This is a genomic window from Stenotrophomonas sp. 82F1 (assembly GCF_056861525.1).
This window is the reverse complement of sequence record NZ_JBSPUD010000010.1, coordinates 1-57671: the sequence shown is the minus strand read 5'-3', so window position 1 is coordinate 57671 and position 57671 is coordinate 1. Positions and strand designations below refer to the sequence as shown.

43 protein-coding genes (1 of these 43 running past the window's edge) are annotated in these 57671 nt (G+C 66.7%); 19 read left to right on the top strand and 24 right to left on the bottom strand.

What is annotated here, in order from left to right; all coding sequences use genetic code 11:
• Positions 1-413, bottom strand: partial view of a pyridoxal phosphate-dependent aminotransferase gene (locus tag AC13GI_RS11845; RefSeq protein WP_100462668.1) — the 5' portion only. It extends 862 nt beyond the left edge of the window; 413 of the gene's 1275 nt are visible here — the first part of the coding sequence; it begins with the start codon at positions 411-413; the stop codon falls past the left edge of the window.
• 112 nt (positions 414-525) lie between these two features.
• Between AC13GI_RS11845 and rsgA the strand changes: the two genes are divergently transcribed.
• Both rsgA and AC13GI_RS11835 read left to right on the top strand, forming a co-directional pair.
• Positions 526-1635 (top strand): ribosome small subunit-dependent GTPase A, encoded by a 1110-nt coding sequence (rsgA, locus tag AC13GI_RS11840; RefSeq protein WP_099820985.1) that lies wholly within the window; start codon positions 526-528, stop codon positions 1633-1635.
• A gap of 172 nt (positions 1636-1807) precedes the next feature.
• A complete protein-coding gene (locus tag AC13GI_RS11835; RefSeq protein WP_093817976.1) occupies positions 1808-3061 on the top strand; it encodes a flavohemoglobin expression-modulating QEGLA motif protein in 1254 nt (417 codons plus the stop codon).
• A gap of 437 nt (positions 3062-3498) precedes the next feature.
• On the opposite strand, the gene AC13GI_RS11830 is transcribed toward AC13GI_RS11835, so the two are convergent.
• The 4 genes from AC13GI_RS11830 to AC13GI_RS11815 form a co-directional block, all read right to left on the bottom strand.
• Positions 3499-5787, bottom strand: a complete 2289-nt coding sequence (locus AC13GI_RS11830) for a TonB-dependent receptor (protein ID WP_312705352.1) — start codon at positions 5785-5787, stop codon at positions 3499-3501.
• 178 nt (positions 5788-5965) lie between these two features.
• Positions 5966-6706 carry an acetoacetyl-CoA reductase gene (phbB, locus tag AC13GI_RS11825; RefSeq protein WP_025874115.1) on the bottom strand — a complete coding sequence of 247 codons (741 nt, stop codon included), beginning with the start codon at positions 6704-6706 and terminating at the stop codon, positions 5966-5968.
• A 25-nt stretch (positions 6707-6731) separates the two neighbouring features.
• Positions 6732-8060, bottom strand: a complete 1329-nt coding sequence (locus tag AC13GI_RS11820) for a CitMHS family transporter (protein ID WP_108265490.1) — start codon at positions 8058-8060, stop codon at positions 6732-6734.
• A 54-nt stretch (positions 8061-8114) separates the two neighbouring features.
• Entirely contained in the window at positions 8115-9254 is a 1140-nt protein-coding gene (locus AC13GI_RS11815; RefSeq protein WP_180166070.1) for an OprO/OprP family phosphate-selective porin, read from the bottom strand.
• A 324-nt stretch (positions 9255-9578) separates the two neighbouring features.
• Here AC13GI_RS11815 and AC13GI_RS11810 point away from each other — a divergent pair, with 324 nt between their 5' ends.
• The 4 genes from AC13GI_RS11810 to AC13GI_RS11795 are packed head-to-tail and all read left to right on the top strand — an operon-like array spanning position 9579 to position 13421.
• Complete coding sequence (locus AC13GI_RS11810) at positions 9579-10268, top strand: response regulator (RefSeq protein ID WP_380656236.1); 690 nt, start codon at positions 9579-9581, stop codon at positions 10266-10268.
• Positions 10261-11652 (top strand): sensor histidine kinase N-terminal domain-containing protein, encoded by a 1392-nt coding sequence (locus tag AC13GI_RS11805; RefSeq protein WP_346579767.1) that lies wholly within the window; start codon positions 10261-10263, stop codon positions 11650-11652. The genes AC13GI_RS11810 and AC13GI_RS11805 overlap by 8 nt, the downstream gene beginning before the upstream one ends.
• Complete coding sequence (locus AC13GI_RS11800) at positions 11649-12704, top strand: ABC transporter substrate-binding protein (RefSeq protein ID WP_346579759.1); 1056 nt, start codon at positions 11649-11651, stop codon at positions 12702-12704. The genes AC13GI_RS11805 and AC13GI_RS11800 overlap by 4 nt, the downstream gene beginning before the upstream one ends.
• Positions 12705-12764: 60 nt before the next feature.
• Complete coding sequence (locus AC13GI_RS11795) at positions 12765-13421, top strand: response regulator (protein ID WP_089236778.1); 657 nt, start codon at positions 12765-12767, stop codon at positions 13419-13421.
• Positions 13422-13485: 64 nt separating this feature from the next.
• Here AC13GI_RS11795 and AC13GI_RS11790 read toward each other — a convergent pair whose 3' ends face one another.
• From AC13GI_RS11790 to AC13GI_RS11780, 3 genes are all read right to left on the bottom strand, one after another.
• A complete protein-coding gene (locus tag AC13GI_RS11790) occupies positions 13486-14217 on the bottom strand; it encodes a hypothetical protein (RefSeq protein WP_482996347.1) in 732 nt (243 codons plus the stop codon).
• A gap of 124 nt (positions 14218-14341) precedes the next feature.
• The gene (locus AC13GI_RS11785; RefSeq protein WP_482996346.1) at positions 14342-16993 is read right to left on the bottom strand and encodes a hybrid sensor histidine kinase/response regulator; all 2652 of its coding nucleotides are present in this window, start codon (positions 16991-16993) and stop codon (positions 14342-14344) included.
• A 68-nt stretch (positions 16994-17061) separates the two neighbouring features.
• Positions 17062-18231: an OprO/OprP family phosphate-selective porin gene (locus AC13GI_RS11780; protein WP_033831977.1), complete on the bottom strand. Its 1170-nt coding sequence runs from the start codon at positions 18229-18231 to the stop codon at positions 17062-17064.
• Between the two features lie 330 nt (positions 18232-18561).
• Between AC13GI_RS11780 and AC13GI_RS11775 the strand changes: the two genes are divergently transcribed.
• Both AC13GI_RS11775 and AC13GI_RS11770 read left to right on the top strand, forming a co-directional pair.
• The gene (locus tag AC13GI_RS11775; RefSeq protein WP_099820994.1) at positions 18562-19917 is read left to right on the top strand and encodes a dicarboxylate/amino acid:cation symporter; all 1356 of its coding nucleotides are present in this window, start codon (positions 18562-18564) and stop codon (positions 19915-19917) included.
• 229 nt (positions 19918-20146) lie between these two features.
• Positions 20147-22438, top strand: a complete 2292-nt coding sequence (locus AC13GI_RS11770; RefSeq protein WP_025874126.1) for an NADP-dependent malic enzyme — start codon at positions 20147-20149, stop codon at positions 22436-22438.
• A 399-nt stretch (positions 22439-22837) separates the two neighbouring features.
• Here AC13GI_RS11770 and AC13GI_RS11765 read toward each other — a convergent pair whose 3' ends face one another.
• Positions 22838-23593, bottom strand: coding sequence for a basic secretory protein-like protein (locus AC13GI_RS11765; RefSeq protein WP_482996345.1), 756 nt, complete (start codon positions 23591-23593; stop codon positions 22838-22840).
• Positions 23590-26934, bottom strand: coding sequence for a GH92 family glycosyl hydrolase (locus tag AC13GI_RS11760; RefSeq protein ID WP_482996344.1), 3345 nt, complete (start codon positions 26932-26934; stop codon positions 23590-23592). The genes AC13GI_RS11765 and AC13GI_RS11760 overlap by 4 nt, the downstream gene beginning before the upstream one ends.
• A 436-nt stretch (positions 26935-27370) precedes the next feature.
• Between AC13GI_RS11760 and AC13GI_RS11755 the strand changes: the two genes are divergently transcribed.
• From AC13GI_RS11755 to AC13GI_RS11740, 4 genes are all read left to right on the top strand, one after another.
• A complete protein-coding gene (locus AC13GI_RS11755) occupies positions 27371-27568 on the top strand; it encodes a zinc-finger domain-containing protein (protein ID WP_025874129.1) in 198 nt (65 codons plus the stop codon).
• A gap of 15 nt (positions 27569-27583) precedes the next feature.
• Positions 27584-28699: a glycosyltransferase gene (locus tag AC13GI_RS11750; protein WP_482996343.1), complete on the top strand. Its 1116-nt coding sequence runs from the start codon at positions 27584-27586 to the stop codon at positions 28697-28699.
• The gene (locus tag AC13GI_RS11745) at positions 28680-30011 is read left to right on the top strand and encodes an O-antigen ligase family protein (RefSeq protein WP_482996342.1); all 1332 of its coding nucleotides are present in this window, start codon (positions 28680-28682) and stop codon (positions 30009-30011) included. The genes AC13GI_RS11750 and AC13GI_RS11745 overlap by 20 nt, the downstream gene beginning before the upstream one ends.
• A gap of 233 nt (positions 30012-30244) precedes the next feature.
• The gene (locus AC13GI_RS11740) at positions 30245-30694 is read left to right on the top strand and encodes an REP-associated tyrosine transposase (protein ID WP_482996341.1); all 450 of its coding nucleotides are present in this window, start codon (positions 30245-30247) and stop codon (positions 30692-30694) included.
• A 127-nt stretch (positions 30695-30821) separates the two neighbouring features.
• Here AC13GI_RS11740 and AC13GI_RS11735 read toward each other — a convergent pair whose 3' ends face one another.
• Complete coding sequence (locus tag AC13GI_RS11735) at positions 30822-31739, bottom strand: LpxL/LpxP family Kdo(2)-lipid IV(A) lauroyl/palmitoleoyl acyltransferase (RefSeq protein WP_482996340.1); 918 nt, start codon at positions 31737-31739, stop codon at positions 30822-30824.
• Between the two features lie 60 nt (positions 31740-31799).
• On the opposite strand from AC13GI_RS11735, the gene waaA reads away from it, so the two are divergent.
• Together waaA and AC13GI_RS11725 are read left to right on the top strand one after the other, a co-directional pair.
• Positions 31800-33098, top strand: a complete 1299-nt coding sequence (waaA, locus tag AC13GI_RS11730) for a lipid IV(A) 3-deoxy-D-manno-octulosonic acid transferase (RefSeq protein WP_482996339.1) — start codon at positions 31800-31802, stop codon at positions 33096-33098.
• Between the two features lie 230 nt (positions 33099-33328).
• Entirely contained in the window at positions 33329-34648 is a 1320-nt protein-coding gene (locus AC13GI_RS11725) for an APC family permease (protein ID WP_243380269.1), read from the top strand.
• An 86-nt stretch (positions 34649-34734) separates the two neighbouring features.
• On the opposite strand, the gene AC13GI_RS11720 is transcribed toward AC13GI_RS11725, so the two are convergent.
• From AC13GI_RS11720 to AC13GI_RS11710, 3 genes are all read right to left on the bottom strand, one after another.
• The gene (locus tag AC13GI_RS11720) at positions 34735-36093 is read right to left on the bottom strand and encodes a TolC family outer membrane protein (RefSeq protein ID WP_099821001.1); all 1359 of its coding nucleotides are present in this window, start codon (positions 36091-36093) and stop codon (positions 34735-34737) included.
• A gap of 16 nt (positions 36094-36109) precedes the next feature.
• Positions 36110-36757 carry a protein-L-isoaspartate O-methyltransferase family protein gene (locus AC13GI_RS11715; RefSeq protein ID WP_100553501.1) on the bottom strand — a complete coding sequence of 216 codons (648 nt, stop codon included), beginning with the start codon at positions 36755-36757 and terminating at the stop codon, positions 36110-36112.
• Between the two features lie 136 nt (positions 36758-36893).
• Entirely contained in the window at positions 36894-37574 is a 681-nt protein-coding gene (locus AC13GI_RS11710) for a TetR/AcrR family transcriptional regulator (RefSeq protein WP_482996338.1), read from the bottom strand.
• A gap of 123 nt (positions 37575-37697) precedes the next feature.
• On the opposite strand from AC13GI_RS11710, the gene AC13GI_RS11705 reads away from it, so the two are divergent.
• A complete protein-coding gene (locus tag AC13GI_RS11705) occupies positions 37698-38834 on the top strand; it encodes an efflux RND transporter periplasmic adaptor subunit (protein WP_482996337.1) in 1137 nt (378 codons plus the stop codon).
• Positions 38835-38837: 3 nt separating this feature from the next.
• A complete protein-coding gene (locus AC13GI_RS11700) occupies positions 38838-41999 on the top strand; it encodes an efflux RND transporter permease subunit (protein ID WP_482996336.1) in 3162 nt (1053 codons plus the stop codon).
• 235 nt (positions 42000-42234) lie between these two features.
• Here the strand turns inward: AC13GI_RS11700 and AC13GI_RS11695 are convergent, their stop codons facing one another.
• Positions 42235-43140 carry a LysR family transcriptional regulator gene (locus AC13GI_RS11695; RefSeq protein ID WP_482996335.1) on the bottom strand — a complete coding sequence of 302 codons (906 nt, stop codon included), beginning with the start codon at positions 43138-43140 and terminating at the stop codon, positions 42235-42237.
• Between the two features lie 116 nt (positions 43141-43256).
• On the opposite strand from AC13GI_RS11695, the gene AC13GI_RS11690 reads away from it, so the two are divergent.
• Both AC13GI_RS11690 and AC13GI_RS11685 read left to right on the top strand, forming a co-directional pair.
• Positions 43257-44030, top strand: coding sequence for an SDR family oxidoreductase (locus AC13GI_RS11690; RefSeq protein ID WP_482996334.1), 774 nt, complete (start codon positions 43257-43259; stop codon positions 44028-44030).
• 170 nt (positions 44031-44200) lie between these two features.
• A complete protein-coding gene (locus AC13GI_RS11685) occupies positions 44201-45214 on the top strand; it encodes a hypothetical protein (protein WP_482996333.1) in 1014 nt (337 codons plus the stop codon).
• Between the two features lie 97 nt (positions 45215-45311).
• Here AC13GI_RS11685 and leuB read toward each other — a convergent pair whose 3' ends face one another.
• The 9 genes from leuB to ilvC all read right to left on the bottom strand — a co-directional run bounded on the left by leuB (position 45312) and on the right by ilvC (position 54963).
• Positions 45312-46373 carry a 3-isopropylmalate dehydrogenase gene (leuB, locus tag AC13GI_RS11680; protein WP_482996332.1) on the bottom strand — a complete coding sequence of 354 codons (1062 nt, stop codon included), beginning with the start codon at positions 46371-46373 and terminating at the stop codon, positions 45312-45314.
• Positions 46363-46941: a 3-isopropylmalate dehydratase small subunit gene (gene leuD, locus AC13GI_RS11675; protein ID WP_482996331.1), complete on the bottom strand. Its 579-nt coding sequence runs from the start codon at positions 46939-46941 to the stop codon at positions 46363-46365. Before leuD ends, leuB begins: the two co-directional genes overlap by 11 nt.
• Positions 46941-48359, bottom strand: coding sequence for a 3-isopropylmalate dehydratase large subunit (leuC, locus tag AC13GI_RS11670; RefSeq protein ID WP_099821010.1), 1419 nt, complete (start codon positions 48357-48359; stop codon positions 46941-46943). The genes leuD and leuC overlap by 1 nt, the downstream gene beginning before the upstream one ends.
• Positions 48360-48418: 59 nt before the next feature.
• Positions 48419-49198, bottom strand: a complete 780-nt coding sequence (locus tag AC13GI_RS11665) for a class I SAM-dependent methyltransferase (RefSeq protein ID WP_482996330.1) — start codon at positions 49196-49198, stop codon at positions 48419-48421.
• Positions 49199-49208: 10 nt separating this feature from the next.
• Positions 49209-50795: a 2-isopropylmalate synthase gene (locus AC13GI_RS11660; RefSeq protein ID WP_482996329.1), complete on the bottom strand. Its 1587-nt coding sequence runs from the start codon at positions 50793-50795 to the stop codon at positions 49209-49211.
• Positions 50792-51883: a threonine dehydratase gene (locus AC13GI_RS11655; protein WP_099821013.1), complete on the bottom strand. Its 1092-nt coding sequence runs from the start codon at positions 51881-51883 to the stop codon at positions 50792-50794. Before AC13GI_RS11655 ends, AC13GI_RS11660 begins: the two co-directional genes overlap by 4 nt.
• Positions 51884-51979: 96 nt before the next feature.
• A complete protein-coding gene (locus AC13GI_RS11650) occupies positions 51980-52231 on the bottom strand; it encodes an ACT domain-containing protein (RefSeq protein WP_089236730.1) in 252 nt (83 codons plus the stop codon).
• Positions 52215-53951: an acetolactate synthase 2 catalytic subunit gene (gene ilvG, locus AC13GI_RS11645; RefSeq protein WP_230113253.1), complete on the bottom strand. Its 1737-nt coding sequence runs from the start codon at positions 53949-53951 to the stop codon at positions 52215-52217. The genes AC13GI_RS11650 and ilvG overlap by 17 nt, the downstream gene beginning before the upstream one ends.
• 37 nt (positions 53952-53988) lie before the next feature.
• Positions 53989-54963, bottom strand: coding sequence for a ketol-acid reductoisomerase (gene ilvC / locus AC13GI_RS11640; RefSeq protein ID WP_482996328.1), 975 nt, complete (start codon positions 54961-54963; stop codon positions 53989-53991).
• 732 nt (positions 54964-55695) lie between these two features.
• Between ilvC and ggt the strand changes: the two genes are divergently transcribed.
• Entirely contained in the window at positions 55696-57414 is a 1719-nt protein-coding gene (gene ggt / locus AC13GI_RS11635; protein WP_482996327.1) for a gamma-glutamyltransferase, read from the top strand.
• The last annotated feature ends 257 nt before the right edge of the window (positions 57415-57671 follow it).

Sequence of the window (57671 nt, the reverse complement as noted above, 5' to 3'; positions counted from 1 at the left end):
GACCACAGCGGGTAGTCCGGCGAGGGCACCAGCACTTCGTCGCCCGGGTTGAGCAGCGCACGCAGCGACAGGTCGATCAGCTCGCTGACGCCGTTGCCGACGAACACACGGTCCGGGTGGGCATCCGGTGCGCCACGGCGGGCGTAGGCGGCGGCGATGGCTTCGCGGGCGACCGGCAGGCCCTGCTGGTGGGTGTACGGATCGGTGCGGCCCATGTCATCGGCGATGGCGCGCTGCAGGTGTTCCGGTGCACGGAAGCCGAACGCGCCGGGATTGCCGATGTTGAGCTTGATCAGCTTGTGGCCCTGCGCTTCCAGCTCCCGGGCTCGCCGCGCCAGTTCTCCGCGGATTTCGTAGCGCACTTCGGAAAGGCGCTCGCGGATGACCAGGGGTTTGGGCGAGGGAGTGGACATGGGCGGTGGGCCGCAAAAGGCATGGGGGTTCCATGGTAGCGGAATTGCTGCAGCGCATGGCAAGGGCTGCAGGGCCCGCCAACATTGGGCTGGGCGGCATCGCACAGGTAGAATGGCGGCGATGACCCAGACCCCCGATTTCACCGCCCTGCAGACCATTGGCTGGCCCTGGCCGGGCCCGCCGCAGCAGGCCGACTGGCAGGCCGTGATGGCTGCGCACCCGCAGGCCCACCCGGCGCGGGTGATCGAACAGCACCGCACCCACTACGTGGTGGCGGATGGCCCGGAGGCGTCGATCAAGGCCGAATCGTTGCCGGAATGGCAGCGCCCGCGCTTCCCCAGCCACGAACGGCCAGCGGTGGGCGACTGGGTGCTGCTGGACGGCATCCGCATCGTCGCCCTGTTGCCGCGACGTACCGCCATCAAGCGTGGCGCTGCCGGTGAGCATTACCACCAGCAGGTGATCGCGGCCAACATCGATACCGTCTTCATCGTCTGCGGGCTGGATGCGGACTTCAATCCGCGTCGTATTGAACGCTACCTGCTGCTGGTGGGCGGTGGCGGTGCCGAACCGGTGGTGGTGCTGACCAAGGCCGACCAGACCGAGTACAGCGACGATGCGCTGGCGGTGCTGGAAGAACTGGAGCTGCAGGGCATCGCGCTGCACGCGATCAACGGCCTGGATGCGGACAGTGTTGCAGTGCTGGAGCCGTGGCTGGGCCCGGGCCGCACGGTGGTGCTGGTGGGTTCTTCCGGTGCGGGCAAGTCGACGCTGACCAACACGCTGCTGGGCGAGCAGCGGATGAAGACCAACACGGTGCGCGCCAACGATTCGCGCGGCCGCCATACCACCACCCACCGCGCACTGATGCCGCTGCCGATGGGCGCCTGCCTGATCGATACGCCGGGCATGCGCGAACTGAAGCCGACCGGCGAAGAGACGCTGGCCGAAGGCGGCTTCGCCGATATCGAAGCGCTGGCCGCGCAGTGCCGCTTCCGCGATTGCATGCACCAGCAGGAACCCGGCTGTGCCGTGCGTGCGGCGATCGATGCCGGCGAGATTGAAGAGAGCCGGCTGCAGAACTACTTCAAGTTGAAGGAAGAAGTGGCCGCCGCCGCTGCGAAGCTGGCCGTGCGCCAGGCCGAGACCGCGCAGGAGCGCGGTGGCAGGAAAGGCAAGGGCCAGCAGTTCCGCCCCGCCGGCAAGCCGCGTAGGCGCTGAGCCCGAGGTACCGGGAACGCGCTTCTGGTAGGTGCCAATCTTGGTTGGCACTGTCAGGGCAGGGGGCAGCCCAGTAGATCCACGCCATGCGTGGATGCTTTCCGCGCATGCATATCTGTGCCAACCAAGGTTGGCACCTACCAAAGCAAGAGCGGAGCGTTATAGTCCGCCCATGGAACCGACCGCGACGCTGGACCGTGACGTGGCCCACCATGCAGCGCTCGATGCGCGCCTGGTCGAGGCCGTAGGAGGCATCCGCCTGCTGGGCCTGACCAGCTGGCCGGCAACCCTGCAAGCACCCTTCCTGGACAGCGTTGCGCGCGGCCAGCCGACGCTGCCGGTGGTCGACTACCCGAAGCTGGACTTCAGCGACGAGCGTCGTGCACTGGCCGCCCTCGCTGCCGAGTGCGATGAAAGCCATCCGCTCGGCCATTACGTGCGGCAGTCCGCGCAGAGCTGGGATCTGGCTGCACAGCTGCTGGAAGGCCTCGGTACCGCGGCCGTGGATGCCTGTTCGGTGCAGTTGTTCGGGTCACCCGAGCAACCGTTGCCCGGCAACGGACCGAGCACGCGCGATGCAGCGCGCCACTTCATCCAGATTGCTGCCGAACTGGATCACGAACTGCTGGCGCCGGAAGAGCAGGTGCCGGTTTCGGCGATCGCGTTGCAACTGCAGCTGCAGAATGACCTCGATGCATTCTTCGAATCACGCATCATCCAGGTGCAGCTGGATCCGGAGCTGGTCTCCAAGGCAGCGGCCGGACCGACCCGCATCCGCCTGCGCACCAGTGCGCGTTTCAGCGCCTACGACCGCGCGCAGCTGTTCCACCACGAAGCGCTGGTGCATTCGCTGACCGCATTGAACGGCCGCGCGCAGCCGGTGCTGCCGAGCCTGGCACTGTCTTCGCCACGGGTCACGGCCACCCAGGAAGGATTGGCGACATTCGCCGAACAGATCACCGGCAGTATCGACATCGAGCGACTGAAGCGCATCAGCCTGCGTACCGAGGCGATCGCGATGGCGCGCGAAGGTGCGGACTTCATCGAGGTGTTCCGCTACTTCTGCGATGCCGGGCAGAACCCGGAAGAGAGCTTCGCCTCGGCGCAGCGGGTATTCCGCGGTGTGCCGCCGAGCGGTGGCCTGGCCTTCACCAAGGACACGGTGTACCTGCGCGGTCTGGTGTCGGTGCACACGTTCTTCCGCCACATGCTGGCCGAGGATCGCCTGCAGGTCTGCCGCTGGCTGTTCGCCGGCAAGATGAGCCTGACCGATGCGATCGCGTTCGCGCCGCTGTTCGAATCGGGCGTGCTGAAGCCACCGCGTTGGCTGCCGCACTGGATGAGCCGTGCGAACGGCCTGGCCGGCATGCTGGCGTTCTCGCTGTTCGCCAACCGCATCCGGATGGACCAGCTGGCGCCGGAATGAAATGCGTTGGCGGCTTATGGCGTCTTGATTGATATCGGGGAGAGCGGGGGGCTTGCGCTGGCCAGGACACGCCGCAAGTACGTCCCTGTAGGCTCGGCCACGGCATCCATGCCGTGGACGGTCCTGGCCAGCGCAAGCCCCCCGCTCCAGACAATTTCCTGCGAGACGGCCAGCAATCCACCAGAGGGGTTACGTTTGAAAAGCTTGAAAAGCAAAGAGCCGGGCAACGCCCGGCTCTTTGCTTTTGCCCTTGCTTCTCATTGTCTCCGCGCCGGAGCGGGAAACTGTCGAGCGAGGTGGGACGGGCCGAGGCAGGACCGTGAGGCGCATGGATGCGCCGACCGAGCCTACAGGGACGTACTTGCGGCGTGTCCTGCCTCGGCCCGTCCCACCTCGCCCCACTACGGCATCAACGCGCCGCAGCGCCCGCTTTTGATTTAGAACTCCGCCGCCACCGTCATGAACACCTGCCGCGGCGCACTCGCATGGATCGCATAGCGCGTGCCCTTCGGATCGGTCGGTGCGAACGAACTCAACTGGCCCGCATAGCGCTTGTTGGTCAGGTTGGTCGCGTTCAACGACACCCGCACGTTGCGCAGGCCCATGCCCGGGCCGAAGTCGTAGCCGGCGCCCGCATCGAAGGTGGTCACGCCCGGCACCGATTGGTCGTTGGTGTAGGTGTAGTAGCGCTTGCCGGTGTACTTGGCGCGCAGGCTGGCGAAGAATCCATCGCGGTTCCAGCTGATCTCGCTGGAGGCCATGCGCTGCGGTGTGTCCACGGTGATCTTGCCGGCCACCGGTACGATCGCACCGCCCGAGGTGTAGTCATCCTCGTAGGTGGTCTTGTTCCAGGACAGCGCGTTGTACCACTGCAGGCCATCGACCGGCTTGAGGATGAAGGTCAGCTCTGCACCGTGGCTCTTCACCGAACCGACGTTGATGAAGCGCGTCACGCACTCCGGACGCGTACCGACTTCGATGCTCGAGCACGGGTTCAGCGACAGCAGGCGGTTGTCGAACTTCACGTTGTAAGCCGCGATCGAGGCCTGGTATTTCTCGCCGAAGGTACGGAAACCAGCTTCCAGGCTCTTGGACTTCTCCGGCTCCAGGCCGGCGCTGGCCGCGAACGATTCCGGTGACACCTGCAGCGGGCCACCGCTGCCACCGCCGACGAAGGCAGCGATGTTCTCCGCATACGAGGCGAACACCTCGTTGTTGGCGTTGAGCTTGAAGCCCACGCCCAGCTGCGGCAGCACCGATTCCTTGGCGGTCAGCGTGCCCGAGGCGATGCTGGTTTCCACGCCCGGCTGGGCCTTGGCGGTCATGCGCGTGTTGGGGCTCTTGATGCCCACATCCACGGTCAGGCGCTGGTCGAGGAAACGCATCCGGTCCTGCACGTAGAACTGGCGGGTACGGATGTCGAAGTCCTGGTTGAACAGGCGGCGGTCCGGGTTCTGCAGGTACAGGTCGTCCAGGAACGGGCCGCTGATGTAGTAGAAATTGCGCGAGACGTTATGGTCGTTCTGCTCGTACCACACACCGGCTTCCAGTTCGTGGATGCCCAGCGTCCACGACAGCGCTGCGGTAATGCCGTCGCGGTTGATGGTGTAGTTGGTGCTGCGGATCGAGATCGGCAGCATCTTGTCGGTGCCCGGGTAGGACGGCTGGCCTGGTGCCCACCAGTGGCCCTGGCCACGGTTCTCATGGTGGTAGCCCAGCAGCTTCAGGCGGCCCTGCTCACCCAGGCGGATGTCGGCGTCGATCGAGTACAGGTTGTCGTCGCGCAGCGCACGGCTCTGGTAGTACGCATCGTCGATGCTGTTGACGCCGCCGCTGAACGCGCAGCGCGCCTTGTTGTAGGTGCCCGGTGCGCAGTACGCGGCCGCAACGGCGCGATCCCAGTCCGGTGCATAGATGTTCCAGTCATAGCCCAGGCCGCGCGCCAGCATGTCCTTGGACAGATAGGCATAGTTGGCCTGGCTGGCGCGCGAGGTGGCGACGAAGGCGCCGAAGCGGTTGTCGCCCACATTCCACACCGCCTTGGCGTTGAACTGGCGGGTGGTCTGGTTCTGGTACGGCGCGGCCCACATGTCCTGGTCCTGGTGCACGCCGGAGACATAGGCCGAGAAACCGTTGATGTCGCCGGTGTCCACGCGCAGGTAGCCGCGGCGCTGGTTGTCATCACCCGCGGTGATGCTGGCGCGGCCGCCGAACTCGGTGGACGGATCCATCGAGAAGTACTGGATGGTGCCGCCGAGGTTGCTGGTCGAGGCCACGCCCAGCGAACCGATGCCCTGCGACAGCTCGGCGCCGGCCAGGTTTTCGGCGATCAGTGCACGGGCGATGCTCAGGCCGTTGTAGTTGCCGTAGCTGTTGTCACCCAGCGGAATGCCATCCAGCGTGTAGCCCAGGCGGCTCTTGTCGAAGCCGCGCAGGCTGATGGTCTGCGATTCTTCATTCGCGCCGAACGCATCGTTGGACTGCACCGACACGCCGGGCAGGCGGTCGAGGATCTTCTGGCCGCTGGTACCTGGCGGCAGCACCTGCTTGTCGACGGTGGTGATGCGCTGCACCTGGCGGGTCTCGCCCTGGCCGATGACCGAGACGGTATCCAGCGTCTGCGCGCTCAGCGCGGTATCGGCGGTGGCGTCGGTGGCTTCAGCGGCGTGGGCGCTGGCGGCGGAAAGCGCGATCGCCACGGCGATCGTCAGGTATCGGGTCTGCATGATGGTCCATTGCATGGGGGGTGGTCACCGGCCCGGGGGCGCGGTGCGTGGCCACTATGCGAACGGAACATGAAACCTTGTTTACGAAAAACCAACGAACGGCATCGCGGGGGGAAGCCGCGCAGGGCGTGAATCTACCGGGGGAGGGGAGTAGACCCACGCCCTGCGTGGGAAAGCGCTAGCCCATGTACAGGCCACCGTTGACCGGATAGTCCGCACCGGTCACGTAGGAGGCTTCATCCGAAGCCAGCCAGGCACACAGGCCGGCCACTTCTTCCGGGCGACCCAGGCGTCGTACCGGCACCGACGCGGCCAGCCGGTCCAGCACGTCCGGCGGGAAGCTGCTGATCGCCTGGCTGGCGATGTAGCCCGGCGACAGGGTATTCACGGTGACCCCGCGCGAGGCGACTTCAGCGGCCAGCGCCCGGCTGAAACCGTGCATCGCGGCCTTTGCCGTGGCGTAGTTCACCTGGCCGATCTGGCCCTTGTGGGCGCTGACCGAACCGATATTGATGATGCGGCCCCAGCCACGCGTGGCCATGCCATCGACCACCTGCTTGGTCAGGTTGAACAGCGAGTTGAGGTTGGAGGCGATCACCGCATTCCAGTCCTCCACCGTCATCTGCCGGAACAGCAGGTCGCGGCTGCCGCCGGAGTTGTTGACCAGCACGTCCACCTCGCCGACTTCGGCACGCACTTTGGCGAAGGCCGCCGTGGTCGACGCCCAATCGGTCGCGTTGCCTTCGGAGGCGATGAAATCAAAACCCTGCTCGCGCTGCTCGCGCAGCCAGTTGGCCTTGCGCGGCGAGTTGGGCGCGCAGCCGGCGACCACGGTATGGCCGGAACGGGCCAGGCTCTGGCAGATGGCAGTACCGACACTGCCCATCCCGCTGGTGACGTAGGCGATGCGAAGAGTCATTGCAGAACGCTCCTTGATAAGGGAATCAGGTCGTGAAGGGATAGAGCCCGAACAACAGGCCGCCGATCATCAGCAACAACGAAATGGCGATCGCCCACTTCAGGGTGAATTTCTGGTGGTCGGCGAACTCGACCTTGGCCAGTCCCACCAGCAGGTAGGTGGACGGCACCAGCGGGCTGAGCAGGTGCACCGGCTGCCCGGCCAGCGACGCGCGGGCCATTTCCACCGGCGTGATGCCGTAGTTGCCGGCCGCCTCGGACAGGATCGGCAGCACGCCGAAGTAGAACGCGTCGTTGGACATGAAGAAGGTGAACGGCATCGACGCCACGGCGGTGATCACCGCCAGGTACGGGCCCCAGCTGTCGGGGATGATCGCCAGGAAGCTGTGCGACATCGCTTCGACCATGCCGGTGTTGTTGAGGATGCCGGTGAAGATGCCCGCAGCGAAGATCAGCGCCACCACCGACAGCACGCTGCCGGCATGGCTGACCACGCGACGGCGCTGCTCGGCCAGGTTCGGGTAGTTGATCACCAGCGCGATGGCGAAGCCGATCATGAACAGCACCGGCATCGGCAGCACACCGATGATGAGTGCGCTCATCAGGGCCACGGTCAGCGCCAGGTTCACCCACAGCAGCCTGGGGCGCTTGGTGTCTTCGGCATCTTCCACGGTCGGCAGCGTATTGCCGTCGTCGGACACGCTGTTGTCCATCCAGCTGCCACCCTTGGGCAGGGTCACGACACCAAGGCGACGGCGCTCCTTCAGGCCCAGGTACCAGGCCAGCAGCAGCACGCCGGCGCAGGCGATCACCATCGACGGAATCAGCGGCACGAACACATCGGCCGGGTCCACGTGCAGTGCGGTGGCCGCGCGTGCGGTCGGGCCACCCCACGGCGTCAGGTTCATCACACCACCGGCGAGGATGGTCACGCAGGTCATGTTCAGCGCGTTCATGCCCAACCGCTGGTACAGCGGCAGCATCGCCGAGACGGTGATCATGTAGGTGGTCGAACCATCGCCATCGAGCGAGATCAGCATCGCCAGCACGGCGGTACCGAACACGATCTTCATCGGGTCGCCCTTGACGAAACGCAGGATGATCCGCACCAGCGGATCGAACAGGCCCGCATCGATCATCACGCCGAAGTAGAGGATGGCGAACATCAGCATCACGCCGGTCGGCGCGATCTTCTTGATGCCTTCCAGCATCATTTCGTCGATGCCGGCAGCGAAGCCACCGATGAGGGCGAAGATGATGGGAATGGTGATCAGGGCAACGAGTGGCGACAGTCGTTTGCTCATGATCAAGTACATGAACGTAATGACCATGCCAAAGCCGAGGATGCTCAGCATCATCTGCGGACTCCTTGAAGAATCAGGATGTGGGGAAGTGGAAGGGGCTGACGTTTAGAAGTCGAACTGCAGGCGCCCGGTGACCGCGCGCGTGCGGTCCACCGTGGTGCCGGCCAGGCGATCGCGGTTGCGGCTTTCGATCACGTTGAGCATGAAGCGCAGGTTGTCGCGCAGGTACCAGTTGCCGCCCAGCGTCCAGCCTTCAGTGCTGCCACGGCGCAGGTCGGGTTGGCCATCGAGGTGCTGTGCGCCCCACATCTGGTCGTAGCGCAGGGCCACTTCGAAGGCACCGGCCTTGTGGCGGATGTTCTTGACCCGGGCGAAGCGGCCGGTCTTGCGGTCGTAGGCGCGGCTTTCGCCGGTGACGAACCAGCTGAGCATGCCGTAGGCGGCCATCACATCACCGCGCTGGGCACCATCATCGAAGGTGGCGCCGCTGAACTCGCCCTGCCATGACAGCGGGCCGCGCACCTGCGCATATTCCAGCGACCACTTGTTGACGTCGGTATCGCGGCCGGCGGAGAAATCGACCAGGGTCAGGCGGCTCTCGTCGGACAGATGGCCGGCCGGACGCGGGCGGATCTTCAGGCCCGGTGTGCCGTTGCCGCCCGGGTTGTCGTAGGCCTCGCGGGCCAGCGACAGGCCCAGGTGCAGCACGTCGCCCTCACTGGGGGCCGGTGCCCAGGTGACGCGGCCACCGGCGGCGCGGCCCTTGACCTGCCAGGCATCGATGCTTTCCAGGCTGTACACGCTGGCTGCCCAGGTGAAATCGCCCGGATTGGCCTGCCAGGACGCGCCCAGCCGGTACAGCGGTGCCAGCGTGGTGCCGGCGTTGCCGCGCTCCAGGAAGCTGCCGTAGTTGGAGCCGGTGCGGTCATCCAGCGAGAAGTACTGCTTGAACTGGCCCACGGTGAGCCGGCCGGCATCGCCGAAGCTGCGGCTCAGGTAGACGTCTTTGGCCTCGACACGGTCGCCGGAGAAATCGGCTTCCAGCTTGTAGTCGACCACGAAGAACTTGCCGGAAACGTCAACCCAGGCGCGACGGATCTCGGTGTCATCCTTGTTCGGCGTACCCCGGTTGTCGTTGTCGAAGGTAGCGAAGTCCAGATGCAGACGACCGCCAAGGGTGGCCGTGACCGGACGGTCGTCTTCGGCGGCGAAGGCCGGCGCGGACAGCGCAGCCAGGGCCATCATGGCGGCAGGACGCCGCCAGGCAATGCTCAATTCCACAAACCCTCCCAGGTGCACGCCAGGCGCGCGGCAATCGTGGGCACCGGACGGTGCGCGGCCGCAGTCTGTGTCGCGCAAGCTGTCATCGTCCTGTCAGCGGTTTGTGCGGTGCAGCGTAAAGACCGCCGCTGCGCTCGCCGGGCATGGCCCGGCGCTACCCCGCGACGATGCGCCCGGTGGCGCCGCCACGCCCGGCGGAACAGGTCAGCATCGGTAGCGCCGGGCCATGCCCGGCGAGCGCAGCGGCGCCATGCGGTAGCATTCGTTTCCCCCCTCACGCCCCCGCCCATGCGCCTGCTGCTGGTCGAAGACAACCCGGACCTGGCCGATGCGATCATCCGGCGCATGCGCCGCAGTGGTCACGCGGTGGACTGGCAGGCCGACGGTCTGGCCGCTGCCAGCGTGCTGCGTTACCAGAGTTTCGATCTGGTGGTGCTGGATATCGGCCTGCCCAAACTGGATGGGCTGCGCGTGCTGGCCGGCATGCGCGAGCGTGGCGACAGCACCCCGGTGCTGATGCTGACCGCACGCGATGGCATCGAAGATCGCGTGCAGGCGCTGGATGTCGGTGCTGACGACTATCTGGGCAAGCCGTTCGATTTCCGCGAGTTCGAGGCGCGCTGCCGCGTGCTGCTGCGACGTGCTCGTGGGCAGGCCAGTGAAGTGGTGCAGATCGGTGGTTTCCAGTTCGACAACGCCGCACACCGGGTGACCCTGGATGGCGAACCGATCGAGCTGCCCAACCGCGAGTACCGCCTGCTGGAGATCCTGGTCGGGCGCATCGGCCAGGTCGTGGGCAAGGATGAGATCGGCAATGGCCTGTTCGGCTTCGATGACGAAGCGGGCCCGAACGCCATCGAGCTGTATGTTGGCCGCCTGCGCAGGAAGCTTGCGGCTGCGCCGCTGCGCATCACCACCGTGCGTGGCGTCGGCTATCTGCTTGAAGCCAGCGACGGCAGCGGCGACGCCGATGGCTGACGCACGCGCTGCGAACGCCGCACCGGGCTCGTTGCGGCGCACCCTGCTGCTGTACCTGGGCGCGTTGCTGGCGGTATTCGCGGTGGCGTTGTTGTTTGCTGCACGCGATTACGGCCAACGCGCGGCGAACCGCTCCTATGACCATCTGCTGGTGTCCTCGGCCCTGTCCATCGCCGATTCGGTGGCCTTGGTGGACGGCCAGTGGCAGGTGGATCTTCCGTATGCTGCGCTGGACCTGCTGGCGATGGCGCCGGAGGACCGCGTGTTCTACCGGGTTGCCGACAGCCGCGGCACCCTGATCACCGGCTACGGCGACCTGCCCGCGTCGCCGCGTCGGCCGGGCACGCAACCGCAGTTGTTCGATGCGCCCTACAGCGGCGAGACCGTGCGTTTCGTCGTGGTCGGCCGCAGCTTTGCCGCTGCCTCCGCGCAGGGCGAGGTGCAGGTGCAGGTGGGGCAGACCCGGCGTGCGCGCGAAGCGGTGGCGCAGGAGCTGGTCAACCGCGCGCTGCTGGCGATCGGCGTGTTGTCGGGGTTGCTGCTGGCACTGGTGGCCTTCGGCGTGCACCGCGCGTTCCGGCCGCTGGTGCGGGTCGAGCGCGAGCTGTCGCGCCGCGAGCCGTCCGACCTGAAACCACTGGATGCGCGCGTGCCGCGCGAGATGGACCAGATGGTGGCAGCGCTGAACCGCTTCATGGAACGCCTGTCCAGCAGCAATGAAACCCTGCGTGCGTTCATGGCCGAGGCGGCGCACCAGATGCGCACGCCGCTGGCCGCGCTGCGTGCGCAGGCGCAACTGGCGCTGGACGACGACGATCCGCAGGACATGCGGCGCAGCCTGTTGGCGATCGAGCGCAATGCCACTCACATGAGCCGCCTGCTCAACCAGCTGCTCAGCGATGCCAGCGTGATCCATCGATCACATCTGCAGCGCTTCGCCACCGTGGACCTGGCCGAGACCGTGCACCAGGCGCTGCACGAAGCGCTGCCGCAGGCCGGGCCCACCCCGCGCGTGCAGCTGGCGATGACGGCCGAGCCGGTGCAGGTGCACGGCGACGCGCTGCTGCTGCGCGAGGCCATCAAGAATCTGGTCGACAACGCGCTTAAGTATGGCGGCGATGGTCCCTTGCAGATCGCGCTGACCGCTGAGGGCGGGCAGGCCGTGCTGACCATCGCCGACCACGGCACGGGCATCGCCGCAGTGGATGCCGAACGCGTGTTCGAGCGTTTCGCACGGGGCGAGGGCGCGCCCTCCGGCGGTGCCGGCCTTGGCCTGGCCATCGTCAAGCGGGTGGTCGACAGCCATGGTGGCCAGATCGACCTCAGCAATCGACCGCAGGGCGGTCTGGTCGCCACCATCCGCCTGCCCCGGAGCAGCACATGATCCGCCTGTTTGCCGCTGTTGTTGCCCTGCTGCTGGCCGTGCCGGCCCTCGCTGCGCCCGGCGATGTACGCCGCTTTCCCGCACAGGGCACCGCCACTGCACAGCTGCGCATCCACGGCACCACCGATATCGAGGTCTTCGCCGAAGTCATCGCCGACTACCAGCGCCTGTATCCGGGCAGCGAGGTGGTGTACGAAGACATCATCACCCAGGACCTGTACGCGCGTTACCTGCATGACCGCGCCGGACCTGCGTCGCCGGATCTGCTGATCTCCAGCGGCATGGACCTGCAGACCAAGCTGGTCAACGACGGCCACGCGCTGCCGCACCGCTCGGTGCAGACCCAGGCGCTGCCGGCGTGGGCGCAGTGGCGTGGCGAGGCGTTCGGCATCAGTTACGAGCCGGTGGTGATGGTCTACAACACGCGCAGGCTGCCGGCCGCGAAAGTGCCGCACACACGTCGACAGCTGCTGGACCTGCTGCGTGCGGAAGGCACGCCGTTGCGCGGCAAGGTCGGCACCTACGACATCGAACGCAGCAGCGTGGGTTATCTGCTGGCGACCCAGGACGCCCAGCGCGGCAGCATCGCCGGCGCCCTGCTCGGTGCGCTGGGGGACAACGCGGTGGTGCGCGAGGAGCGCACCGGCGTGCTGCTGGACCAGGTGGCCAGCGGCCAGTTGTCGCTGGTCTACAACGTGCTGGGCTCGTATGCGCAGGCGCGTATCGACGCGGGCGCACCGCTGGCCATCGTCGAGCCGGAGGACTACACGCTGGTGGTGCTGCGTACCGCGGTGATTCCGCGCACCGGAGCGCACCCGCAGGAAGCGCGACGCTTCCTCGACTATCTGCTGTCGCCACGCGGCCAGCAGGTGCTCGCGCGCGAGGCGCGGCTGATGCCGATCGTGCGCGGCGATGCAGGCGGCGACGAAGCGCCCGGCCGCAGCCGCCGCCCGATCCAGCTCGGCCCCGGCCTGCTGGTCTACCTGGATGCGCTCAAGCGCCGCCAGTTCCTCGATGCCTGGCGCAGCAGCGTGGAGCCGGCGGGGCGCTGATGCCCTGGTAGCGCCGGGCCATGCCCGGCGGATGCGGTTTGCTGCCCGTACAATAGCCGCATGAGCGAATACACCATCCTGATCGCCGATGACCATCCGCTGCTGCGTTCGGCGGTGGTGCAGTCATTGCGGCAGAGCCTGCCGCTGGCGCAGGTGCGCGAGGTGGCCAGCGCCGAAGCACTGGCCGCGGCGCTGGATGCGCAGCCCGATGTGGATCTGGTGCTGCTGGACCTGACCATGCCGGGCGCGCATGGGTTCTCCGCGCTGCTGCACGTGCGCGGTTCGCACCCGGACATTCCGGTGGTGATCCTGTCCTCCAACGATCATCCGCGGGTGATCCGTCGCGCGCAGCAGTTCGGCGCAGCCGGTTTCATTCCCAAGTCCGCGCCTGCCGAAACCATCGGTGAAGCAGTGGCGGCGGTACTCGATGGGGGCCTGTGGTTCCCGGCGATGGCGGCCGAGCGCTCCGAGGCCGACGCGCTGCTGGCCAGCCGCCTGGCCCAGCTGACCCCGCAGCAGTTCCGCGTGCTGCTGTGCCTGGCCGATGGCCTGCTCAACAAGCAGATCGCCTATGAGCTGGGGTTGGCTGAGAACACGGTGAAGGTGCATGTCACCGCGATCCTGAAGAAGCTCGAATGCCACAGCCGCACCCAAGCGGCCGTGCTGGTGAAGGCGCTGGAGCCCGAAGGTGATGCGCGCGCTGGGATGGATGGCTGATCGCGGCAGGACATTGAATTGACCCGTGTATCAGGTCGTTGTTGATTCTGTTCCGCTTCCTCGATCAGTTTCCGCTGATCGAGTTCAGTTCCGGATCGATAGAGAAAATGAATCTGTTTTCGTATCCCGCACCGATACCCTCAGATACTTCCGCGTAGCTGTATGTGGGAGACGATCGGTCTGACGCCAGCCTCTGGCCCCATGCCTGGTGATCGGCATTGCTTCGGGCTCGAGCGATACCAATGCATATGCTCAGGCCGCACGCAAGGCGCTCAAGAACGGCGTTCTGATCCATTGCGCGCATGAGAGACGATCGATAGTGCCTGGCCAGGTCCTGCGCATCCGGGCTGGATGCTGCGTCGATGGTCATGCGATCGATTGCTTCATAGGTACTACGGCTGGACCGCAGAAGGTCTTCAGCAGTCTGGCTTGAGATGCCTCTGTTCTGCATGAATCCAGACTCGACCTGAAGGTACTCGGATGTGCGTTCCGTACTATTCCTGGCCGACGCCGAAATGCGCTGATTCGATACAGTGCGGCCACGCGGGTTGGCTGATTCTGTTGTATCTGGATGACGCTGGCTGATGCTGCCTTCTTCTGTAGTTGTCTGTTGATTCCCGTCTGCTTTCGATGATTTTCCATCGATGCATCCGCTGCAGCAGAGGCCGAGAAGCGTCGCCACGATCGGGCTGAAATATCTTGTGAATGCAGGAGATACGGGAGAAACGGGCACGATCAATGCCTCTGGTCTGGCTGGCCGATTGGCCCGGTCATGCAATTTTCTGATCTTCAGCAACGGTGGTAAGTAGGGCAATGGCTCGTCTGCTGTTCAGACTATGCCCATCCTCTATCCATGGGGGCGATCGCTTTTCAGCCTCGTCTCAAAGAGCGGCCGATGGTCCTCGCATGGTGCAGCACCATTACCCCCGATGCCGCAACAGCAACTGCGTCATCAATGCACGCAGCGCCGGTGGCCGCACGGGCTTGAGCAGGAAGCCCCAACCGTTCTCGGCAGCATGCGCCTTCAGCGCATCATCGCGCTCGGCGGTTACCAGGATCACCGGCGGCCGCGCCTGCCATAGCGTGCACAGCGCTTCATACAGGTCCGGTCCGTGCCACTGCCCCATGCGCACGTCCAGCAGCAACAGCTGCGGCACGTTCAACGCGCTGGCGATTTCCAACGCGCCCTGCGGGCCGTCGGCAAGTTCCACATTGCAGCCCCAGCGTTCCAGCAGCGCACGGGTCGCCGCGCAGACGTGCGGGTCATCATCGATGCTCCATACCCGACATTGCCGCAGCGGGCTGTCATCGGACGGTTCGGTCGCGATGACCGGCGCTGCCGGCGGTGCAATCACCTCGTCGGCGCGTCCGAGTGCCACGCTGACGGCGAATACGCTGCCCTTGCCCAGCGTGGAGCGCAGGCTGATGCGGTGGCCGAGCAGGCGACCGATGCGCTCGACGATGGCAAGGCCCAGGCCGGCGCCACGTTCCTGCTCCACGCCGTCATTCAAGCGGCGGAATTCTTCGAAAATCTCGCCCTGCAGGCTTTCCGGAATGCCCGGCCCCTGGTCATGCACCTCGATGCGCAGCTGGTCGCCGGTGCGCCGACAGCCGATCAACACGCGCCCACGTGGCGTGTAGCGCAGCGCATTGGACAGGAAATTCTGCAGGATGCGCCGCAGCAGCGCTTCGTCACTGATGACCACCGCGCGGGTGTCCACCCAGTCAAGCTGCAGACTGCGGCTCTGTGCGGCGATGCCGAACTCGCGCGCCAGGGTTTCTAGTAAAGGCGAAAGTGCAAAAGCGCGCACGCGGACCTGCAACGATCCCGATTCCAGCCGAGAGATATCCAGCAGGCTGTTGAGAATCGCATCCTGTGCCGCCAGTGCGGCATCGATATGGTCGCTGGTCTGCTGCTGTGCGGGGTCACTGAGCTTGCCGCGCAGCACCGACACGAACATGCGCGCGGCATTCAACGGCTGCAGCAGGTCGTGCACCGCCGAGGCGACGAAGCGGGTCTTGTAACGGTTGGCCTGTTCGGCCTCGCGGCGGGCTTCGTCCAGATCCTGCGTGCGCTCGGCTACGCGGTGTTCCAGCGCATCGGCCAGCGAGCGCAGTTCGCGTGCGGCGTTCTTGTAGCTGGTGATGTCGGCATAGCTGGTGACGAAGCCACCATCGGGCAAAGGGTTGCCGCGGATCTCCAGCACCGTGCCGTCGTCCTTCTCGCTCTCGCGCATGTGCGGGCGGCCGCTGCGCAGGTGGGTCAGGCGGCGTTCGATGGCCTCGTCGATCGGGCCGGGGCCCAACAGGCCACGACGTGCGTTGAAGCGGAACAGTTCCTCGATCGGGCGGCCCACCCGCACCAGCCCGGCCGGGAAGCGGAACAGTTCCAGATAGCGTGAATTCCACGCCACCAGGCGCTGCTCCTTGTCGATCACCACTACGCCCTGTGGCAGATGTTCGAGGCTGCGGCTCAAGCCGACGTCGGCGTCGGTGGCGGCTTCCAGCAGGCCGTCCTGGGCGGTGCGCAGCTCCTGGGCGTGCTGTTTCAGCAGGGTTTCCAGTTCGCGCCGGCTGCGCTGGCGATGCTTGGACAGGCGACGTCGCTGCTGCACGAACAACACCAGGAAACCCAGTGCCAGCCATGCGGCGGCGCCGGCCACGGCCGCGCCTCGGCCCGCGCTGGTGGCCGCGCTGGCGTCGTGCAGCAGATGCAGGCTCCAGTCTTCGTCGGGCAGCGCCAGGGTCTGCCACAGCATTGCCTGCGGCAGTGCCGGGTCGAGCAGGCGGACCATGCGGCCGCCATCGGCCAGCACATCTTCGGTGCGCACGCGCAGCGGTTGCAGCGAGCGATCGGCATACTGCCGCGCCGCACGCATCTCGTTGCGTTCCTCCGCGCCGAGCGGGCGCAGCAGGCGGTAGCGCCAGGCATCGCGGTTGGCCAGGAACACCACGTCGTGGTTGTCGCTGGTCAGCACCACGTCCGGGCTGTTCAACCACTCCTGTTCCAGCGCGGACAGCTCGATCTTGATCACGATCACGCCGATGCGCTGGCTGTCGGCATCCAGGATGGCTTCGGACATGAAGTAACCGGGCACGCCGGTGGTCATGCCGATGCCGTAGAAACGGCCACGGCCATGGGCCAGTGCCTGCTGGTAGTACGGGCGGTAGCTGTAATCCTCGCCGACGTTGCTGGTCGGCTGGTCCCAGTTGCTGGCGGCCACGGCCACGCCATCGCGGCCGACCAAGGTCAGCGTCGAGGTGCGGGTGACCTGGTTGGCGCGCTGCAGTTTCAGGTTCAGGCGCTGCCGCTCGGCGGGCGAGGGCGGCACCTGCAATGCATGCAGCAGGTCCGGGTCCAGCGCCATCACCTGCGGCAGGGTGCCGAACCGGTCGATGCGCTGTTGCAGCCCCTGGCCATACAGCTGCAGCTGGCGCTGCACCTGCGTGCTTTCCGTGCCGAGCGCGCGTCGCCAGGCGTAGTGGCCGGCGGCGGCCGCGCACAGCACGGTGCCGGCCACCATCACCAGAACGGTCAGCAACTGCAGGCGGTGGCGGCTGAGCCAGTACATGGCGGCAGTCTACGCAGGGCCGGCGGGCGCGGTGTACACGCCCGCCGGGATCTGACACGTGGAAGGGATCAGAAGTGCATCTGCGCGCGAAGTTCGAAGATCTCCGGGGTGCTGTGCACACCGCGACGGCTGGCGTCGACCTTCACGTAGTTGGCCTGGAACTTGAAGTGGCTGGTCAGGTACCAGTTCGCACCCAGGGTCAGGTCGTGCTGGCGGCCGCCGAGGATGCTGCCGTCGTCCAGGTCCAGGCGGCTGTAGCGCGCCACCAGTTCCACCGCGCCGTAGTCGTGCGCCGGCTTGATGTTGGCAACGGCGCCGGCGTTGTACGGGCGCGATTCGCCGGTCAGCACCCAGCTGGCCATCGCGTACTGGCCGTGGCCGGTGTAATCGGGCTTGCCGTCATTGCGGGTGACGGTGGCCTGCAGCGCTTCGGCCTGCAGCGAGAACGGGCCGCGGATCCAGATACCTTCCAGGCCGGTGCGGCGGATCTGGTCGGCGGTGACCAGGGCCCCGGAATCGACCAGGCGGATGTCGGTCAGGCCGGCTTCCGGACGGGCGCGCAGGCGCGCGCTGGCCTCATGATGCACGTCGCGGCCATCGTGGTAACCGCGCGGGTTTTCCTGCGAATAGGCCAGGCCCAGGTGGATCACGTCACCCGGTGCCTTCACCGGCGTCCACACCGCACGCACCGCCTGGGTGGTGCCGGGGTTGTCGCCTTGCAGGTCCTTGCCGCCATAGGCGCCGGCCTGCAGCAGGTACTGCGGACGCTCCAGCACCCATTCCACGCCGGTACGGCGGCCTGCGTAGAACGCCTGCACGGGCAGCGCGGTCTCAAGGAAGCTGCCGGCGCGCGAAGAGGTGTTGGCATCCAGGCCGACCGGGGTCTTCATGTAGCCGAAGCGGAAGCGGCCGACATCGCGACCGAAGAACGCCTTGCTCTCGAAGCGCACGAACACGTCCAGCCAGGTGTCGGCCTGGAAGTCGTAGTAGACCATCGCGTCGTACACGCCCTTCTTTTTCAGGGTCGCGCCGAATTCCTTGCGGCGCACCGCGTCGTCATCCTCGATGCCGCTGGCGGACGAGAAGTCGTTGTAGTCGTAGGCGATGTTGGCGGTAGCGGCCAGTTCGGTGCCGTCGCCAAAGGCGTACTTGGTCGGCCAGTTGTCGAAATCCGCAGCGGATGCGAAGGCGGGGAGGGCGGCCAGGGAAAGGGCCAGCAAGGTGGGAATCGGGCGCATGGGTGGTGCGGCTCTCTCAGAATGCGTGTGGACAGGACAACAACGGCCGCAATGGCCGGAACTTTCGCAATGACGCGCCCGGCCGTTCAGGTCGGGCCACCGGCATCCCCGCGATCAGCGGTGCGGCGCCAGTGTAGGCAGCGCAGCCACCTGAACCGGGGGGCTAGTACCAATAGGTTATCTGCGCGGCGGGGCGTGGCGCGTACAAAGGCGTCCATTGGTCGCACCCCGCACCTGCAATCCAGGGGCGTGCGATCAGTTTCCACGGTAACGGTTCCCGTGCACTTCCGGGGCCGTACGTGCCTGAAAACGCCCCTTCCGGAGTCCGCCATGCACATCCCGACCGCTGCACCGGTGCCCAGCAAGCCGTTGCCGCTCTACCGCCAGCTGTATTTCCAGGTGATCGTGGCGATCGTCCTGGGCGCTGTCCTCGGCCACTACGAGCCGCTGATCGGCGAGAAGATGAAGCCGCTCGGCGATGCCTTCATCAATCTGGTGAAGATGATCATCGCCCCGGTGATCTTCCTGACCATCGTCACCGGCATCGCCGGCATGACCCATCTGCGCACGGTGGGCCGGGTGTTCGCCAAGGCGATGGCGTATTTCCTGTTCTTCTCCACGCTGGCGCTGATCGTCGGCATGATCGTGGCGCACGTGGTGCAGCCCGGCGCCGGCATGAACATCAACCCGGCCGAGCTGGACCAGACCGCGGTGCACAGCTACGTCGAGAAGTCGCACGACCTGACCCTGGTCGGCTTCCTGATGGACATCATCCCGAAGACGCTGCTCAGCGCCTTCGTTGACGGCAACATCCTGCAGGTGCTGTTCGTGGCGGTGCTGTTCGGCATCGCGCTGGCCTCGGTGGGCGAGAAGGGCAAGCCGATCCAGAACTTCCTGGAAGCGCTGGTCGCCCCGGTTTTCAAGCTGGTGCACATCCTGATGAAGGCCGCGCCGATCGGTGCATTCGGTGCCATCGCCTTCACCATCGGCAAGTACGGCGTCGGCTCGCTGGTCAACCTGGCCTGGCTGGTCGGCTCGTTCTACCTCACCGCCTTCCTGTTCGTTGCGGTGATCCTGGGCGTGGTCTGCCGCCTGTGCGGCTTCTCGGTGTTCAAGCTGGCCCGTTACCTGAAGGCCGAGCTGCTGCTGGTGCTGGGCACCTCGTCGTCGGAGTCGGCGCTGCCGTCGCTGATGGAGAAGATGGAGCGTGCCGGCTGCAGCAAGTCGGTGGTCGGCCTGGTGGTCCCCACCGGCTACTCGTTCAACCTGGACGGCACCAACATCTACATGACCCTGGCCGCGCTGTTCATCGCCCAGGCCACCAACACCGAACTGACCCTGGGCCACCAGATCGCCCTGCTGCTGGTCGCCATGCTCAGCTCCAAGGGCGCCGCTGGCGTCACCGGTGCGGGCTTCATCACCCTGGCCGCCACCCTGGCGGTGGTGCCGGAAGTGCCGGTGGCCGGCATGGCGCTGATCCTGGGCGTGGACCGCTTCATGAGCGAATGCCGCTCGCTGACCAACTTCATCGGCAACGCGGTGGCCACGGTGGTGGTGTCGCGCTGGGAAGGCGCGCTGGACCGCGACCGCCTGAAGCTGGCGCTGGATGGTCGCGAAAGCGAACTGCCGCCGCCGGTCGATGCCGTGCCGCTGGCAATGACCGAGGCGCTGCCCGCCAAGGGCTGATCCGGGTGTGTGGTACTGCGGGGCCGGTCACGACAGTGGCACGGCCCCGCAGCGTTTCAAGGCGTCCCACGGCTGTCATCGCCAGCGCCGAAGCTGTGCTCTGATAACGTCGCATACGCCATGGAATTGTGCGGTCGCAGCATCACTGCGACAGCATAGCGACAGGTCCGACCGCTCCAACGGGGGTATGATCCCCTGTCCCTTCTGCCCATTCATGTAACCCACATCGATGTCCAACGAAGATTTCAAACAGGCCGCCCTCGATTACCACCGGATGTCTCCGCCCGGCAAGATCAAGGTTTCCGCTACCAAGCCCATGCTGACCCAGCGCGACCTGTCGCTGGCGTATTCGCCGGGCGTGGCGTACGCCTGTGAAGCGATCAAGGCCGACCCGCAGCAGGCCAGCGAGCTGACTGCCCGCGGCAACCTGGTGGCGGTGATCTCCAATGGCACCGCGGTGCTGGGCCTGGGCAACATCGGCGCACTGGCCGGCAAGCCGGTGATGGAAGGCAAGGGCGTGCTGTTCCAGAAGTTCGCCGGCATCGATGTGTTCGACATCGAAGTGGACGAGAACGACCCGGACAAGCTGGTCGACATCATCGCCTCGCTGGAGCCGACCTTCGGCGGCATCAACCTGGAAGACATCAAGGCACCGGAGTGCTTCATCGTCGAGCGCAAGCTGCGCGAGCGCATGAAGATCCCGGTGTTCCATGACGACCAGCACGGCACGGCGATTATCGTCGGTGCCGCAGTGCTGAACGCCATGGCGATCACCGGCAAGAAGATCGAAGAAGTGAAGCTGGCGACCACGGGCATGGGCGCGGCCGGCATTTCCTGCGTGAACATGCTGGTGCAGCTGGGCCTGAAGCCGGAGAACATCCTGGCCTTCGACCGCGAGGGCGTGATCCACACCGGCCGTACCGACCTGGACCCGGAAAAGCTGCGCTATGCGCGCGACACCGACAAGCGCACCCTGGCCGAGATCGTCGACGGCGCGGACATCTTCCTGGGCCTGTCGGCGCCGGGCATCCTGACCGCCGAGATGGTCAAGACGATGGCGCCGGATCCGGTGATCTTCGCGCTGGCCAACCCGACCCCGGAAATCATGCCGGAGCTGGTGCGCGCTGCGCGTCCGGACGCGATCATCGGCACCGGCCGTTCGGACTACCCGAACCAGGTCAACAACGTGCTGTGCTTCCCGTACCTGTTCCGCGGTGCGCTGGACGTCGGCGCGACTGCGATCAACGAGGAAATGAAGATCGCCTGCGTGCGCGCGATCGCCGCGCTGGCCCGTCGCGCCGCCACCGACATGGGCTCGGCCTATGGCGGCGAGACCCCGAGCTTCGGCCGCGAGTACCTGATTCCGCGTCCGTTCGACCGCCGCCTGCTGGTGGAGCTGTCGGCTGCCGTGGCCCAGGCCGCGATGGATTCGGGCGTGGCCGCCCGTCCCATCGCCGACATGGAAGCCTACCGGCAGAAGCTGTCGCAGTTCGTCTACCGCACCAGCCTGATGATGAAGCCGGTCTACGATCGCGCGCGCAGCGACAAGCAGCGCGTGGTGTATGCCGAAGGCGAAGAGGAAGTGGTGCTGCAGGCGGTGCAGAACGTGGTCGACGACGGCCTGGCACACCCGATCCTGATCGGTCGCCCGGAAGTGATCGAATCGCGCATCGAGCGCCTCGGCCTGCGCCTGAAGATCGGAGAGAACATTGAAGTCACCAACATCAATGACGACCCGCGCTTCAACGAATACTGGCAGTACTACCACGGCCTGACCGGCCGTCGTGGCGTCACCGTGGCCGCGGCCAAGAACCTGATGCGCTCGCGCCCGACCCTGATCGCTGCGGTGATGGTGGCCCGTGGCGAAGCCGATGCGATGCTGACCGGCATCGTCGGCCGCTTCCACAAGAAGCTGGGTTACGTGCGCAGCGTGCTGCCGCTGGAATCGAAGGTCACCTCGACCTCGGCGATGACCGGCGTGATCAACCAGCAGGGCGTGTTCTTCTTCGTCGACACCCACGTGCAGGAAGACCCGACCGCCGAGCAGCTGTGCGAAGCGACCCTGCAGGCGGCGTACCGCATGAAGCTGTTCGGCGTCGAGCCGAAGGTGGCACTGCTGTCGCACTCCAACTTCGGCAGCCACGACTCGAAGGATGCGCTGAAGATGCGCCAGGTGCGCGAGCTGCTGCTCAAGCGCAACCCTCGTCTGAACGTGGACGGCGAAATGCAGGGCGACACCGCATGGGATGAAGCCCTGCGCCAGAAGCTGCTGCCGGGCTCGACCCTGCAGGGCCGTGCCAACCTGTTCGTGCTGCCGAACCTGGAAGCGGCCAACATCGCCTACAACCTGGTGCGCGTGTTCACCGATGGCGTGGCGATCGGCCCGATCCTGATGGGCGTGAACAAGCCGGTGCACATCCTGACCACCAGCGCGACCTCGCGCCGGATCCTGAACATGACCGCGATTGCCGCCGTCGATGCGCAGATCCGCAAGCAGATCGAAGCGGAAAAGAAGGCATAAGCCTTCGTTCCGCTGCGATCTGCAGAAGCGCGCCCCGCGGGGCGCGTTTCTGTTTCCGCCCAGCGGAAACCGGATCGGGTAGCGCCGGGCCATGCCCGGCGAGCGCGCAGCGCGGCGCTTCTCGCATTCCGCCAGGCGTGGCCCGGCGCTACCGGAGAACTGCAGCCGCCCGGTAATCGCCCTGCAACCTCGCTGCGGCCCAATACGCCCACGCGGCCTGGCCGTGGGAAGGGACCGGACCGGCCTTCCCACCCTGGGCCCGACCAACTTTCCATGGGCGGAGCAGTGTCATGCGCAGTCGAGTGAGCAAGCGGTATTTCCAGCAGTTGTTCGCGCTGTACGCCGGCTTCGTGCAATCCCGTTGAAGGCCGCCGGGGCATCGCCCCGGCAGCGTCGAACTTACCGCCGCTTCGCGCGTCGCGCGGGCGGCGGCGCAGGGGCCGGGGAGCGCGGCTTGGCGAACTCCGTCCACAGCGCCGGCAGGGTCTTGCCGGTGTGTTTCTGCCACAGCGCGGGTGCATAGCGCCCGTCGCGCAGATCCTTGTCCAGTGCCAGCACCAGTCCTGGGTGCGCCGCTTCGGCCCACTTCAGGAAAGCACCGGTTACCCGATAGCCACTTTCCACCGTCTGCCCTTGGCTCAACTTGTCCGGCAACGCCCAGCCGGCAGCGGTGTTGTTCATGCCGTAGCGATCGCGCGCGTAGTCGGCGATGCCCTCCACCAGCCAGCCCGGCACGCGCTTGTCGCCGTAGCTGGGGTAGCCCTGCACGATGTGCATCGCTTCGTGGGTCACCAGATCGATGTCATCCGGGTGCTGCACCAGCCAGCCCGGATTGATGGTGATGGTGCTGGCCTTGTCCTTGTCGCCGACGTAGGCGACGCCGTTGTACGCCGGATCGATCACGATGCGCACTTCGTTCGGCGCGGCCGGGCGGAAGTCCGCACGCTCGCGCAGGTAAGCGAAGTAGAACGTATCGATGATGCGCTTGCGCACCGGCGCGGCCAGCGCACCGGCAGCATCCTGGTAGTACAGGGTCACCCCGTCACGGCTGACCTGGCCATCGAAGGCCTGGGTCTGCGGCTGTGCCTGGCTGAGGCTTGGAAATACAAGGGTGGCAAGAGCGAGGGGGAGGAAACGTAGGCGCATGGACGTCATTGTAGGGGGGAGGGCGCCAACAGTTCGATCTCGGCCAGCTGCAGGCGCCCCGGCGCAGCCAGGCGCAGACGGTACTCGGCGTAGCGTGAGGGCGAAGCGATACGGAACGGGCGGGTCTGCCGGGCCGAGGTGAAATCTTCGCCGCGGCGCTGGTCCAGTGTTACCCAGCGCCCGTTGCCGGTACGTGCTTCCAGTGTCCATTCGCCGCCGCGGATAGCGCCGTCACCGCTGGTCAGCGTGTACATCGTCGGTACGCCATCGCCCACGTGGCTCAGCGCGATGGTCGCGCCACCGCCCAGCGGCACTGCCGTCGTGGCGTCGTCGTCCACCAGCGCGGGCAGTGCGCGACCGTCGGCCAGCGTTGCCTGCGCGCCGCTGCCCAGAAGGTCGTGCAGCAGGTGCGGCCGCTGGCCACGCGCGGTCAGCGAGCGCGGTACATCATCCACGCCGCTGCCCCAGCGCGACGGCTGCGGGCCCATCACGAAGTCCAGGGTCGCACCCTTGGCGATCACTTCGTGCGGCACCCAGGTCTTCGTCCACGGCTTGCCGTTGATCTTCAGCGACTGCACGTACACGTTCTCACGCGAATTCTGCGGCGCATTGACGGCCAATACCGCACCGCCCTGCAGCTCCACGCGCGCATGCTGGAACGCCGGCGAACCAATCGCGTATTCCGGTGCGCCCATGCGCAGCGGATACAGGCCCAGCGAGGCCAGCACGTACCACGCCGAGGTCTCGCCGTTGTCCTCGTCGCCCGGATAGCCCTGGCCGATCTCGCTGCCGACATACAGCCGCGACAGGATCTCGCGCACATGCTGCTGGGTTTTCCACGGCTGTCCGGCATACAGGTACATCCACGGGATGTGGTGTGCCGGCTGGTTGCTGTGCGCGTACATGCCCATGCGCACGTCGCGCGCTTCGGTCATCTCGTGGATGGTGCCACCGTAGGAGCCGGCGAACGCGGCGTCGGCGGTTTCCGGCGTGGCGAAGAAGGTGTCGAGCTTGGCGGCCAGCTTGTCGCGGCCACCGTACAGGGCAGCCAGGCCTTCGCCATCGTGCGCGGCGGTGAAGGCGAACGTCCAGCCATTGGATTCGGTGTAGTCGTGGCCCCACACGCGCGGGTCGTAATCCTTGGCATCCAGGCGCCAGCTGCCATCGGCCTTGCGGCCCTGGAAGAAGCCGGCGGCCGGATCGAACATCGTCGCGTAGCTGGCGGCGCGGTAGCGGAAGTAGTCGGCTTCGGTGGCGTAGCGTTCGCGCGCGGCGGGCGTGCTTGCACGCTTGGCCAGCGCTTCGGCCATGTTGGCGATGCCGAAATCATTGAGCGCCCCTTCCATCGTCCACGACATACCCTCGTGCACATCGGCGCTGGCGTAGCCGCGGAACGTCGAACGCTCCATGCCCTTGCGGCCGACATGGCGGTCCGGCGGCACCACGGTGGCGTTCTTCAGCGCTGCGGCATAGGCCTCTTCGGGATCGAAGCCGCCGATGCCCTTCAGCCACGCATCGGCGAAGGCCACGTCCGAGCTGGTGCCGACCATCAGGTCCGCGTAGCCGGGCGAGGACCAGCGTGCGATCCAGCCACCGGCGCGGTACTGCTCGATGAAGCCTTGTACCAGCTGCCCGGCATCATCCGGGGTGAACAACGCGTACGCCGGCCAGGTAGTGCGGAACGTGTCCCAGAAGCCGTTGTTGACGAACACCTTGCCGTCGCGCACCGGTGCGAAGCTGCGCGTCGCACTGCCATCGGTGTTGTCATCGGCGGCGCTGGCCTGGCTGGCATAGCGCCAATCGGGAGCGGCGGCGGTGCCCGCATTCTCGTGGCCGGAATTGGGGTACAGGTACAGCCGGTACAGGCTGGAGTACAGCGTGGTCTTCTGGTCGTCGCTGGCGTTGCCGATGTCGAAGCGGGCCAAGCGCGCATCCCACGCATCCTGTGCACGCCCGGCCACGCTTTCCAGCGTATCGGCGGCGGCGATTTCCAGCGCCAGGTTGTGGCGCGCCTGCTCGACGGAGATCAACGAGGTGGCGATGCGCATGGTCACCCGGCGCTCGCTGCCCGCGTCGAACTTGATGTAGCCGGTCGGGCGGCCGGTACCGATCTGCCCGCTGCTTTGCCACGGCCTGTCGAAGCTGGCCACCACATACATGCGGGTGGCGCCGTTGGACAGGCCGCTGCGGGTATCGGTGTAGCCGGACAGCGACTGCGTGGCGGCATCAAGGGTGAGTCCGCCGCGCGCATCAACGTTGTCGAACAGCAGGTTGGCGTCGCCGCCTGCGGGGAAATCGAAGCGGAACAGCGCGGCATGGTCGGTGGGGGCGATGGACGCGGCGATGCCGTTGTCGAAGCGCACGTCGTAGCGATACGGGCGCGCGCTTTCCTGCGCGCGGTCGAAGGACAACGCCCGCTTGCTGCGATCAGCCTCAGGCACACCGCGCGTGGCGGAGGGCATCACCTGGAAGGTCTGGCGGTCGCCCATCCACGGGCTGGGCTGGTGGCTCAGGGCGAGCGCCTGCAGCTGCGGCCGGTTCTTCGCATCGTTCTGCTCGTTCCAGCGGTACAGCCAGTTCAGTGCGCCGGCATCGGTCACCGGCGTCCAGAAGTTGAAGCCGTGCGGTACAGCGGTGGCCGGGAAGTTGTTGCCGCGTGAGAAAGTGCCGTTGGCCTGGGTGCCGCGCGTGGTCAGCACCCAGTCGGAGACGCGCTGCGGTGCCTGCCGTGGCTGCACGTCCAGGCGCACGTCGTCGATCCACCCCGACACCGGGGCGCCATCGGCGCTGGCCACCTCGAGCTCGATGGCGATCACGCGGCGGCCCTTCAACGCGGGCACATCGCCCAGGCGTACCGCCTTGCGCGCCCACTGCTGCGGATACAGCGTCTTCGAATCGCCCTGCGCCTGTGCGCCCAGCGCCACGCCGTGCTGGTCGCGCGCGCCGCTGGCGGATACGCGGCTGCCATCGTCCAGCAGCAGGTCCAGCGACACATAGGTGGAGGCCACGCTGTCCTTGCCGACGATCTCCGGCAGTACCAACCAGGACAACGTGGTGTCGGCGTCGATGGGCACATCGGTCTTGAACAGTTCGCGGCGTGCCTGGCCGCCGTTGGCGCTGTAGTGCAAGGCATGCAGGCCGCTGTAGCCGACGTTGCGCTTGGCTGCGTACGGCGCGCCAGGGCCACTGCCGACCTCGACGGACAGCGCGCCATTGGACCGGGCCGGTGCCGGTTCGCCCGGCTCGAAGGAGGTCTGCAGCCCTTGCGCCAGCACCGGCGTCGCAGTGGTCGCACAGGCCAGGGCCAGGGCGAGCGGAAGCAGGGCGCGGCGTGGATCGGACAGGGTCATGCAGGGTCTCCCGGTAGGGCAGGCGGCAGGCAGAACCCGCATCGGCGAACACCACGGACAGCATCGCCCCGTCCGCCGCAGGGCAGTCGGGAGGCGATGCAGGTCCGGTGGGGGGCGGGCCATGCGATCGGGTCAGGAATGGATCGGACCCGATGCTGCAACAGCGGGCAGCGCCCTGACAAGTGCCATTTAGTTCGATCCAAATGCGGGAAATTCGAACGGCGGCCGGTTCTGCGCGGAACTGACTGGCCTGCTTGGGGATTTCCCGCCGCAGGGCAGGGCCGCGCCGGCGCCAAAGGGTCAGCGCGGTCGCGCGGGGCAGCATCGGCGAAGGCTGGAAGCTGGCCGCCGCGCGCAGCGGCCACGCAGCGCACGGTGTTTGCCGGGCCCAGATGCTAGAATCGCAGGCCTCGCAATCCGTTCATCGACATCCGCCATGAGCCATACCGCCACCGCGCCCGCCAACGCCGAAAAGCGCTACACCGTGCACCGCAGCGATCTGCCGCTGAGCTGCCCGACTCCGGAAATGGCGCTGTGGAACTCGCATCCGCGGGTGTACCTGCCGATCGAAGACGAGCCCAACGGGCAAGCGCAGTGTGCTTACTGCGGCGCCGTGTTCGTGCTGGCCGACTAAGCGGCCGCCCCCTCGATGCGCCGATTGACCGTGGTGCAGTTGCTGCCGGCGCTGCACTCCGGCGGTGTCGAGCGCTCGACCCTTGAAATCGCCGCGGCCCTGGTCGCTGCCGGCCATCGCGCGCTGGTGGTGTCGGCCGGTGGTCGCCTGGTGCAGCCGCTGCTCGACAGCGGTGCCGAACACCTGACCCTGGATATCGGCCGCAAGTCGCTGCTGACGCTGCGCCATCTGCCGACCCTGCGTCGCCTGTTCACCGATGTGGGCGCCGACATCGTCCATGCCCGTTCGCGCCTGCCGGCGTGGCTGGGGCTGTACGCGATCCGTGCGATGCAGCCGGCGCAGCGCCCGCATTGGGTCACTACCGTGCATGGGCTGAATTCGCCCAGCCGCTACAGCGCGGTGATGACCAGCGGCGAACGCGTGATCTGTGTATCCAACAGCGTGCGCGACTACGTGCATACGCATTACCCGACGGTGCCGCACGCCAGGCTGCAGGTGATCCCGCGCGGGGTGGATGTCAGCCAGTTCCCGCGTGTGGCCCGCGCCGATCGGCGGCCGCGGCTGGCGCTGGCGGCGGACTACCCGTGGCTGGCCCAGGTCGATGGACCGCTGTTGCTGCTGCCCGGTCGCGGCACGCGGCTGAAGGGGCACGCCCACGCGCTGCAGTTGCTGGCCGACGTGCGCGCTGCCGGCACCCCGGCGCAGCTGTGGATGCTGGGCACCGACGAGCCTGGCCGCGAAGCCTATGTGGCAGAGCTGCGCAGGCAGGCAGACGTGCTTGGCGTGACCGGGGCCGTGCACATCAGCACGCCGACCGCGCGCATCGCCCAGGCGTACGCCGCCAGCGATCTGGTGCTGCAGCTGTCGGACAAGCCGGAAGCCTTCGGTCGCACCGTGGTCGAAGCGTTGTCGGTCGGCAGGCCGGTGCTGGGTTGGGACCACGGCGGCGTCGGCGAACTGCTGCAGCAGCTGCAGCCCAGTGGCGCCGTGCCGCTGGGCAATGCGCAACTGCTGGGTGAACGTGCGCTGGCCCTGCTGGCACAGCCGCCATCACTGCCGGCCCGTATCCCGTTTACCCTGCAGGCCATGCAGCGCGATACCCTCCGCCTTTATGCCGACCTCGCTGGCTGACGCCACGCCGCCCCTGCGCGACGAGCGCGCCGGCCGCTGGGCACCCTGGTGGGTGCTGGCCTACGTCGCGTTGTGGCCGCTGCCAGGCATCGCCGAAACGGTGCTGGGCCTGGGAGCGTTGTACGCCGCCGCACGCATGGTCATCCGCCGGGTGCAGCATCGACCGCATCTGCTGAGCCCGGCCGCGTGGGCGCTGACATCGATTCTCTTCCTCGGCTACTGGTTGCCGCAGGCGTTCTCGGCCTTCGATGCCGTGGACCCGTCGGCGTCGTGGACCAAGGCGGCGGCCGGGCTGCGCTATCTGCCTTTCATGTGGCTGGTGGCGATCGCCGTGGCCACCCCGCAGCGGCGGCGCTTGACCCTGGGTGGGTTGGCGCTGATCACAGGCCTGTGGACGCTCGACGCGCTGGTGCAGGCACTGGCAGGCACCAGCCCGTGGTTCTGGTCGCTGCAGCAGCTCAAGCTGGCCATCAGCGGCCACGCATTGTGTCCGCCTGAAGAAGCCGCGCTGGCTGATCGTCTCAGCGGGGCGCTTGGGCCGTGCAACCTGAAATTCGGCCAGGTGCTGGCCAGCCTTTCGCCGTTCCTGTTGTTGCCGGTGGCGCGCCGTTTCGGCAATGCGGGCTGGTTGCTGGCCGCTGCTGCAGTGGGTGTGGTGCTGCTGCTGGCCGGCTCCCGTGCCTCATGGATCACCTTCAGTCTGGTGGTTGTCTACAGCGGCGTGCGCCAACTGGGGTGGAAGCGGTTGGGCCTGCTCGCGCTGGTGGGGGTTCTCTCGGCGGGCGTACTGACCGCCAGCGTGCCGCAGCTGCGGGAGCGTGTGGCCCGCACCGCAATGGCCTGGGATGGGGGCGAGGACGGGGTCGAACAGGCACTGTCCGGTCGTACCCGCATCTGGAGCGCGGCGGCCTGCATGATCGAAGCGCATCCGATCAATGGTGTCGGTGCACGTGGCTTCCGCGATGCCTATCCCCATTGCGTTGCGGATGAAGGGCCGGCGGTGTGGGGCACGATGCCGGCGCTGCACGCCCATCAGATCGTGCTGGAAATCCTTGCCGAAACCGGCGTGCTGGGTCTGTTGCTGTGGCTGGCGGCGGTGGCGCAGGCATGGCGCGCATGGCGCTTCGCCCCGGCAGCGGCGCGTGAGCGTGCACGGCCGGCGATGCTGGCACTGGCGGTCACCGTGTTCCCGCTCAACACCCACCTGGCGTTCTATTCCGCATTCTGGGGCGGCCTGACCGTGCTGCTCGCCGCGCTGTTCGTCGGCACGTTGCTGGTGCGCGAACCGGACGATCTGCCGCGCGCCACGTAGCGCCGTATCCACGCATGGCGTGGCTCTACTGGAGTGCGTGGGGCGGGGCTGTATCCATGCATGGCGTGGATTTACCGGATTACGCGGGGACGATGGTCGTGTCTGATCAGTAGATCCACGCCATGCGTGGATGGGCTTTCCCATGAACATTGGCCGTCGTCGCGGCTTTTCCCGACCTGCCGCGAGGTGGTCCGCCAATGCACGCAGGGTCGCGCAACCCGCAGTCTGTGCCCATGGCAAGCCCCAGACTCCGTTACGGTCGCTATTCCCGATCCGGCAACGTGTACTCACTGAACACGGCGACCCACAGCCGTGCCCCCTTGTTCGCCGATGCTGCCAACGTGGCGGTCCTGGTCGATACCCTGCGTTTCATCGAACGCAGTGGCTTCAGCCACAGCCTCGCCTGGGTGGTGATGCCCGACCACCTGCACTGGCTGATGGAACTGCAGAAGGGAACCCTGGTCCAGTGCATGGCCGTGCTCAAATCACGCAGCAGTCGGCTGCTGAACCGGCAATTGGGACAGAAAGGGCCGCTGTGGCAGCACGGCTACCACGACCATGCGGTGCGCACCGATGAATCCCTTCATGAAAAGGCGATGTACATCCTGGCCAATCCGGTGCGGGCTGGACTGGCCAGCGAGTTGGGGGAATACCCGCATGCGTGGTGTCGCTGGCCGTTGTAGATTCCGGTGTCGGAACGGAGAGCATCCACGCATGGCGTGGATCTACTGGAGTGCGCGCGACGATGGTCGTGTCTATTCAGTAGATCCACGCCATGCGTGGATGGGGCGTTCCCGACCGCCCGTCAAATCACTTGTAGAAATCGCTCCGCCCACCGGGCTGACGCTTGAAGCGGCGATGGATCCACAGGTACTGGTCCGGCGCCTCGCGCACCATCTGTTCGATGGCCTGGTTGACCCGCGCGGTATCCGCTTCGACATCTTCGCTGGGGAAGTTCTCCAGCGGCGCGCCGATCTTCAGGAAGTACTTCCCGCCTTCGCGACGATGGAAGTAGGGGATGACCGCACATCCGGTCATCCGCGCCAACTGGTGGGTCGCGGTGATGGTGGATGCGGTGTGGCCGAAGAACGGTACGAACACCGTGTCCTTGCCGCGCATGTCCTGGTCGGGCGCGTACCAGAGGAAGCCGCCCTTCTTCAGGTGGCGCACCGTCGCACGGATGTCCTCGTTGGCGTACATCGCCTTGGCGTAGCGCAGGCGACCGAACTTCACCGCCCACTCGTACACCGGGTTCTTGTGCTTGCGGTACATGCCGGACAGGTCGACGTGATCGCACAGCAGACGGCCGCACATCTCCAGGGTCATGAAATGGCCCGAGACCAGCAGCACGCCACGGCCTTCGGCCTGCATCTGCTTGAGGTGTTCCAGCCCTTCGATGTGCACCTGCGGGCGGATACTGTCAATGCTGCCCCACCAGGAGCGCGCGCATTCGAAGATGCCCACGCCCAATGCATCGAAGCTGTCGCGCACCAGGCGCTTGCGCCAGGCCTCGTCCTTCTCGGGGAAGCACAGCCTGAGGTTGACCTCGGCGGCGTGGCGGCGGCTGCCGGCCAGGCGCCAGGCGATCGAGCCGACGCCGCGGCCGAGCACGCGCTGCAGCGTCCACGGCAGCCGGGCGATCCCGAAGGCAGTGAGCATGACGGCAAACATCGGCCAGTTGCGTGGATCGCGCAGCGACGGACGGACGGCGGTGGTGGCATCGGACATGCCGCCATTCTACCAACCCGGCCGCGTGTCTTTCCCGGGGGGCTCCCGTATCCTTGCCGCATGCGTAAAGACCCTGTCGAATGGATCCTGCGTGGCCTGTACTCGGCCGTGCTGTACCTCCTGCTGCCGATCACCGTGTACCACCTGGTCTGGCGCGGCTTCCGGGTCCGTGAATACTTCCGGCGCTGGGATGAACGCTATGCGTCCTATCCGCAGCCGAGCGGCCAGCCGCGGGTCTGGCTGCACGCGGTCTCGGTGGGCGAGGTCAACGCCGCTGCACCGCTGGTCAATGCGCTGCGCGCGCAGCGGCCGGACATCCGCTGGGTCATCACCACCATCACCCCGACCGGCTCGGAACGGGTGCGCGCGCTGTGGGGTGATGCGCTGGACCACGTGTACCTGCCCTACGACGTGCCGGGCAGCGTCAACCGCTTCCTCGGCCACTTCCAGCCCAGCCTGGCGCTGATCCTGGAAACCGAGCTGTGGCCGAACATGCTGTTCGGTTGCCGCGACCGTCGCATTCCGGTCTACATCCTCAATGCACGCCTGTCGGCACGGTCGCTGCGCGGCTACCGCGTACTGGCGGCGTTGATCCGGCGTGCGCTGCGCACGGTCACCTGCGTGGCCGCACAGTCACAGGACGACGCCGCACGCTTCGTGCAGCTGGGGGCGGCGCCGGAACAGGTGCAGGCGCTGGGCAACCTGAAGTTCGACATCGCCACGCCGGACGTGCAGCCGTTCATCGAACAGTTCCATGCCCATGTACCGGCCACGCGCCCGGTATGGATCGCGGCCAGCACGCATGATGGCGAAGAGCAGGCGGTGATCGACCTGCACCGCCGTCTGCGCCAGCAGCATCCGGACCTGCTGCTGCTGTGGGCGCCGCGGCATCCCGAGCGCTTCCCAAAGGTGGAAGCGCTGGCCCGCGAGCAGGGCTGGAGCGTGGCGACGCGGCGCGCACAGCAGTGGCCAGGGGCCGACAGCGATGTCTTCGTCATCGACACGCTGGGTGAACTGATGCCGTTCTACGGCTGCGCCCAGGTTGCCTTCGTCGGTGGCAGCCTGCAGGCCATCGGCGGCCACAACCTGCTGGAGCCTGCGGCAATGGGCACTGCAGCGGTGACCGGCCCGCACCTGCACAACTTCGCCGAGATCTCGCGGCGCATGCGTGAAGCCGGCGCACTGCTGATCGGCGAGGACGCGCAGGCGGTGGGCGATCTGCTGCTGCACCTGCTCGACGACGCGCAGGCGCGCGAGGACATGGCCCGCGCCGGTTGCACACTGGTCAGCAATGGGCGCGGCGCGCTGCAGCGGACCCTGCAGTTGGTGGCTCCGCACCTGCCCCCACCGCTGGCCTGAAACCCTGCGTGTTGCCGCCAGGCCTCCTGCCCGCTGGCTCTCTCTGTCGTGATCGCCTGTATCAAGCCCGCTTGATGGCCTTGAATCTGTCGTAGCCGGACCGCTGCCGCCGTCCGCTGCGTGCAGGCTGTCACAGCATCATTCGTATGGCGCAGATTCCGATTCCGCCTACCGCGTCAGGCTGCCAGCCTGCTGTCGACCGCGCTTGGACGACATCAAGGGAGCTTTGAATGATCGGCGACAACGGAGGCGCGCTGCAGGGCAGCGCGAAGACCAGAGGGTTGGGCACCGACCATCTGCTGGTGGTGGCGCTGACCCTGCTGATGGGCGGCAGCGTTGTCGCCCTGGTCGGCCAGCATACGGCGGCGCAGGCCGGGCCCGCCATTGTCCTCAGCCTGCTGCTGGCGGCGCTGGGCACGCTGCCGATGCTGTATTGCCTGCGTTCGGCGATGCGGCGTGTGCCGGATCCTTCCGGTCTGCACGGTCTGCTCAGTGCCGCCTGGGGCAAGCCGCTTGCGGATGTACTGGTGATCGCCCTGCTGCTGGAACTGACGGCGACCACCGCAGGCCAGGCGCAATCGATGGCGAGCCATCTGTACGCCGCCGCTGGGGCCGTCGACGTCGCTCCCACGCAGTGGATGCCATTGCCGATGGCGGCGTCGATCCTGTTGTTGCTGCTGGGCGCTGCCACTGCAGTGTTGCGGATGCCGTGCGCGTTGCTGGTGGCCAGTGCACTGCTGACGGTGAAGCTGGGCGTGGGCCTGTTGCTGTTGTTGCTGGCGGCACGCCACGTGCACTACGCACACTGGATTCCCTGGCTGCCATCAGCGACCGCGCCCTACCGCTTCGGATTGGGCGGCGTGCTTGCAGCGGGTGTGGCATTGCTCGGTGTCCTGCTCGGTGCAGGTCTGCTGGCAGGGTTTGCCGGGAGGCTGCCGCGCCCTCGTCCGCAGGTTTCCAACGCCGCCGGCGCTGCGTTGCTGATGGCGATGTTGTGGCTGATGGTAGTGGCTGCGCTGCAATCGGGCCTGGTCGAGTTTGCGGCCCTGGCCAGCACCCGGCCGCTGTCGGTGGCATTGCAGGGCGTGCCGCAGCTGCAGTGGTTTCTGCCGTTGTTGCCGTTGGCGGGCAGCGCCGGGCTGGCGGCCCTGCAGATGGTGTCGCTGCTGTTGGCGGCGCGGTTGGGGCTGGAGCTGTGGCGGCCTGCGTCGGGTGATGCGGGCCCCCATGCGCGTCTGCTGGTGACGCTTGCGCTGACCGTGCTGGCGGCTGCCTTGGCGTTGTCGCTGCCGGACGGTTGGCTTCCGCAGTTGCCGGGGCCTGCAGGCCTGCTGGTCCTTGCCGCCGTGTGCCTGGGCGTTGCCCGCAGTCAATGGCAGTCGCGGACGGCGGGCGTCGAATGGCGACTGATCCCGATGTTGCTCGCACTTGTGGCGACCGCCCTGTGCCTGTTGCCGGCTGTCACGTCCCGGCTGTTCCTGCCGCTGCTGGTGGTGCTGGCGGTCGTTTCGGCAGGCGTAATGCGTCGACAGGCGGGGCGTTCGCGCTAGCGCCACGCGCGGCGCCAGCCATCTGCGATCACTAAATAAAAAAGCCACCCTTGCGGGTGGCTTTCTGATCAGACCGGTGCGCCGACTCAGTTGGTGGTCGTGGACGGGTTGCCCGCGTCCTGGGTCAGCAGGCGGTTGATGTCCTGCAGTTCGGCGACATCCAGGCCACCCACGGCCTGGCTCAGCAGCAGGCGGTTCTGCAGGAAGTTGTAGCGGGCCTGTGCGTAATCCAGCTGCGCGGAAAACAGGATGCGCTGGTTCTGGATCACGTCCAGCACCGTGCGGGTACCCACTTCCAGGCCGACCTGCGAGGCATCGTAGGCGCTCTGTGCGGAAACCACGGCCAGGCGGCGCGCTTCCACTTCGCTGATGCCCTGCACCAGGGTCTGGTAGGCATTGCGGGTGTTGCGGTCCAGCGCGCGCTTCTGCTGCTCGAAACCATCCTGGGCGATGTCACGCTGTGCCAGCGCCTGGCGCACGCCGGACTGGGTGGCGCCGCCAGAGAAGATCGGCACGCTCAGGGTCAGGCCGATGCTGTTGGTGCGTGCATCGGGGGAGAGCGAACCGGCGCCGACGCTGTCGCCCCAGGTCGCGCTCTTGCCCCAGCTGCCGCCCAGCGACAGGGTCGGGTAGTGGCCACCACGGGCCGCCTGCACGCCGGCTTCGGCGGCACCGACCTTCAGTTCCTGCGCCTTCAGCGCCGGATTCTGCGTGGTCGCCTGCTGCACCAGCTGGTCCAGGTTGCCGCGGTTGGCCGGCACTTCCGGACGGAAATCGGCCGGCAGGCCCTTCAGGTTCATCACCGGCTGGCCGGTCAGTTCGGTCAGGGCCTGGTAGTTGTCGGCCAGGGTGTTCTGCGCAACGATCGTGTTGGCGCGCGCCTGGTCGTACTGGGCGCGTGCTTCGTGCACGTCGGTGATCGGCGCCAGGCCCACTTCCAGGCGCTTGTCGGCGAAGTCGAACTGCTTCTTCGCGGCTGCTTCGTTGGTCTGTGCGGCGTTCAGCGATTCGATCGCCACCAGCACGTTGAAGTAAGCCGCCGAGGTGCGCACGATCAGGTTGTCGTTGGCCGAATCAAGGGTGAAATCCGCCGCCTTGCTCAGCTCGCGCTGTGAGCGCAGGTTGTTGATCTGCGTCCAGTTGAACAGCGTCTGGGTGCCATCAACGGTGTAGCTGCGGCGCTTGCTGGTGAACGAGCCGGAGTTGGCATCAGCGTTCGGCTCGCTGCGCGAGCGGTTCAGCTGCGCCGCACCGTTGATCTGCGGCAGCAGGGCAGCGCGCGCCTGCACGGCGCCTTCCTTGTCGTACAGCCGGGTGGATTCGGCGGCGGACAGCTGCGGGTCGCCATTGCGCGCCATTTCATAGACCTGCAGCAGGTCGGCGGCATGGGCGGACAACGGCAGCAGGGCAGTGGCCAGCGCAACAGCGAGGGATCGGCGGATCATTGCGGCTTCCTTGGACTCAGAGGTGGAACTGGGGGGCCGGGGCGGCACCACGCAGGTAATCGATATCGGTCTCGAACAGCGACTCGGTGCTGCCATCGGCCTTCACCAACAGCGCTTCCATGGCCGGCGAACGGCCCTGGATGACATACAGACGACCACCCGGACGCAACCACGAAGCGAACTGTGACGGCACCACATCAACGGCGCCAGTGACACAGATCACGTCGAAGCGGCGTTCGGTCTGCCAGACCAGGCCATCGGCCACTTCCACGCGCACGTTGGTGCCCAGGCCGGTGGCATCCAGGCGGGCGCGCGCAGCCGCGGCCAGCTCCGGATCGATTTCCAGGCTCAGCACGTCGCGCGCCAGCGCGCCGATGCAGGCCGACAGGAAACCGCTGCCGGTGCCGATTTCCAGCACTTCGTCACCCGGCTGCAGATCCAGTGCCTGCAGGGTACGGCCCTCGATGACCGGCTTCATCATCTTCTGGCCGTTGCCGATCGGCAGTTCGACATCGGCATAGGCCAGCGCCCGGTGCGCGTCGGCGACGAAGGCCTCGCGCGGCAGGCGGGCCAGGACGTCGAGCACCTTGATGTCCAGCACGTCCCAGGGACGGATCTGCTGTTCCACCATCAGTTCGCGGGCGTGGGCGTAATCAATCGTCATGAGGTTCAAATCCAGCGCAGTGGGCCGGCCATTTTACCGGTGCCGGAGGCCGGCGGCGCGCCCAGAGCATCTGCTGCGGGGTGGCCGGGGTCGCAGTGCCGGAAGTCATCGCGACCTCCGGTTCGTTCAGTTTTGGTTATCCAGCGGTTCCGACCTCTCGCGGGGCGTAGGCGCGCAGGAAGAAATCCACGCTGGCGGCCACGTGGAGCGCAGCATCGGTCTCGACGGGTGACAGTGGCATGCCGCACATCATATGCATGTGCACTTCGCCCTTCACCAGGGTCAGGAACTGCTGGCCGGCGATGTAGCAGTCGGGGATGTCCAGTTCACCGCGCTCGGCACGCAAGCGCATGAAGTCGGCCAGCGCCTCGCAGGTGCGTTGCGGGCCGGCCTGCCAGAACAGTTCGCGCAGGCGCTCGTCGGTCTCCGGGGCCATCATCACCCGCTGGATCGACAGGGCCGCGTCGGAGGTGATCATCTCGAAGAACGCCATGCCGATGCCCAGCAACTGGTCGCGCAGGGGGCCTTCCACGTCGGCCACGAACAGCGCGTCGGGCAGCATCTCGATGCACTTGGACTGCACAGCTTCGGAGAACAGGGTCTCTTTGTCGCCGAAATGGCTGTATACGGTCAGCTTCGAGACGCCGGCCTGGGCCGCGATGCTGTCCATGCTCACGCCGCTGTAGCCCTGTTCGATGAACAGTGTCTTGGCTGCCTCGAGTATCGCCGCGCGCTTGCCCAGATCCTTGGGGCGCCCGGGACCGGCAGCCTTGGCAGCGGGCTTGGCCAACGGCTTTCGGGAAGTGGGAGAACTCATCCCGCTAATACTAGACCAAGCGGTTCGATATTTATACTATACCGGCTGGTTCACTAATGTCCGCGTTGCAACAGTATGTTGCCGGCGCGTTCCCCCCGGATTTCTTTTCAGGTCCTGTACCTCATGAAAAACATGCGTTGGTTGGGCGTAGGCGTACTGGTCGTGGTGTTGGCAGCGTGCGGCAAGCAGGCCGCCGAGCCGGTGGCGGCCATTCCGGTGCTGGTGGTGCATCCCACCACGCAGGACGGACAAGCCGCGGCCGCCTACCCCGGCGAGGTGCGTGCCCGCCAGGAAAGCCCGCTGTCGTTCCGCGTTGGCGGCAATCTGGTCAAGCGCCACGTCGACGCCGGCGAGCGGGTGAAGAAGGGCCAGCTGCTGGCCGAGCTGGATGCGGCCGACTACGCCTCGCAGGCGGCGGCGTCGCAGGCGCAGCTGGCGGCGGCGGAAGCAGACCTGGTGCGCGCCCGCGATGACCAGAAGCGCTACGCCAAGCTGGCCGAAGACCAGCTGGTGAGCCGCTCGGCACTGGACCAGCAGACGGCGGCGTTCAAGGCCGCACAAGGCCAGGCCAATGCCGCGCGGGCCAACCTTGCCGTGGCCCGCAACCAGGCCGAGTACGCGCAGCTGCGCGCGCCCGCCGATGGCGTGATCGCCAGCCGCCAGGCCGAAGCCGGGCAGGTCGTGAGCGCGGGGCAGACGGTGTTCACCCTGGCCGCCGATGGTGGCCGCGAGGTGCTGATCGCGCTGCCGGAAAGCAACATCCGCGACTACAAGGTCGGCCAGTCGGTGCAGGTGGAACTGTGGAACCGCCCGGGTCAGCTTCTGCCCGGCACCCTGCGCGAGATCGCCCCGGCCGCCGATGCACAGGCCCGCACCTATGCCACGCGGGTCAGCCTGGCGCCGGAAGCACTGAGCGAAGTGGAGCTGGGCCAGAGTGCGCGGGTGTTCGCCACTGCCGGTCGCAGCGGTGCGTTGCAGCTGCCGCTGGCGGCCGTACTGCGCGGCAGTGATGGCAAGGCCAGCGTGTGGGTGGTCAATCCGTCCAATGGTGCGCTGAAGGCAACTCCCGTGCAGGTCGGTGCCTATGGCGCGCAGGCCGTGCCGGTCGTGTCCGGTGTGGGCGCGGCGGACTGGGTGGTCGCTGCCGGCGGCCATCTGCTGCGCGAAGGCCAGGTGGTGACGCCGGTCGATCGCCAGAACCGCCCGGTGCTGGCACCGTCGGCCGCCAAGCCGGCGCCGGCCGCAGGCAAGGGGCACTGACCCGTGCGCCGCTTCAATCTCTCCGAATGGGCGCTGGGCAACCGTGCGCTGGTGTTGTTCGCGATGCTGGCGTTCGCGGTCATCGGTGCCTGGTCGTACAAGCACCTGGGCCAGTCCGAAGATCCGCCGTTCACCTTCAAGGCGATGGTGGTACGCACGATGTGGCCGGGCGCCACCGCCGAGCAGGTCTCGCGGCAGGTGACCGAGCCGATCGAGAAAGCTCTGATGAACACCGGCGAGTACGAATTCATCCGTTCGTACTCGCGGCCGGGCGAGTCGCAGGTGATCTTCATGGCGCGCGACAGCCTGCGCTCCAAGCAGATCCCGGACCTGTGGTACCAGGTGCGCAAGCGCGTGGGCGATATCCGCGCGACGCTGCCGAGGGAAATCGTCGGGCCCTTCTACAACGATGAGTTCGGCGACACGTTCGGCAACATCTATGCGTTGACCGGCGAAGGCTTCGACTACGCGGTGATGCGCGACTATGCCGATCGCATCCAGCTGGAACTGCAGCGCGTGCCCGACGTCGGCAAGATCGACCTGGTCGGCCTGCAGGACGAGAAGGTGTGGATCGAGCTGTCCAACACCAAGCTGGCCACGCTGGGCGTATCGCTGCAGCAGGTGCAGCAGGCCTTGGCCGATCAGAACGCGGTTTCCGCCACCAGTTTCTTCGAGACTCCGACCGACCGCGTGCAGCTGCGCGTGACCGGCCAGTTCGATTCGATCGAGGACATCCGCAGGTTCCCGATCCAGGCCGGCGAACGTACGCTGCACCTGGGCGACATTGCCGAGGTCAAGCGCGGCTTTGCCGATCCCTCTTCGCCGAAGATGCGCTTCATGGGCCAGGATGCGATCGGCCTGGCGGTGGCGATGAAGGACGGCGGTGACATCCTCAAGCTGGGTGCCACCCTGGATGCCGAGTTCGAACGCCTGCAGAAGACCCTGCCGGCTGGCATGCAGCTGCGCAAGGTGTCCGACCAGCCGCATGCGGTGGAAGAGTCGGTGGGCGAGTTCGTGCAGGTACTCACCGAAGCGGTGGTGATCGTGCTGCTGGTCAGCTTCTTCTCGCTGGGCCTGCGTACCGGCCTGGTGGTGGGCGTGACCATTCCGCTGGTGCTGGCGATGACCTTCTTCGTCATGCACTACTTCGACATCGGCCTGCACAAGATTTCGCTGGGTGCGCTGGTGCTGGCACTGGGCCTGCTGGTGGACGATGCGATCATCGCGGTGGAGATGATGGCCACCAAGATGGAGCAGGGCTACGACCGCCTGCGCGCGGCCAGTTTCGCCTGGGAATCCACCGCCTTCCCGATGTTGACCGGCACCCTGATCACTGCTGCCGGCTTCCTGCCCATCGCCACTGCCGCATCGAGCACCGGTGAATACACCCGCTCGCTGTTCCAGGTAGTGACCATCGCGTTGGTGGTGTCATGGATCGCGGCAGTGCTGTTCATCCCGTACCTGGGCGACAAGATGCTGCCGGACCTGTTCAATCCGCAGCTGCCGAAGCCGGACAGTCTGGCCGGTCGCTGGCGTGCCAAGCGCCTGCAGTGGGCAGACCGGCATCCGGCACTCGCGCGCTGGATCGCTCCGAAGGAGCATGCGCACGACCATGATCCGTACCAGCGGCCGTTCTACACCCGTTTCCGGGCCTTCCTGGATACCTGCCTGCGCCATCGCTGGTGGGTGATCGGCGCGACCATCGCGCTGTTCATCGGTTCGCTGATGCTGTTCCGCTTCGTGCCGCAGCAGTTCTTCCCCGACTCGACCCGCCCGGAACTGATGGTGGACATCGAGCTGGCCGAAGGTGCGTCGCTGGCCGCGACCCAGGCACAGGCCGACAAGCTGGAGAAGCTGTTGAAGGGCCGCGAAGGCATCAGCAACTACGTGGCCTACGTCGGCACCGGTTCTCCGCGCTTCTACCTGCCGTTGGACCAGCAGCTGCCGGCCACCAACTTCGCCCAGTTCGTGGTGCTCACCGAAGACGCCAAGGCCCGCGAATCGACCCGCGACTGGATGCTGAAGGACGTGATCAGGCAGTTCCCGGATGTGCAGATGCGCGTGACGCGCTTGGAGAACGGCCCGCCGGTCGGCTATCCGGTGCAGATGCGCGTGTCCGGCGAGCACATCGCGCAGGTGCAGGCGATTGCGCGCAAGGTCGAGGCCAAGGTGCGCGAGAACCCGCACGTGATGAACGTGAACCTGGACTGGAGCGAGCCGAGCAAGGTGGTGCGGCTGGTGATCGACCAGGATCGTGCACGCGCGCTGGGTGTCAGCAGTGCCCAGGTCAGCCAGTTCCTCAGCAGTTCGTTGTCGGGCATGAGCGTGAGCACCTATCGTGAAGGCAACCGCCAGATCGAGATGTTGCTGCGTGGCCCGGACAACGAGCGCGCGCAGCTGGACCTGCTCGGCAGCCTGGCGATTCCGACCAGCAGTGGCACCGCGGTGACGTTGTCGCAGGTCGCGCGGCTGGAATACGCCTTCGAGGACGGCATCATCTGGCACCGCAACCGCCTGCCGACGGTGACCGTGCGTGCCGACATCAGCGATGGCAAGCAGCCGTTGGACGTGGTGCAGCAGATCGTGCCGACGCTGGATGGCATCCGTGCCGAGTTGCCCAGCGGCTACCTGCTGGAAACCGGCGGCTCGGTGGAGGATTCGGCCCGTGGCCAGAACTCGATCAAGGCCGGCATGCCGCTGTTCCTGATCGTGGTGGCCACGTTGCTGATGCTGCAGCTGCGGAGCTTCTCGCGTGCGGCGATGGTGCTGGTCACAGCGCCGCTGGGCATCATCGGTGCGACGCTGTTCCTGCTGCTGTTCCGCGCGCCGTTCGGCTTCGTGGCGTTGCTGGGCACCATCGCGCTGGCGGGCATGATCATGCGTAATTCAGTGATCCTGATCGACCAGATCCAGCAGGACATCGATGCCGGGCATGACCGCTGGCATTCGATCATCGATGCGACGGTGCGGCGTTTCCGTCCGATCGTGCTGACCGCGCTGGCGGCGGTGCTGGCGATGATCCCGCTGTCGCGCAGTGCGTTCTACGGTTCGATGGCGATCTCGATCATGGGTGGGTTGATCGTGGGCACGGTGCTGACGCTGGTGTTCCTGCCGGCGTTGTATGCGGCGTGGTTCCGGGTCAAGCCGGACGAATCCGGGGTGTAATGCCCCGGGTTTCCCGGGCCGCCGCCCCTGGTAGGTGCCAACCTTGGTTGGCACGGATGCGTGGCCCGCCCATCCACGCATGGCGTGGATCTACTGAGGTTGGCCACCGCCCTGGTAGGTGCCAACCTTGGTTGGCACGGATGCATGCATCCACGCATGGCGTGGATCTACCAGTAGAGCCACCCCATGGGTGGCTGCGGATGTCCTGGCCCGTCCATCCACGCATGGCGTGGATCTACTGCAGCTGCAAACCGTCGCGCAGCAGCGGCTCCAGCCAATCCAGAAACACCTGCACACGTTGCGCGCGATGCTGCCGATGCGGCAGCAACAGGGTCACCGGCAACGGCTGCGCCACGTACTGCGGCATCACTTCCACCAGCGCGCCCGATTGCAGTTCCGCCTGCACGTCGTAGCGCGGAATCTGCAGCAGTCCCAGCCCCGCAACGCAGCAGGCAATCGATGCCTCGGCGTTGTTCACCCGCACCCAGCCGGTCATCGGCAGCGTGCGCAGCTGCGCGCCGTCCTGCCATTCCCACGGCTCCACCCGCGCCGTGGTCGGCGATGCGTAGTTCACCGCACGGTGCTGCTGCAGGTCGGCAGGATGCTGCGGTGCGCCGTGTTCGCGCAGGTAGGCCGGTGCGGCAACGTTGACGAAGTCGAGCTGCCCCAGTTCGCGGGCGACCAGGCTGGAGTCACCCAGTTGGCCGACTCTCAGCACCGCATCGCAGCCGTCCTCGATCAGATTCACCGCGCGATCGGTCATGCCCAGGTCCAGCTCGACCTCAGGGTGCCGTGCAAAGAAGTCGGGTAGGGCCGGAGCGATGATGCGGCGACCGATCCGGCTGGGCACATCGATCTTCAGCAGGCCCTTCGGCTGTGCGTCGTCCTGGCGGAACAGCGACTCGGCATCTTCCATTTCGGCGATCAGGCGCAGGCAGCGTACGTAGAAAGTGTCGCCATCGTGCGTGGTGGAGACCCTGCGGGTGGAGCGCTGCAGCAGGCGTGTGCCCAGACGTTGCTCCAGTTCCGCCACGGCCGCCGAGACGGTGGAGCGGGGCAGGCCGAGCTGGTCGGCGGCGCGGGTGAAGCTGGTGCACTCCACCACCCGGGCAAAGATGCGGAAACGCTCGATCCGGTCCATTGTTCGCCCACTCTGGAAAGTTAAGTCAATGTTGCGGGCTTTATCCGCGATTTCTGCACGATATCGTCGTCAGCACAGGGTTGCCAGTCCGGCAGCCCCTTACCAGGACCGATGCCATGACCGACCACCGTATCCAGGGCAAGACCGTGCTGATCGCCGGTGGCGCCAAGAATCTCGGCGGGCTGATCGCCCGCGACTTCGCCGAGCAGGGCGCCAAGGCCATCGTCATCCACTACAACAGCGCCGCCACCCAGGCCGATGCCGAGGCGACCGTTGTCGCCGTGCAGGCCGCAGGCGCCAAGGCGGTGGCGTTGCAGGCCGATCTGACCTCGGCGGCGGCGATGGAGCGCCTGTTCGCCGACGCGGTTGCCGCCGTCGGTCGCCCTGACATCGCCATCAACACCGTCGGCAAAGTACTGAAGAAGCCGATGCTGGAGATCAGCGAGGTGGAGTACGACCAGATGAGCGCGGTCAATGCGAAGACGGCGTTCTTCTTCCTCAAGGAAGCCGGGCGCCATGTCAACGACGGCGGCCGCATCTGCACGCTGGTCACTTCACTGCTCGGCGCGTTCACGCCGTTCTATTCCAGCTACGCAGGTACAAAGGCGCCGGTGGAGCACTTCACCCGCGCAGCATCGAAGGAATTCGGTGAGCGTGGGATTTCGGTTACTGCGATCGGTCCTGGGCCGATGGATACGCCGTTCTTCTATCCGGCCGAGAGTGCCGATGCGCAGGCGTATCACAAGACCGCCGCGGCGCTGTCGGCATTCACCCGTACCGGCCTGACCGACATCGCCGACATCGTGCCGTGGATCCGCTTCCTGGTAACCGATGGCTGGTGGATGACCGGGCAGACCATCCTGGTCAATGGCGGCTACACCACCAAGTAGAGACACGCCAGGCTTGAGTTCGTGCCGTAGATCCACGCCATGCGTGGGTGCTCCTGGCTTCCAATACGTTCATCCACGCATGGCGTGGATCTACTGTTGGTCCCCAAGTGGACAGCATCAGGGCGTTCACGGGCACAATAGCGGCCAGTTCCAGGGCCGGAGCGCCTGCCATGTTCTTCCGCACGACCTGCGCCTCGGCGCTGCTGCTGGTCGCCTGCAGCGGCTCTGCCACTGCGCAGACGGCAGACGCCGATGCTCTGCCGTTCCTGCATGACCTGCGGGACGTACTTGAGTGCGGTGCGAGTGCGGACGTCCAGCAGGCCGTCGTCAGCCGCCTGCGCGCGGCACGCTATGCCGACGCGGCCGAACGACTGCCGTACCTGCGCGACTGGCGATTCGAGCAGGAGGGCGAGGATGACGATCACCGGGTGACCGTCATCACTCCGCCACAGTCGATGACCGTCCACGGTGTCGAAGTAGCGCGGTTGTTCGCTGATGCACTCGGTTTCTCAGTTGCGCTGGACTCCGCACAGCGCGATCGTATCGTCGCTGCGTACGGCTTGCGGCTGCAGTCGAGCACGCTGCAGGAGCCGTTCGAGCTATGGTCGACGCCCTACACGCCGATCATCGTGCGCAGTGCGGGCGACGGCTATCGACTGGGTTGCGCTCCTGCCACGAAGGGTAACGGGCCAGCCGTACGACAGCTGCCGGTTGTTGAAGTCCAGGACCTGCAGGATGCCATTCACTGCAGCGCCGACGAAGGAAGCATGCGCCGGCTGCAGGCGTTCTGGCAGCGGCTTTACGAACAGCCGCAGTTCGAATGGCCGCAGGAAGTCCGTTCGGTCAACGAGGTGAACTACAGCGTCGGTGATGATGATCTGCACCTGCTGCTGATCGGATTGCAGGCGCCCATCCAGGCCTACGGCGTTTCCACGCACACGATTGCGCTGGCGTTCGGTGGCTTCTTCGGCGCGGATCTTGGCGACGTTGCGCTGGAGCCCGTGCTTGCCAAGGCAGGCTTGGATACCTCGCACAGGGTCGGCAAGGCTGCCTGGCAGCGCCTGTTGCCGCCGGTTGCTTTCAGCGGTGGCAGTTGGATCCCACAGCACATCGTGATGCGCACCAACGAAGGCCGCGTTGTTGCCGGTTGCGCCAGCGATTACGCGCGCAGCACCACGCGCTGAGCTGATCTCATGCCGGGCAACCAACAGCAGGCGGGGTAGGGCGGCGCTACCGATCGGCATGCAAAGGGTGCCGGGCATGTCCCGGCACCCGCGTGTGTCATCCCAGCTTGGCCAGCACCGCGTCGGTGGCCGTCGCCGTACTCACGGCCGAACCCTTTGCCGCCAGATCGGCAGTGAACACGCCATCGTCCAGCACCGCATGCACCGCAGCTTCCACCGCTGCGGCTTCGGCTTCCAGGCCCAGCGAATGGCGCAGCAGCATCGCCGCACTGAAAATCGTCGCGTAGGGGTTGGCGATGCCCTTGCCGGCGATGTCCGGTGCCGAACCATGGATCGGCTCGTAGATGCCCACCGCACCCGGCTCGCCCAGCGATGCCGAGGGCAGCAGGCCCAGCGAACCAGCCAGCATCGAGGCCTCATCGGTGAGGATGTCGCCGAACATGTTTTCGGTGACGATCACGTCGTACTCGCGCGGCTTGGCCAGCAGGTGCATGGCCATCGAATCGACCAGTTGATGTTCCAGCGCGACGTCCGGGAACTCCTCGCGGCCGATGCGCGCGGCCACGTCACGCCACAGGCGTGAGGTTTCCAGCACGTTGGCCTTGTCCACCGAGGTGACCTTGCCGCGCCGCTGCTGCGCCAGGCGGAACGCACTCCGCAGCACGCGCTCGATCTCGGCTACGGTGTAGCGGCACAGATCGCTGGCGCTGTCGGCATCGCGGGTCTTGTCGCCGAAGTAGATGCCACCGGTCAGTTCGCGCACCACCACGAAGTCCACGCCCTGCAGCAGCTCGGCCTTGATCGGCGAGGCGTGCAGTGCCGCTTCGTGGGTGCGCACCGGACGCAAGTTGGCATACAGGCCCAGCGCCTTGCGGATCGCCAGCAGGCCCTGCTCCGGGCGCACCTTGGCGTTAGGGTCGGACCACTTCGGGCCGCCCACCGCGCCCAGCAGCACCGCGTTGGCGGCCTGGCAGGCGGCCAGGGTAGAGGCTGGCAACGGCTCGCCGTGACGGTCGATGGCGATGCCACCGATATCGTGCTCGCTGAAGGTGAAGGTGTGGTTGAAGCGTTCGGCCACGGCGTTCAGAACGGCGACCGCAGCGGCGGCCACTTCCGGGCCGATGCCATCACCGGGCAGGACAACAATCTCAGCGTGCATGCTCACTCTCGTAACGTTCGATTTCAGGGACACGGCCCAACAGATAGCCCAATTGATCGACGCCTTCCAGCAGGCAGGTCTGCGAGAAGCCGTCCAACGGGAAGGAGTAGACGCGGCCATCGGGTGTGCGCAGTTCGCGCGTGGCCACGTCGATGGTCAGTTCATCGTCCGGGCGCTGCATCAGCACCTGCACGTCGGCTTCGTCCAGCACGATCGGCAGCAGGCCGTTCTTCAGCGAATTGCCGCGGAAGATATCGGCGATCTCGCTGCTGACGATGGCGCGCAGGCCGAGGTCGGTCAGCGCCCACGGCGCATGCTCGCGCGATGAGCCGCAGCCGAAGTTGCGCCCGGCCAGCAGGATGCTGCGGCCGGCGTTGTGCGGCTGGTTGAAGGCGAAGTCGGCCACCGGGGAGCCATCGGCCTGCCAGCGCCAGTCGTTGAACGCGTTGCGGCCCAGGCCGGCGCGCTCGGTGGTGGACAGGAACCGCGCCGGAATGATCTGGTCGGTATCGATATTGGTCTGGCGCAGCACCACGCTGGCCGAACGCAGGGTGCGGAAGCCGCTCATCAGGCCACCTCCTGTGCGAACAGTTCACGGGCATCGGCCACGTGGCCCTGCACGGCGGCCCAGGCGGCACTCATCGGCGAGGCCAGCAGGGTGCGCGAGCCCGGGCCCTGGCGGCCCTCGAAATTGCGGTTGCTGGTGCTGACTGCCAGTTGGCCGGGGGCGACCAGATCGCCATTCATGGCGATGCACATCGAACAACCCGGCTCGCGCCACTCGGCACCGGCCGCGCGCACGATCTCGTGGATGCCCTCGGCTTCGGCTTGGCGCTTGACGATTTCCGAGCCGGGCACCACCAGCATGCGCACGCGCTCGGCGATGCGACGACCGCGCAGCACCTGCGCTACTTCGCGCATGTCGCTCAGGCGGCCGTTGGTGCAGGAGCCGACGAAGACCACGTCCACCGGTGTGCCGGCCAGCGTCTGTCCCGCCTGGAAGTGCATGTAATCCAGGCCCTTCTGCGCGGCGGCATCGTTGGCTGCCGGGATCGGCGCGTCCACCGCGATGGCGGTGCCGGGGTGGGTGCCCCAGGTCAGGGTCGGGCGGATATCAGCAGCATCGATGTGCACCTCGCTGTCGAAGCGCGCGCCTTCATCGCTGCGCAGCTGCGTCCAGCGGGCCACGGCGGCGTCGAAGTCGGCGCCCTTCGGGCCGCGTGGGGTATTGGCAACGAAGTCGAACGTCACCTGGTCGGGAGCGACCATGCCGGCGCGTGCACCGGCTTCGATCGACATGTTGCACAGGGTCATGCGCTGTTCCATGTCCATCGCTTCGATGGTGCTGCCGCGGAACTCGATCACGTGGCCGGTGCCGCCATTGACGCCGATCACGCCGATGATGTGCAGGACCACGTCCTTGGCGCCGACGCCGGGTGCCAGAGGGCCATCGACGGTGATCGCGAAGGTCTTCGCCTTGCGCTGCAGCAGGCACTGCGTGGCCAGCACATGGCCGACTTCGCTGGTACCGATGCCGAAGGCCAGCGACCCGAACGCGCCGTGGGTGGAGGTGTGGCTGTCGCCGCAGACGATGGTCATGCCGGGCTGGGTGAAGCCCTGTTCCGGGGCGATCACGTGGACGATGCCGCGATTGTCCGAGGCCATGTCGAACAGTTCGATGCCGTGCTCGGCACAGTTGCGTGCCAGCATGGCGACCTGCGCTTCGGAGGCGGCGCTGGCGTAGGGCAGGGTGCCATCGGCGGCGGGCGGCAGGGTCGGCGTGGAGTGGTCCATCGTCGCCTTGGTCCGATCCGGACGGCGCGGCTTCAGGCCGCGCTCGCGCAGTTCGGTGAAGGCCTGCGGCGAAGTCACTTCATGGATCAGGTGCAGGTCGATATACAGCACGGCGGGCGCGCTGTCGGTTTCTGGAACCACCACGTGGGCGTCCCACAGTTTGTCGTACAGGGTGCGGGGTGCGGAAGTCATGCGTTTGCCTGGCAGGAGTACGAAGTAGCGGACATCGAAGAGAAAGTAACAGGGTCGGGTCAGCGCCGACGCGCGAGCACGCGCAGACGCACGTAGTCGGCCAGCGCCTGGCCAGCGGCGTTGCGCGGCAGATCCGCCAGCAGGGCGGCGGCGGCATCGCGCACGGTGGCGCGCGCGTCGGCCGGCAGGTCGTCCAGCAGCGGTGCGGCGAACACCCGCAGCCAGCCGGCAACGCCGGTCGGCAGCGCGGTCGGGCGTGGCAGGCATTCGATCAGCTGCACCTGGAAGCCATGCTGGCGCAGGCGGTCGGCGTAGGCATCGGCGCTGGGGAAGTACCACTGGAATGCGCTGGCACCGTGGCCATGGGCGACGCGCGCGGCCTGTACCGCCGCAACGATCGTGGCCACGTTGCCATGACCGCCGAACTCGGCGACGAAGCGACCGCCCGGGCGCAGGGCGCGGCGCACGCCTTCCAGCACGCGATCCGGGTTGGGCATCCAATGCAGCGCCGCGTTGCTGAACACTGCATCGAACGCGCCATCGAAGGTCAGCGCGTGGCCGTCCATCACCTGCGCATCGACACCTCGTGCACGCGCGGCGATCACCATTTCCGGTGAGGCATCGACGCCCTGCATGTGTGCGCCGCTGAGGGCCAGTTCAGTGGTGAGCACGCCATCGCCACAGCCCAGGTCGAGAATGCGCTCGCCGGCCCGCGCGTCGAGCAGGCGCGCTACCGCGCCGCCGAGGGTCGGCACGAACCCGGCATCGATCGCATAGTCCTGGGCATTCCACTGCTGGCCAGCGCTGCTGGTGGCGGTTGCGGTGTCGAAGGCGCTCATCTTGGATTCCTCAGGCGGTGGCGGTGGCAGGTGCTTCAGCGCTGACGCCGGCGTTGGCCTGGCGCTGGCGCAGCAGGCGGTTGGCCACGTCCAGCCAGGCCAGCGCGGAGGCTTCGATGATGTCCTTGCTGGTGCCGGTACCGTCGTACTCGACGCCTTCGTGACGCACGCTCAGATTGGCTTCGCCGCGCGCATCGGCACCGATGCCGACGCTGTGCACGTGGTAGCTGTCCAGCATCAGCTGCACGCCGGTGGCGGCCGACAGCGCGCCGAACAGGGCATCGACCGGACCATCGCCCTGTGCGGTCTCGGCCACGCGGTTGCCGTCCGGGTCGGACAGTTCGACCAGCGCATTGGCGCGGCTGCCGACATCGCTGATGGTCATCGAGGCCAGGCGGTAGCCCTGTGCGTTGGAGCCGCCCTGCATCAGTGTCTGCAGGTCGGCGTCGGTGACCACGCGCTGCTGCTCGCACAGTCCCTTGAACTGCTCGAACACCAGCTTCAGCTCGTCTTCTTCCAGCCAGAAACCCAGTGCGCGCAGGCGCGCTTCGACGGCGGCGCGGCCACTGTGGCGGCCCAGCACCATCTGCGAGTCCTCCCAGCCCACGTCTTCCGGACGCATGATTTCGTAGGTGCCGCGATGGCGCAGCATGCCGTGCTGGTGGATACCCGATTCATGGGCGAAGGCATTGGCACCGACGATGGCCTTGTTGCGCTGTACCGGCATGCCGACCAGGCGCTGCAGCAGCTGCGAGGTGCCGACGATGCGCGGGGTGTCGATGGCGGTGTCCTGCTCGTAGAACGCCTGGCGCACCTTCAGCACCATCGCGATCTCTTCCAGCGAGCAGTTGCCGGCGCGTTCGCCGATGCCGTTGACGGTGCATTCGACCTGGCGCGCACCACCTTCGATGGCGGCCAGCGAGTTGGCCACGGCCAGGCCCAGGTCGTTGTGGCAGTGTGCGCTGAAGATCACGTTGGCTGCGTTCGGCACATCGGCGACGCCCGCGATGACCTGCTGGAACATCGTGCGGATCTCTTCCGGCGTGGTGAAGCCGACGGTGTCGGGCAGATTGATGGTGGTGGCGCCGGCAGCGATCGCCACGCGCGAGACCTCGATCAGGTAATCCAGTTCGGTGCGGGTGGCGTCCTCGGCGGAGAACTCCACGTCATCGATGTAGGAGCGGGCCAGCGCTACGTGCCGGCGTACCGATTCCAGTACCTGCTCGCGGGTCATCCGCAGCTTGTGCTCACGGTGCAGCGGGCTGGTCGACAGGAACACATGCAGGCGCGGGTTGGCCGCCGCTTCCAGTGCACGCGCCGAGGTCTCGATGTCAGCCTGCAGGCAGCGTGACAGCACCGCCAGGCTCAGGCTTGGGCGGCGCAGTTCGCGGCCGATCAGGGCCATCGCTTCGCGGTCGGACTGCGAGCTGGCGGGGAAGCCGGTCTCGATGATGTCCACGCCCAGTTCGTCCAGCGCACGCGCCATCACCAGCTTCTGCGGCGGGCTCATGCTGCAGCCGGGGGACTGCTCGCCGTCACGCAGGGTGGTGTCGAAGATGCGGATGCGCGGGGTGGTAATTCGTTCGATGGTGGTCACAGGGAAATCTCCTCGACAGCGGGTGCGACGGCTTGCAGGGGGGAAGGGGAAGGCGTTGGGAAAGCGGTGGCGGTCGCCTTGCCGGGCGAACGCGGGGTTTCTGCCCGGCGTCTGCGCGGTTTGCGTGGCGGGCGCGGACGGATGTCGGTGAGCAGGCCGGCGAGCACGCCGGCATCGATGTTGCCGCCGGAGACGACCGCGCACTTGCGGCGGCCGGCGACGCGACGCCCGGCGGCCAGTGCCAGCGCACCGGCGCCCTCGGCGATGATGTGTTCTTCCAGTGCCAACCGCACCAGGGTCTCGCGCAGTTCGGCTTCGCGCACGATCACCACATCGTCCAGCAGCGAGGTGCACAGGCGGCGGGTCAGGAAACCGGGGATCTTCACCCGCACGCCATCGGCCAACGACGGCACAGGATTGATCTCGCGCACGTCACCACGGATCGCGCGGGCCATCGAATCGACCCCCTCGACCTGCGCACCGACGATGCGCACGCCCTGCGACTTCAGTGCCAGCGCGACGCCGGAGGCCAGGCCGCCACCGCCGATCGGTACGATTACCACGTCCGGCGCGTGTGCGGCCAGCTCGATGCCGACGGTGCCCTGGCCGGCGATGACATCGGCATCGTCGAACGCGGACAGGAAGCGGTAGCCATGGCGCTGCGCCAGTTCGACGGCGAAGGCATAGGCCTCGTCATAGCTGTTGCCATGCTGGCGCACCGTGGCGCCCCAATGGGCGACGCCAGCGATCTTGGTGGCCGGTGCACCATGCGGCATCACGGCGATGGCCGGCACATCCAGGCGATAGGCGGCCCAGGCCACGCCCTGCGCGTGGTTGCCGGCCGAGGCGCAGATCACCGGCCGGGTATCGCCACGTTCGCGGGCGGCCAGCAGGGCATTCAGCGCGCCGCGCACCTTGTACGAGCCGGTGCGCTGCAGGTTCTCCAGCTTCAGCCAGGTGCCGAAGCGCTCGGCATGGTGCAGCGGAGTGGGCGGCAGGAAGCGGCGCAGGCGGGCCTGCGCAGCCAGTACGTCGGCAACGGTTACGTCGCCGACATCGCTTTCCGTGCTGGCATCAGCGGCCGGCATGGGCCACCAGCAGGGTGTTGCCGACCAGGGCCTGCGGGCACGGGCGGCGAAGAAGACGCCTCCGTACCGGCACCGTGGTGAATACGGTACGGGCGTTCATGCGGATACTCCTTCCAGTGCGGTCATCTGCACCGAAACGCAGTCGTAGATCTTTTCCATCTGCCGGCACAGTGTTTCCGGCGGGCGCTGGCTGTCCACCACCAGTTGCAGGTGCCAACGGCCATCATCGGCGGCCACCGGCGCACCGGTGATCGCGCGCGGTGCGAAACCGCGGCGTTCGGCCATGCCGATCACGCGCAGCAGCGCGCCCTCGGCCGGTTGCAGCACCAGGTCAAGCCGGTATTGCATTGGGGATCTCCTGGCGTGCATGTGCAGGGTTGCTTTCCAGCATGGTGCTGTTGGCGGTATTGGGCGGCACCAGCGGCCACACGTTCGCGCGGGCATCGATGGCCACGTGCAGCAGGGCCGGGCCCGGCTCGGCCAGCAACGCGGCCAGGCCACCTTCGACGTCATCACGCGCATCGATGCGCGTGGCCGCGATGCCGAACACCTTGGCCAGAGCCACGAAGTCCGGGTTGTCGGACAGGTCGATCTCGCTGTAGCGCTCGGCGAAGAACAGCTCCTGCCACTGCCGCACCATGCCCAGCGAACTGTTGTCCAACAGGATGATCTTCACCGGCAGGCGGCAGCGGGCGATGGTCGCCAGCTCCTGCACGTTCATCATGAAGCTGCCATCGCCGGACACCAGCACCACGGTGCGCTCAGGGCAGGCGAACTGCGCGCCCATTGCTGCCGGCAGGCCGAAGCCCATCGTGCCCAGCGCACCGCTGGTCAGGTGGTTACGCGGATGATTGAAGCGGCAGTGCTGCGCCACCCACATTTGGTGCTGGCCGACGTCGCAGGCGATCACCGTATCGGCCGGTGCCAGCTCGCTCAGCCGCTTCAGCAGCGCCGGGGCGTAGATGTGCTGGCCCGGGGCGTCGTAGCGGGCGGCAAAGCGGTCGCGATGCTGTGCGCAGCGCTTGCGCCACGCGTCCTGGTGGGCCTTGGGGGAGGGGAAGGCCGCACGCAGGGCGCGGATGGCATGGCCGACGTTGCCGGGTACGGCGACATCGGCGCTGCGCAGCTTGGAGATCTCGTACGCATCGGCATCGATGTGCACCACGCGGGCGAAGGGCGCGAACTCGGCCAGCTTGCCGGTCGCCCGATCATCGAAACGCGCACCCAGCACCAGCAGCAGATCGCTCTCCTGCACGGCCATATTCGCTGCACGGGTGCCGTGCATGCCCAGCATGCCCAGCGACTGCGGGTGCTGGGGAGGCAGCGCGCCCAGCCCACGCAGGGTCATCACCGTGGGAATGGCGCTGGCTTCGACGAACGCGCGCAGGTCCTGCACGGCATCGCCCAGGGCAATGCCACCACCGGCATAGACCACCGGCTTTTCGGCCGCGGCCAATGCGGCGATGGCTTCGGCGATGGCGGCGTCGGCGGCGGCCGGCGGCGGTTCGACGCTGGCCGGCACATGCGCCGGCAGGTGGCTGGCATCGGCCAGCTGCACATCCTTGGGCAGGTCGATCAGCACCGGTCCGGGACGGCCCTCGCGGGCGATGCGGAAGGCATCGGCCACCACGCGCGGCAGATCATCGACGCTGCGCACCAGCCAGCTGTGCTTGACGATCGGCATGGTCAAGCCGAACACATCCAGTTCCTGGAACGCATCGGTGCCCAGCAGTGGCGTGGCGACCTGGCCGGTGATGCAGACCATCGGCACCGAATCGAGCATCGCATCGGCGATGCCGGTGACCAGGTTCGACGCGCCCGGCCCGGAGGTCGCCACGCAGACGCCAACTTGGCCACTGGCGCGCGCAAAGCCGTTGGCGGCCAGCGCCGCGCCCTGCTCATGGCGCACCAGGATGTGCTTCAGCGACGAATCCACCAGCGCGTCGTAGAACGGCATGATGGTGCCGCCCGGGTAGCCGAACAGCGTACGGACACCCTCGGCCTCCAGCGCCTGGGTCAGCCAGCGCGCGCCGTTGGGCGGCGCGCTGCGGTGTGTGGGAGAGTTCATGGGGGAACCTTGCAGAGCGGGTGGGGGTGCCGCGTTGTTACGCGGCTTGACCTTGCAACCAGACCATCTTGGCGCGCAGTTCCTTGCCTACCTTCTCGATCGGATGCTCCAGGTCGGCCTGCTTGAACTTGTTGTAGTTCGGCAGGCCCGCCTCGTACTCGGCCACCCAGTTCTTGGTGAAGGTGCCGTCCTGGATGTCCTTCAGCACTTCCTTCATGCGCTCCTTGGTACCGGCGTCGATGACGCGCGGGCCGCTGACGTAGTCGCCGTACTGCGCTGTTTCGGAGATGAACTCCAACATGCGCGAGATGCCGCCTTCGTAGAACAGGTCGACGATCAGCTTCAGTTCGTGCAGCACTTCGTAATAGGCGATTTCCGGCTGGTAACCGGCTTCCACCAGCGTCTCGAAGCCCGCCTGCACCAGCGCCGAAGCGCCGCCGCACAGCACCGCCTGCTCACCGAACAGATCGGTTTCGGTTTCTTCCTTGAAGGTGGTCTGGATCAGGTTGGCACGTGCGCCACCCAGGCCGCCGGCATAGGCAAGTGCGTACTCGGCGGCCTTGCCGCTCTTGTCCTGGTAGACCGCCCAGATGCACGGCACACCGCGGCCGATCTCATATTCGCGACGGACCAGCGCACCCGGGCCCTTCGGCGCGACCAGCACCACGTCCAGGTCGTCGCGCGGCTTGATCATGTCGAAGTGCACGTTCAAGCCATGCGCGAACAGCAGCACCGCGCCCTGCTTCATGTTCGGTGCCAGCACGTCCTCGTACAGCTTCTTCTGCACCATGTCCGGGGTCAGCACCGCAACCAGGTCGGCATCCTTCACCGCATCAGCCGGTGCCTTCACGGTGAAGCCATCGGCCTGCGCCTTGACCTCGGTGGGGCCGCCCGGGCGCAGGCCTACCACCACATCGAAGCCGGATTCACGCAGGTTCAGCGCGTGCGCGCGGCCCTGGCTGCCGTAGCCGATGACGGCGATCTTGGTCTGGGGCAGTTCGTTGGTGCTCATGGGGGAGGTTCCTTGCGGGTGGGAAGAAAAAAGACGGCCGGCAGTCGAAGCGACGTACCGGCCGGTCAGGGAAAAGGGGGGAGGGCAGCGCCGCGCGTCGCGCAGGTACTGCCACCACGAGGATTCGTGGTGCAGCGGGTCCGGGTTGTGCGATGGGCGTTGGTCATGGTGGTTGCGTCTGAAACCAGGTCCTGAAATGAAAAAACCCGCACCTGGGCGGGTGCGGGTTTTGATGAGTTCCGGTGTATTTGCTGCTTACACGCTGGCTCGTCCCGCACCTGTTGGTTGGGTAATAAGTACGAGCACAAGAATCGAACGCAGCGAGGCGGCGCCGGTATCGGCGGCTTCGATGTGGGTTCGCGGTGGCGTGTTGTGATGCAACATGTGATCGAGAAAACCACAGCCGTTTCCGCGCTGTCAACCCTCGCAGCGATATTCCCGTCAGTTTCCACTGCATGCAGTGCAATCGCTTGTGGCACAAGGATGGTTGCCGCTGAAAGTGTTTCGGTGAACCCGAATTCACTCTTTTCATCGGGTTTTTTGCGCGGAATCCGGGGTGATTTCGCCTTGGTAGGTGCCGACCTTGGTCCGCGCCGGAGTCATCGAAGCCGAAAGCAGTGCGGACCAAGGTCCGCACCCACCGAAGGACTGTCGTCCATGACCTATGCCCGATGGCCCCTGATCGCCGCAGCAGCGAAGATCGGGTCACCACCCTTCCATCGGAACCCGACCGTGTCCCGACGTCTTGCCCGTTCCCTGCTGGCGGCTGCCGTGCTGGCTGCCGTGCCCATGCTGTCCCAGGCCGCCGACCGCATCACCGGCCACACCTTCGCCACCCGTTCGGAGGTGATCGCCCCGCATGCGATGGCCGCCACCTCGCAGCCGCTGGCCACCCAGATCGCGCTGGACGTGATGAAGGCCGGTGGCTCGGCCGTCGACGCCGCCATTGCGGCCAACGCCGCGCTGGGCCTGATGGAGCCCACCGGCAACGGCGTCGGCGGCGACCTGTTCGCCATCGTGTGGGACCCGAAGACGCAGAAGCTCTACGGCTACAACGGCTCCGGCCGTTCGCCGAAGTCGCTGACCCTGGCCGAGTTCCAGCGCCGGGGCCTGAAGGAGATTCCGGCCACCGGTCCGCTGCCGGTATCGGTGCCGGGCGCGGTGGATGGCTGGTTCGCGTTGCACGACCGGTTCGGCCGCAAGCCGATGGCCGACAACCTGGCCCCCGCCATCCGCTATGCGCGCGAAGGACATCCGGTGGCCGAAGTGATCGCCTATTACTGGGATCGCTCGGTGCCGAAGCTGTCGCAGTATCCGGGTTTCAAGGAACAGTTCACCATCGACGGCCACGCGCCGCGCAAGGGCGAGATGTGGAAGAACCCGAACCTGGCCGACACCCTGCAGAAGATTGCCGACGGCGGGCGTGATGCCTTCTACAAGGGCGACATTGCCCACACCATCGGCGACTACTTCAAGAAGAATGGCGGCTACCTGAGCTACCAGGACATGGCCGACCACCATGGCGAGTGGGTCGAGCCGGTCAGCAGCAACTACCGTGGCTATGACGTGTGGGAACTGCCGCCGAACAGCCAGGGCATCGCCGCGCTGCAGATCCTCAACGTGCTGGAAGGCTACGACTTCTCGAAAATTCCGTTCGGCTCACCCGAGCACGTGCACCTGTTCGTGGAAGCGAAGAAGCTCGCCTTCGCCGACCGCGCGCGTTTCTACGCCGACATGGCGTTCCAGCCGGCACCGGTACAGAAGCTGATTTCCAAGGACTACGCCGCGCAGCGCCGCGCGCTGATCTCGATGGACAAGGCGCTGAAGGAAGTGCAGCCGGGTACACCGAAGCAGCTGGAAGAGGGCGACACGATCTACATGACCGTGGCCGACGCCGACGGCATGATGGTGTCGCTGATCCAGTCCAACTACCGCGGCATGGGCAGCGGCATGGCGCCGCCGGGGCTGGGCTTCATCCTGCAGGATCGCGGCGAGATGTTCGTGCTGCAGAAGAATCATCCCAATGGCTACGCACCGGGCAAGCGTCCGTTCCAGACCATCATTCCGGCCTTCATCACCAAGGGCGGCAAGCCGTATGCCAGCTTCGGCGTGATGGGCGGCGCGATGCAGCCACAGGGGCACGCGCAGATTGTGATGAACCTGGTGGACTTCGGCATGAACCTGCAGGAAGCCGGCGACGCGCCGCGCATCCAGCACGAAGGTTCGACCGAGCCGACCGGGCAGGCGACGGCGATGACCGATGGTGGCGAGGTCAACCTGGAAACCGGGTTCCCGTACGAGACGGTGCGTGCGCTGATGCGCAAGGGTCACCGCGTGGTGTTTGCCGATGGTCCGTACGGCGGCTACCAGGCGATCCTGCGTGATCCGGACACGGGCGTGTATTACGGCGCGTCGGAGAGTCGCAAGGATGGGCAGGCGGCGGGGTATTGAGGGTTCCTGGCCAACGGGCTGAGCCCCCTCGCGGCTGATCGCCAGAGCAGTTTCATGCGCTGGGGCGTGCGGGTGGGAGTGTCGGGGGACGCCGTGAATACGTCCCTGTAGGCTTAGCCGCGCCATCCATGGCGCGGATACCCCCGCCACCCCCACCCGCACGCCCCCCGAAAGTTTCCGTGCGCGTCAGCCACGGAAGAGAAAGAAGAAGAACAAAAGCAAAGGCAACAGCCGCGCGCTTTGGGTTGGGGTCGGAT

Bases quoted from the DNA above. Each gene is read 5' to 3' on its own strand.
- rsgA (WP_099820985.1), top strand. From the start codon at position 526: ATGGCGGCGATGACCCAGACCCCCGATTTCACCGCCCTGCAGACCATT.
- AC13GI_RS11835 (WP_093817976.1), top strand. From the start codon at position 1,808: ATGGAACCGACCGCGACGCTGGACCGTGACGTGGCCCACCATGCAGCG.
- AC13GI_RS11830 (WP_312705352.1), bottom strand. From the start codon at position 5,787: ATGCAGACCCGATACCTGACGATCGCCGTGGCGATCGCGCTTTCCGCC.
- phbB (WP_025874115.1), bottom strand. From the start codon at position 6,706: ATGACTCTTCGCATCGCCTACGTCACCAGCGGGATGGGCAGTGTCGGT.
- AC13GI_RS11820 (WP_108265490.1), bottom strand. From the start codon at position 8,060: ATGCTGAGCATCCTCGGCTTTGGCATGGTCATTACGTTCATGTACTTG.
- AC13GI_RS11815 (WP_180166070.1), bottom strand. From the start codon at position 9,254: ATGATGGCCCTGGCTGCGCTGTCCGCGCCGGCCTTCGCCGCCGAAGAC.
- AC13GI_RS11810 (WP_380656236.1), top strand. From the start codon at position 9,579: ATGCGCCTGCTGCTGGTCGAAGACAACCCGGACCTGGCCGATGCGATC.
- AC13GI_RS11805 (WP_346579767.1), top strand. From the start codon at position 10,261: ATGGCTGACGCACGCGCTGCGAACGCCGCACCGGGCTCGTTGCGGCGC.
- AC13GI_RS11800 (WP_346579759.1), top strand. From the start codon at position 11,649: ATGATCCGCCTGTTTGCCGCTGTTGTTGCCCTGCTGCTGGCCGTGCCG.
- AC13GI_RS11795 (WP_089236778.1), top strand. From the start codon at position 12,765: ATGAGCGAATACACCATCCTGATCGCCGATGACCATCCGCTGCTGCGT.
- AC13GI_RS11785 (WP_482996346.1), bottom strand. From the start codon at position 16,993: ATGTACTGGCTCAGCCGCCACCGCCTGCAGTTGCTGACCGTTCTGGTG.
- AC13GI_RS11780 (WP_033831977.1), bottom strand. From the start codon at position 18,231: ATGCGCCCGATTCCCACCTTGCTGGCCCTTTCCCTGGCCGCCCTCCCC.
- AC13GI_RS11775 (WP_099820994.1), top strand. From the start codon at position 18,562: ATGCACATCCCGACCGCTGCACCGGTGCCCAGCAAGCCGTTGCCGCTC.
- AC13GI_RS11770 (WP_025874126.1), top strand. From the start codon at position 20,147: ATGTCCAACGAAGATTTCAAACAGGCCGCCCTCGATTACCACCGGATG.
- AC13GI_RS11765 (WP_482996345.1), bottom strand. From the start codon at position 23,593: ATGACGTCCATGCGCCTACGTTTCCTCCCCCTCGCTCTTGCCACCCTT.
- AC13GI_RS11760 (WP_482996344.1), bottom strand. From the start codon at position 26,934: ATGACCCTGTCCGATCCACGCCGCGCCCTGCTTCCGCTCGCCCTGGCC.
- AC13GI_RS11755 (WP_025874129.1), top strand. From the start codon at position 27,371: ATGAGCCATACCGCCACCGCGCCCGCCAACGCCGAAAAGCGCTACACC.
- AC13GI_RS11750 (WP_482996343.1), top strand. From the start codon at position 27,584: ATGCGCCGATTGACCGTGGTGCAGTTGCTGCCGGCGCTGCACTCCGGC.
- AC13GI_RS11745 (WP_482996342.1), top strand. From the start codon at position 28,680: ATGCCGACCTCGCTGGCTGACGCCACGCCGCCCCTGCGCGACGAGCGC.
- AC13GI_RS11740 (WP_482996341.1), top strand. From the start codon at position 30,245: ATGGCAAGCCCCAGACTCCGTTACGGTCGCTATTCCCGATCCGGCAAC.
- AC13GI_RS11735 (WP_482996340.1), bottom strand. From the start codon at position 31,739: ATGTCCGATGCCACCACCGCCGTCCGTCCGTCGCTGCGCGATCCACGC.
- waaA (WP_482996339.1), top strand. From the start codon at position 31,800: ATGCGTAAAGACCCTGTCGAATGGATCCTGCGTGGCCTGTACTCGGCC.
- AC13GI_RS11725 (WP_243380269.1), top strand. From the start codon at position 33,329: ATGATCGGCGACAACGGAGGCGCGCTGCAGGGCAGCGCGAAGACCAGA.
- AC13GI_RS11720 (WP_099821001.1), bottom strand. From the start codon at position 36,093: ATGATCCGCCGATCCCTCGCTGTTGCGCTGGCCACTGCCCTGCTGCCG.
- AC13GI_RS11715 (WP_100553501.1), bottom strand. From the start codon at position 36,757: ATGACGATTGATTACGCCCACGCCCGCGAACTGATGGTGGAACAGCAG.
- AC13GI_RS11710 (WP_482996338.1), bottom strand. From the start codon at position 37,574: ATGAGTTCTCCCACTTCCCGAAAGCCGTTGGCCAAGCCCGCTGCCAAG.
- AC13GI_RS11705 (WP_482996337.1), top strand. From the start codon at position 37,698: ATGAAAAACATGCGTTGGTTGGGCGTAGGCGTACTGGTCGTGGTGTTG.
- AC13GI_RS11695 (WP_482996335.1), bottom strand. From the start codon at position 43,140: ATGGACCGGATCGAGCGTTTCCGCATCTTTGCCCGGGTGGTGGAGTGC.
- AC13GI_RS11690 (WP_482996334.1), top strand. From the start codon at position 43,257: ATGACCGACCACCGTATCCAGGGCAAGACCGTGCTGATCGCCGGTGGC.
- AC13GI_RS11685 (WP_482996333.1), top strand. From the start codon at position 44,201: ATGTTCTTCCGCACGACCTGCGCCTCGGCGCTGCTGCTGGTCGCCTGC.
- leuB (WP_482996332.1), bottom strand. From the start codon at position 46,373: ATGCACGCTGAGATTGTTGTCCTGCCCGGTGATGGCATCGGCCCGGAA.
- leuD (WP_482996331.1), bottom strand. From the start codon at position 46,941: ATGAGCGGCTTCCGCACCCTGCGTTCGGCCAGCGTGGTGCTGCGCCAG.
- leuC (WP_099821010.1), bottom strand. From the start codon at position 48,359: ATGACTTCCGCACCCCGCACCCTGTACGACAAACTGTGGGACGCCCAC.
- AC13GI_RS11665 (WP_482996330.1), bottom strand. From the start codon at position 49,198: ATGAGCGCCTTCGACACCGCAACCGCCACCAGCAGCGCTGGCCAGCAG.
- AC13GI_RS11655 (WP_099821013.1), bottom strand. From the start codon at position 51,883: ATGCCGGCCGCTGATGCCAGCACGGAAAGCGATGTCGGCGACGTAACC.
- AC13GI_RS11650 (WP_089236730.1), bottom strand. From the start codon at position 52,231: ATGCAATACCGGCTTGACCTGGTGCTGCAACCGGCCGAGGGCGCGCTG.
- ilvG (WP_230113253.1), bottom strand. From the start codon at position 53,951: ATGAACTCTCCCACACACCGCAGCGCGCCGCCCAACGGCGCGCGCTGG.
- ilvC (WP_482996328.1), bottom strand. From the start codon at position 54,963: ATGAGCACCAACGAACTGCCCCAGACCAAGATCGCCGTCATCGGCTAC.